Source organism: Candidatus Zixiibacteriota bacterium (genome assembly GCA_040752595.1).
In the GTDB taxonomy this organism is placed as follows: domain Bacteria; phylum Zixibacteria; class MSB-5A5; order WJJR01; family WJJR01; genus JACQFV01.
On sequence record JBFMGX010000004.1, the window covers coordinates 461,374 to 513,807 of the forward strand.

Here is a 52,434-nt window from a genome sequence, read left to right on the forward strand (position 1 = left end):
AGAGCGAATACTGGCTGTGGTTATGCAGATGGACAAAGTCGGCGTGTTTCATTCAGGTACCTGTTGCGCGATTCGGGGCACGGCGCGCCGTGCCCGATGAGCTCCCTCACCCGATCCGCCGGCGGCGCCGTGGCTGCCGGCAGGCAGGGATCGACCTCTCCCGGAGGGAGAGGTTATCCAGGGCAATCCGCCTCTCCCCTTGTTCGTACGATTCTGATCCGGAAGGCGCAGGTCATCTTTGTGTCGGGGCGAGGCGCTGCCTCGCCCAAGGGCGACCCGCGCCAGAGGCGCGCAGGCACCGAGTCGCCCCTACAAACAAGCGCCGATCCGCAGATCCATCAACGCCGCCGTTTGCGTAGCCGCAGCTTGGCGTCGATCACGCCGGCCAGATCGGGCTTGCCGATCTCGGCGAGATCATAGCGCACGCGCACGGTCGGGTGTTTGATCTTGATCAAGCGCCGCAGATCGATCGGCGTGGCGATGATGACAGTGTCGACCCTGGCGGCATTGATCGTCGCCTGCATGTCGGCCACCTGCTTACTGCCGTACCCCATCGCCGGCAAGAGCGTGCCGATCCCCGGATAGGTCGCAAAGGTCTCCTTCAGCGTGCCGCGAATCCACGGGCGCGGGTCGACGATCTCGGCGGCGCCGTACTTGCGCGCCGCCACGATCCCGGCGCCGTATTTCATTTCCCCGTGTGTGAGGGTGGGGCCATCCTCGATCACCAAGACGCGCTGGCCGGTGATGCGCTCGGGGGCATCGACCGAGATCGGCGAGGCGGCGTCGATCACGACCGCCTTGGGGTTGTGCCGGGCGATGTTGGCCCGCACCCGTTCGACCCCCTCCGGTGGCGCGGTGCCGAGCTTGTTGATGACAATGGCGTCGGCCATCATCAAATTGACCTCGCCGGGGTAGTACAGCAGTTCATGACCCGGACGATGCGGATCGGCCACGGTGATGTGCAAGTCGGGCCGGAAGAACGGCAGGTCGTTGTTGCCGCCGTCCCAGACGATGACGTCGGCCTCGGCTTCGGCCTCGTGCAAGATCTTCGCGTAGTCGACGCCGGCGTAGATGATCGTTCCGGTGACGATGTGCGGCTCGTATTCCTCGCGTTCCTCGATCGTGCAGTGGTGTTTGTCGAGGTCCGACAGTTTCGCAAAGCGCTGACAGACCTGCCTGGTAAGATCGCCATACGGCATCGGATGACGGATGGCGACAACGCGCAGGCCGCGTTCCTTTAGAAGGGCGCAGACACGCCGCGTCGTCTGGGATTTTCCCGCGCCGGTGCGCACCGCGCAGACCGCGACCACCGGGGCCTTGGATTCAAGCATCGTCCGGGCCGGTCCCAAAAGCGTGAAGTCGGCGCCGGATGAGATGACCCGGGCCGCCTGATGCATTACATAGGTGTAGGGGACATCGGAATAGGAAAAGACGACCTCGTCGACTCTCAAATCGCGCACCAGCCGTTCGAGCGTCTGCTCCTTGTAGATCGGGATGCCCTTCGGATATCCCGGACCGGCCAGCTTGGCAGGATAACGGCGGCCGTCGATGTTGGGAATCTGGGCGGCGGTGAATCCGACCACCACATAGGATCGGTTGCCGCGAAACACCGTGTTGAAGTTGTGGAAGTCACGCCCGGCGGCGCCCTGGATCAGTATCCGTCGTGCCATGTCATCCTCCTGTCGCGTCTGTCCGGTGGGTGCTCCGCACCCACCGTGAAACGTGGTGGGTGCAGCTCGGCGTTGCTCGCCACAAGCAAAGCACCCACCCTACATCACGTGGATCAAACGGCGGAGGCGAACCACAGGCATTCGATCAGGTAGTACCCGTGGATGAAGCGTATGGTGCGGTGGTTGGTCATACAATCATAGTGGGTGGAGCCCGCCCTACATTCGATTCATCTGCGATTTCGAGTAGGGGCGGGGTTTCCCCGCCCTGTCAGTGGGCGCGGAGACCGCGCCCCTACAATTCCAGCCGTACACGTCCCTCGCGGACAAGGGGCTTTCAGCCCCTTGATGGCGGGCGAAGCCCGCCCTACTCATCAATTTGCGCCTTCTGTAATGCGCCGGAGAAGTCGACATAGATCGCCTTCCACTCCGAAAAGACATCCAATGCCGCCTGCCCCGCTTCGCGGTGCCCATTGCCGGTGGCCTTGGTGCCGCCAAAGGGGAGGTGTACCTCGGCGCCGATCGTCGGGGCGTTGACATAGAATATTCCGGTGTAGACATCACGCATCGCGGCGAAGGCGCGGTTGACATCGCGGGTGTACAGCGACGCCGACAGCCCGTACGCGACATCATTGCAGACTTCGAGCGCCTGATCGAACGAGTCGACCGGGATGATCGAAACCACCGGGCCGAAGATCTCCTCCTGCGCCAGACGCATCTTGGGATCGACGTCGCCGAAGATTGTCGGTTCATGGAAGAAACCATGCTTGAAGTCGCCCTGAGTCAGACGGTGGCCGCCGCACAACAGCGTGGCGCCATCCTCTTTCTTTCCGATCTCGACATAGCGCTCGACCGTGTGCAACTGCCCCTCGTTGATCGTCGGACCCATGTCGGTCTTCTCGTCGAGGCCGTTGCCGACCCGCAGCTTGCGGGCGCGCTCGACATACATCGTGATGAACTGCTTGTACACCTTCTTGTGCACGATCACGCGCGAGGTGGCGGTGCAGCGCTGCCCGGTGGTGCCGAAGCCGCCCCAGAGGGCGCCCTCGATGGCCAGATCGAGGTCGGCGTCATCCATCACCATTTGCGCGTTCTTCCCGCCCATTTCGAGGCAGGTATGCTTGAATTCCGGACCACACAAGCTGGAGACATTGCGCCCGACCTCGGTCGAGCCGGTGAAGGAGACGAGCTTCACATCGGGATGATTGATCAATGCCTCGCCGACATCGCGGCCGGAGCCGGTGACCATGTTGATGACGCCGGGCGGCACGCCACACTCGGTGAGAACGGACAGGAAGTTGACCACCGACAACGGCGTGTCGGTCGCCGGCTTGATCACGATCGTGTTTCCCAGCACCAGCGCGGGCATGATCTTCCATGAGGGGATCGCCATCGGGAAGTTCCACGGCGTGATCATGGCGCAGACGCCGAGCGGCTGGCGCACCGACATCTGGAATTTGTTGCGCAGTTCCGAGGGGGTGGTCTGGCCGAACTGACGTCTACCTTCTCCGGCCATGTAGTACGACATGTCGATCGCTTCTTGCACGTCGCCACGCGTCTCTTTGAGGATTTTCCCCATCTCGCGGGTCATGTCACGCGCGCAGTCCTCCTTCTTCTGCATCAGCCGCTCGCCGACCTTGTAGAGGATCTCAGCCCGTTTCGGCGCCGGGACCAGACGCCAGGAACGGAAGGCCTCAGCGGCGGCGGTGACCGCGGCATCGACGTCGCGATGGTCCGATTTCTGGAAGACGCCGACCAGTTCACGTTTGTCGGCCGGATTGCGATTCTCGAAGGTCTTGCCGGTTTTGGAAGCGACCCATCGGCCGCCGATCAGGTTCTTGTGCTCTTTCGCATCGCCACGAGCAGGCGCGGCCATCTTTTTCGTCGTCGTTGCGGTCCTCGGCATACTCGAACTCCTCATCGTACTTGAACATCCACTCGCACAAGTTATAATTCTACAACATCCCCCTCGATCAGTAAAGAGGAATTGCCCCGCGCCGGCGCCAATACACTGCCGGACCGACGGTTACAATCGGCGATTATGCGTCGGGGCAGCATCGGGCGCACGCCGTGCGCCCCGACCGAACAAGACTGTTGCGGCCGCTACAATCAGTTGCACAACCCCCCATGTTTCGCAACAACCGGCAAACAAGGGGCTTAAGCCCCTTGTTCACCCATCCAATGCCGAGCTGCCACAGTCCTTGAGAGGTTATGCGATCGATTCTATACTTCTTGGTGCAGCCAGCGCTTGCGCGAGAACCACCAGCCGTAGACGATGGCGGTGATTCCCTCAGAGGCGACATATCCCCACCAAACACCCTGCGGCCCCCCGCCGAGAACGTGCGAGAAGAGCCAGATCAACGGCACCTGCAGAACCCAGGCGTGGATCAAGCCGATGACCATGGTCGGCACTGTGTTGCCGGCACCCATGAACGTGCCCTCGAACAGGACGAAGGCACCGACGAACGGGAGTTGGAGCGCCATGACGCGGAAGAACACGGTGCCGATTTCACCGAATGACGGATCCGAGAAGAACACCCGGGTCAGCGGCGAGGCGCAGATTGCCATCACGGCACCAAATGCCGTCATCACGATCACGCCCAGGCCGATCGCTTTGCGGGCCGTGACCCAGGCCAGGAGTTTGTCCCTGGCGCCGAGCGCGTGGCCGATCATGGGTGAAAGGCCCAGTTCGAGTCCCACGGCCAGGATGATCCCCAATTCGATCACGCGACTCCCGGCGCCATAGACCGCCACGTAGGACGCGCCGTAGTGCGCGATCATCGGCGTGACCACCATCCGTGCCAACGAGAAGGAGATTGAACTGATACCGGACGGGAGGCCGATCCGCATCATCTGACCCAGCGTGGAGACGTGCATCCGCCGCACCGCCGCCCAATCGAGACGAATGCGGAAGGCGCCGCGAAAGAACATCGCCAGTCCGACCAAAACGGTCAGGGCAAAGCCGGCGTTCGACGCCCATGCCGCTCCGGCGACGCCCAGCTTCGGGAGTCCCGCCAGGCCGAAGATGAGGAATGGATCAAGAATGGCGTTGAAGATCATCGAGACGATCATGATCACCATCGCATAACGGGGATGATCGATGCCGCGCAACGAGGTGAACAACGTCCAGCATGGGAAGCTGAACACCAGGCCGAGGAACATCACCCGGCCATAGGCCACGGCATGGTCTGTGATTTCGCCTTCCGCTCCGAGGAGACGCACGATCCACGGCGTCAACAGGTAGCCCACGACGGCGCAGGCGGCGGCCGTCACGAACTTCAGGACGAAGGCCTCGACGATGGCGGTCTGTGTGCGCGCGATGTCCTTCTCGCCGTAGCGACGGGCGATGATCGCCACCGAACCGGCGCCGGCGATCTGATTGACCGAGGAGATCACCCAATAGAAGGCCCCGAAGATCGCCAATCCCGCGACCGGCTCCGGACCGAGACGACTGACCCAGAACATGTCGGTCAGACTATAGAGTTGTGTCGCGGCGTAGCCGATCACCGATGGCAGTCCCGTGCGCAGCACCGCACGGTAGACATGCCGTGGGTCGATCGGTTTGCGCGCGGCGATTGTCGGGGTGTCCGGGACCGGCGCCTCGGATGGCGTGCTCACCTTGTCCATCGCGTGACTGCCCCGCCTGTGATGTCCAGTGTCATGCCGTCCTCGGCGATGAGCATCTCAGCGTCGCGATCAGACGCGGAGTTGAGCGCCGCATCGACGTCGAAATCGTCTGACAAGTGGGTGAGAATCACGCGATGAATACCGCGCTTCCTCGCCCAGGGCCAGAGTTCGTCGATCACCACATGGCTGGTTTCGACCAACACCCAGTGGATCGGCGGCGGTACGGCATCCAGATCCGCCAGCGATCCCAGGTCCGAGGAGTAGAGGACGGTGCGCCCACCGGTGGCGATGCCGATCGCGAAGCACTCGTCGTTGCCAATGAATCCATGCGCCTGCCGCCAAAGGCGTCCGGCGGCGAAGTGAGTCGTCGGATACGGCGTCAGGCGCGCACCGTTCACATTCACCGGGCGACCCGATTCCAGTGACTCAAACCGGAGCGGAAACGGCAGGCGTTCGATGTGCAGGTGGCCAAGGTCAAGGAGATCGATCAAAGGTGCGATGGCATCCTTAGGGCAGTAGATGACCATTGGTTGAGTTGTACCTGCCAGATAGCGCTGCTGGAGGAAGTAGGTTAGTCCGCAGACATGGTCGGCATGGGTGTGTGTGATGACGATAACATCAACCCATTCCGGCGCATACCCGGCCCGGAGGAAGTTGCGCGTGGCGCCGTCGCCGCAATCGATGAGGACGCCATGCGTGCCGAGATCCAGCAAGTAGGATGATGATGCACGGTGGGCCGAGGCCTTGCCTGCTGAGGAGCCGAGGATGATGAGTCTTGGCGTGTTCATGGCGATAGCAGGTACGCAGGGCCGTGCACGTTCATCGACGACGGAACACTGTCACCCTGGGCGAAGCGAAGGGCCTCTATAGGATTCCACAGAGAATCGATGCCTATAGAGATGCTTCGCTTCGCTGCATGACAGGGATGGGGCCAGCGGGGTATCCCCGCCCTCATAATATCCAAGAGGGCGCGGAGACCGCGCCCCTGCATTATTGATGGTGCGTGCAGAGCACGCACCCTACGCGAGAACCTCACACAGCACGGCTCCCGCGGTGGCGATGTCGTCATCATCGACATCGCGGTGCGTGACCGCGCGAATTCGCGTCGCGCCGAATCCCACCAGCAGCACTCCGCGGTTGGCCAGGCGACACAGCACGTCGTCCGGAGACCATCGGTCGGATTCCAGTTCGATGACGACGATATTGGTCGGCGGCGGGTCGGGAATGACGCGTACACCCGGGATGTCGTTGATCGCCGCGGCCAATTGGGCGGCGCGACGGTGATCCTCACCCAACCGCGGCAGTTGATGTTCGATCGCCCAGAGTCCCGCGGCGGCCAGAATGCCGACCTGGCGCATACCGCCGCCGAACATCTTGCGCGTACGGCGCGCCCGCGCAATGAACCCGCGCGCACCGAGAATCAACGATCCGACCGGCGCTCCCAACCCCTTCGACAGGCAGACCGAGACCGAGTCGAACCCCCGGACCCATTCGGGCAATGGAATTCCCGTGGCCGCGTACGCGTTCCAGATGCGCGCCCCGTCGAGATGGGTCCTGACGCCGCGTTCCTGCGCCAGCGCCACGATGCGGCGCATGACATCCAGCGGCACTACTGTCCCCCCCGCGCGGTTGTGCGTGTTCTCGACGGCGATGATCCCGGTGCGAGGGTGATGAATGTTCTCGGGGCGGATCGCCGCGGCGATACGGTCGGGGTCGGGAATCCCACCCGGCGCCGGGATCGGTCTGACCTGCAAACGCGCCAGCGCCGCCGGAGCGCCCACTTCATACCAATCGATGTGCGACTCATCGTCGCAGATCAACTCATCGCCGGGGGCGGCATGGGTGAACAGTGAGACCTCATTGCCCATCGTCCCCGAGGCGACAAACAGCGCCGCCTCCACGCCGAACAGCGCGGCGATCTTCGCCTCCAGCTCCTTGACGGTGGGATCATCTTCGAAGACATCATCGCCGACCGGTGCGGCCATCATGGCGGCGCGCATCTCCGGTGTCGGACGGGTGACGGTATCGGAGCGGAGATCGATCGTCTTCATAGGGGCTCCCGGTGCCGAATGTACCAGTATATCATGGATGGGTGGCACGCACAAGCGCGCGGACGCGACTGCCTACGGACAGTCGGGGCGATCACAAGGATTGCCACTGCCGTTCAATCGCAGCAGGTCGGTAGGGGCGAGGCGTTGCCTCGCCCACTTGCCTGCCGGAGAAGGGCGACCCGGCGGGCCGCCCCGACGGAGAACCGGCGCGTGGCCGCGATCACAGATCGCGGGCACACATACGGTGCGCGACGATCCCGTCGTCTATGTAACCGAGGGGGCCGATTGGGCCGAGCGGATGGCGGCGATCGAATTCAACACCGTGGCGACGAAGTCGTGCCCGGAGGTCAAGACCGGCAGACCCAGTTGATCCTGCAATTCGGGAATGGTCTCGTCGTCGAGGAACAGGCCATCGGTGTTCAGGCACTCGGGGGGTACAACGAGCGCATCGACGTCGAGCGTTGCGGCGCGGAACTGCGTGGCGATGTCGGCGCCGGTGAGCAATCCGGCGACCGTCACCGTGTGCCCCCAGAAATCGTTGTTGACGATCAACGACATCACCTCGAGGTTCTTTACCTTGCGACTGACGCGCTCGCACAGATCGGCGATGAAGGGGCCGGCCGAATGTCCGGTGGCGAAGCACAGACGCAGCGGTCGGGCGAGTCGGCGCGGGATCTCCTTCTCGCGTTCGTCGTAGGTGTCCATCAGGCGACGGACCAGGCCGATGCCGTTCTCAATCTGGCAATAGTCGTCGTAGTAGGCGGCCGGGGGGATCGGTGCTTCAGCAACCAGGACCATCTCATCGGCGGCATAGATCACGCCTGTGCCGTGGCGTTTGCGCATGCGTGTGTGACGGCGCTCGACTTCATGAAGGATCTTGGTCGCCATTTCGGGAGTGACCAGCGACAGAGCGGGGAGGTCGTCGCGGTACTTGGTCAGACCGACCGGGACCACGCCGATCGAGAGCACGTTGGGATATAGCGCCAGAAGATCGTCGAACGAGCGCCAGAGGGTCTTGCCGTCGTTCAGTCCCGGTGTGACGACGATCTGCGTGTGCGTGCGGATGCCGTGGGCATGCAACTCCTGCAAGAGCGGCAGAATCGGCTCGGCGTCCGGTTTGCGCAGGAAGACGCGACGGACGTCATCATCGGTCGCGTGGGCCGAGACGTAGAGCGGCGACAGCCGCTGCTCGTAGATCCGGGCGTAGTCGTCGGCGGTCATGTTGGTCAGCGTGACAAAATTGCCGTGGAGGAACGAGAGGCGATAGTCATCGTCCTTGATGTGCAGCGTGCGGCGGAGGGTCTTCTTGGGCTGCTGGCGGACGAAGCAAAAATCGCAATTGGCCTTGCAGATCCGGATCTTGTCGGGTTCGTACTCGATGCCGAGCTCGGCGTCGATCGGTTTGCTGAGGCCGATCGTGGTCTCGCTCCCGTCGGCGCGACGGACCGTGAGCTCGACTGTCTCTTCGGCGGCATAGAACCGCGCGTCAATCACATCGCGCAGGGGATGGCCGTTGATGGCCACGACTTCGTCGCCGGGAGCCAGCGCGCCCTGCGGAATCGGACCGGGATGATGTAACCGGCGTACAATCGGCATGGGGACTTCTATGCGGCTGTCGCGAACAACGGCAATCTGCTCCGCTGGAGCGGGCGATGGGGGTCGAACCCACGACGTCAAGCTTGGGAAGCTTGCATTCTACCGCTGAATTACGCCCGCTTCGCGCTGCGGCGTAATCTCCACCTCCGGCCGGTGCCGGTCAAGTGCAAATCCGACGCGATGTCCTGGCATTCACCGGGCGAGGGAGAGCTTCAACCGCGTCTACGGGCACGGACACCGAGTTTGTTCCAGTCGATCTGATCGAGGACTGCCTCATCCACCGGCCCCAAGATCGAGAGCGCGACGCGGTCGGGTGTGAAGGCCTCGCGCGCCAGCGCGACCAACTCGGCGGCTCTAACGCCCTCGATGGCCTTCATGGTCGCGCGCGGCGGAATCTGGCGCCCCAGATACAATTCGTGTCGTGCCAGGCGATGCATCCGGGCGGACGTCGATTCCAAGCCCAGCAGCAGATTGCCGCGCAGTTGCGATTTGGCATCGTGCAGCTCGACCGGCGGCACCGTTTGACGCGACAGACGTCCCATCTCGGCCAGGACGAGATTGATCGCCTTGACGACCTGACGGGGATCGCAGGCAAAGTAAACGGCGAAGAACCCGGTGTCCTGGAATGAATCGTGGAAGGCGGAGATGGTGTAGACCAGCCCGCGTCTTTCCCGCACCGTTTGAAACAGGCGCGATGACATGCCGCCGCCGAGCACGCTGTTGGTGACCAACGTGGCGTATCGGCGCCGGTCGGCGAACGCCCAGGTCGGCACGCCGATGCAGACATGCGTCTGCTTGATGTCCCGCGCGTTCACTCCGCGTCGTGGGGCCAGACCATCGGGACTGGCCATCGGTCGGGCCGGGCTTGTGGGGCGGGGCAGGTGAAAGTGCCGCCGTACCAAGCGGGTGAGATGATCATGTGCCAGGCCGCCGGAGGCGGCGACGACGATGCGATCCGGGCGATAGAACGCCCGCCGGTGTGAACCGAGCGCGGCCCGCGTCGTCGCGGCGACTGTCTCCAGCGTCCCGGCCACGGGGCGGCCGATCGGATGCCCCGGCCACACCTGCTCGGCAAAGAGATCGTGGATGTGCTCATGCGCGGTGTCCTGAACGTCCTTGATCTCCTCGGCGATCACTTTGCGCTCCTTGCGAACCTCCGCGGCCGGGAGCCTGGCACGCGTGGCCAGGTCGGCCAGGACATCGACCGCTTGCGGGAGATTCTCCCCCAGAATCCGGGCATGGTAGCAGGTGTGCTCCCGCGTGGTGAAGGCGTTGAGCATGCCGCCCAGGCGTTCCAGTGACAGCGCAATCTCCCGCGCAGAACGCGTCTGGGTCCCCTTGAAGACCATGTGTTCGAGGAAATGTGACACACCGGCGACATCCGGCTCCTCGTGACGCGAACCGACCTCAACCCAGACACCGATCGCAACCGAATCGCGGTCGAGGAGCGTTTCACTGACGATTCGAAGACCGTTTACGAACACGGTCTTTGCCACACGGCCTTTGGTCATCTCATCGCCTTCGTCGCAGGTTTGCAGTCTTCTCCCCCACCCTTGCACTCCCCCCGTTGACAGGGGGAGTTGGAGGGGGGGCTTTCTTACCCCCACCCCTTCGACTTCGCTCAGGACAAGCCCGGCCCTCCCCGTCAACGGGGAGGGAACAGGGTTGAGCGGAGAGGTCAGCCGCGCCGTCTCTCGGGACGGCGATCGCGTCCGCCGCCGGACGGTCCACGCCGGGGTGGACGGCCATCGCCGGAGCGCTCCGGTTCGACATACCCTTCGGGCTTGGGCAGAAGCGCCCGCCGCGACAGACGGACCTTGCCCTCAGGGTCGATTTCGATCACTTTGACCTGCACGGTGTCGCCGACCTTTAGAATGTCCTCGACCCGCTCGGTCCGACCGTGATCGAGCTCGGAGATGTGCACCAGCCCATCGGTCCCGGGGAGAATCTCCACGAACGCCCCGAACGTTGTGATCCGGCGCACCTTGCCTTCGTAGACCTTGTCCAGTTCCGGCTCCTCGACGAGGGCCATGATCATCCGTTTGGCGGTCTCGGCGGCATTCATGTCCACCGAGGCGACGATCACCGTGCCGTCGTCACCAATGTCGACCTTCGCGCCGGTCTGCTCGGTGATGCCGCGGATGTGCTTCCCGCCGGGGCCGATCACATCGCCGATGCGGTCGACCTTGATCTGGAAGATCAGGATGCGCGGCGCATACGGCGACAACTCCGGCCGGGGCCGTTCGAGCGTGGTGGCCATGCGGTCGAGCACGTGCAGCCGCGCCTGGCGCGCCTTCTCCAGGGCCTCGCGCAGGATTCCGAACGGCAACCCTTCGATCTTGAGGTCCATTTGGAAGGCGGTGATTCCCGTGGCGGTGCCGGTCACTTTGAAGTCCATGTCGCCGAGGTGATCCTCAACACCGAGGATGTCGGTGAGCACGGCATACCGGTCGCCATCCTTGATCAAGCCCATGGCGATCCCCGCCACCGGTGTCTTGATCGGCACGCCGGCATCCATGAGCGCCAGCGATCCGGAGCACACCGTGGCCATCGACGAGGAGCCGTTCGATTCGAGCACGTCGGCGACGATGCGAATCGTGTACGGGAAGATATCCTCATTGGGGATCACCGGCTGGATGGCGCGCTCGGCCAGCGCCCCGTGACCGATCTCGCGCCGTCCCGGTCCGCGGATCGGACGGACTTCACCCACCGAGTAGGACGGGAAGTTGTAATGCAACATGTAACTCTTCGTTGTGTCGCCCATCAGATTGTCGATGCGCTGCTCGTCGACCTTGGTCCCCAGCGTGACCACCGCCAACGCCTGTGTCTGGCCGCGCGTGAACAACGCCGACCCGTGGGTTCGCGGCAGGAAGCTGACCTCGGCGCTGATGGCGCGGATCTCATCCGGACTGCGTCCATCGGCGCGGCGCCCTTCGCGCAGGACCCGCTCCCGCAAGTCCTCGCGCTCAATCTCGCCGAATACCGCGGCAATTGCCTTCTCGCCATCCGGGAACTGTTCTTTCAGTGCGGCAGTGATCTCCTGCTTGACCAGTGCGAGGGTGTCCTCGCGCGATGTCTTCTCCGTGACCTGGTTGGCCTCACGGATGCGAGAGGTCGCCCGCTCGCGCACTTGACGGGTCAACTCCGAATCGATCGTCACCGGAGTGAACGGGCGTTTCGGCTTGCTGACTTTGGCCTTCAACTCGGAGACGGCGCCAATCAGCGTGCGCACTTCGCGCAACCCGAACTCGAGTGCGGCGGTCAACTCGGTCTCCGTAACTTCCTGGCAGCCGCCTTCGACCATGAGGATATCGTCTGCGGTGCCGGCGATCACCAGGTTCATGTCCGAGCTCTCGAGTTGGGAGTACGTCGGATTGATGACAAACTCCCCGTCGACCCTTCCGACTCTGGCGCCGGCAATGATATGGTCGAACGGCACGTCCGAGACCGCCAGCGCTGCGGCGGCGGCACAGATGCCGAGAACGTCGGCGTCGTTCTGCTGATCCGAGGAGAGGACATTGATGAAAATCTGGACCTCGTTGGTGAATCCCTCAGGGAACAATGGGCGGATCGGCCTGTCGATCATGCGTGCCGAGAGCGTTTCTTTCTCCGAAGGACGCCCCTCCCGTTTGAAGAACCCGCCGGGGATCTTGCCGGCCGCATAGGCCTTCTCCCTGTAGTCGACCTGCAGAGGGAAGAAGTCACGGTCGGAGATGGCTTCCTTACCGGCCACAATGGCAGCCAAGACGACCGTATCGCCATGGCGTGCCATGACGGCGCCGTTGGCTTGCTTGGCGACATGTCCGGTCTCGAACGAGAACGGCCGTCCGCCAAAGTCAAACTGTACACGTTCCATACGTGATACCACACCCGTGACCGCTCAGGCGGTCACGGCCTTTCTGGGAATCACCGGGAAGGGTATCCCCTCTGCCGTGCAGAGGGACCGTGGGGTGGACGGCTCGCCCCGGGGCCGAGGTGTCTTTGCTGTTCCCAGGTCCCGCCGCGAGACGATCCCCCGCCCCGCCCGATGGCGCAAGGTTACTTGCGCAGGTTGAGATTGTCCAACAACTGCCGGTAGGCGGCGATGTCGCTCCGGCGCAGGTAGTTCAGCAGCCGGCGACGTTTCCCCACCATCTTCAGCAATCCCCGACGGGACGAGAAGTCCTTCGGGTTCTTCTCCAAATGCTCAGTCAGCCCGGCGATATGCGACGACAACAAGGCCACCTGCACCTCCGGTGAACCGGTGTCGGTGTCATGCAGCCGGTACGCCGCCACGATCGCCTGGGTCTTCTGTGTGTCAGCCTGCACTGGCTTTGGTTCTCCTTTCAGGTAACGCAGGAGCCCTGTGCTCCCGCGATCTGTCAGGTGCGCGGGGCACCTGACCTACGATTTGTGTCTATTGGCCCACGCACGAACCGTGCGTTCATCCTCGCTCAATTGCTGCCGCAAGTCCTCCGAGCCGGCGAAGCGGACATCGGGGCGGATGAACTCCGCCAGCCAGATCATCTCCACGTCCTGCGGCGTGCGCTCGTCTTCGTCCCCTTCCAGCACGTGAACCTCAAGGCGCACCGTTTGTTCCGCGAAGGTTGGGGCAACGCCATAGTACGCCATTGCCGGACGGGGTATTGGCCGCCCGGTCCAGCCGGCATATATGCCGACCGGGGGAGCCAATTTAACATCAGATAGGGCAAGATTCCAAGTAGGATATCCCAGTTGTTTGCCGCGGCCAGCCCCGGCCCTGACAGGTCCACTGGCGGGATACGGGTGGCCCAACAGGCGTACCGCCCGGTCGAAATCCCCCGCTTCCAGGCATCGCCGAATCACGCTGGAGCTGACCGCTTCGCCCGCCCGGTCGCTGGGCACCATGCCTACAACCTCCACGGGACAGCCGCGTTCCCGCCCCCAAGCGCGCAAGAACTCCGCATTCCCCTGGCGATCGTGCCCGAAGCCGAAGTCGGCACCGACGACGACGGCGGCGGCCTGAAGGTATCGGGCCAGCACCGTGTCCGCGAAGTCCCGCGCCGTGGTTTGGGCCAACTGATGGTCAAAACGCAGCATGATGACGCAGTCAGTGCCATAGGCGGCGAACAGGGCCACTCTCTCATCGGGTTCCGTCAGCAGGTGCGGGGCACGTTCGGGGTGGACGATGGTCTTGGGATGGGGATGGAAACTGAGCGCCACCATCGGGAGATGCATCTCATCCGCCAACGCTCTCCCGCGTCGCAGAATCGCCTGATGACCGAGGTGGACGCCATCAAATGTCCCAACGCAGGTGACTGTTGTGTCCTGCAGATGCGCCGCCGCATCTGCCCCATTATCGAAACACGGCAATGGGTGCCCAAGTCGAGGTGGTGGCAGCAGAGGGTTCATGTGATCGACGGGATGAGTACCCTTTTGTAGCGGAACAGCATCGCTCCGGGTTCGAGGGCATCGGGCCAGCGGGCACTGTCGAAGAGGGACGATCCCAAGGCGATAATTCGTTCCTCCGAATCACACAAGGCGATCGTGTCGCCGTCCGCGAATCGGCCTTGGACAGATTCGATGTCCTCCGGGCGGATCCCCTGCCCGTGAGCCACGCGCTTATATCCTGTCGCCGTGACGATTATCTCCGGCAGATCAAGAAACTCTTCAACTGGACGCGGCTGCGGCAGAGTCTGTCCTTCTATGGCAAGTCTCTCGATCGTCTCCAGCGTGAAGGCCCCGCGCACATGGCAGTGGCCAATCTCCTCCCGACGCAGTGCCGTCAGATAACCGCCGCACCCGGCCTTCTCACCCACTGCCGCTGCCAGTGAACGGACATACGTTCCGGCCGAGCATCGCACCCGGACTTGCACGTCGGGGGCGACATACGAGAGCAGTTGCAGACTGTAGACATTGATCATTCGTGTCGCCGATGGAACCGCCTCTCCCCTGCGGGCAAGTTCATAGCGGCGACGTCCTCCTGATCGAACAGCAGCATATGACGGTATCGTCAATGAGATCGGGCCGACGAAGCCCAAGAGCAGACTCTCAAGCCGCTGCAAGTCGGGCAGGACCGCATCAGCGACGGGCGTAATGTCTCCGTCGGCGTCGCCGGTGTCGGAGACGGCGCCGAATCGGATCGTGGCCGCGTATGTCTTCGGCTGCGCCGAGATGTAGGCGGCAACGCGCGTGGCGCTCCCCAGGGTAATCAACAGCAGCCCGGATGCCGCCGGGTCGAGAGTCCCTGTGTGCCCGATGCGCCGGATGCCGTACAACCGCCGAAGCGCGTCGACGACATCATGGGACGTGATCCCGGACGGTTTGTCGACGGGAAGGACGCCACTGGGCCCGGCTACTTGCTCCTGCTCGGAGGCACGGATGGCCATGGCCGTTTCGCGCCGTTGCGGTGAGAGGATGGTGAGACTCACGCCTTGCGGTTCCCGACAGCGCGGCGGTTGGACAAGACTGACCGGATGGCGTCTTCCAGCGCGTCCGCGGTCGCGCGAACGGGAAGCTCGATCATGCACCCGGCGGCGTTCTTGTGTCCCCCGCCGCCGAAGCGACGGGCCAACGCGGCCACGTTCACCGATCCCGGCGAGCGCAGACTGACCTTCGTCCGCCGGGGGCCCAACTCCTTCAGGAGCGCCCCCACCATGACCCCTTTGAGAGACAGGGAATGGTCCACCAGTCCCTCGGTCTCCTGCAGGGAAACGCCGTATCGTCGTCGGTCCCGGATGCGCAAGGTGAGCAGACAGATCCGGCCCCCGGCGCGCAATTCCGCCTGTCCCAACACATGGTGAACGAGCTGGAAGTGCGGCAACGGGAGTTCGAAGTAGATGCGGTCGGTCAACTGGGTGATGTCGGCGCCCAGACGGAGCAGTGCGGCGGTGTTTTCGAATGTCGCGACGTTCGTGCTGGGGTGATGGAACCGTCCGGTGTCGGTCAGGATGCCGGCGGCCAGCAGTTGGGCCATGCGCGGTGTGATCCGGGCCCGCCAGTGCTTCAACAGCTCGTACACCAGCTCCGTGCACGACGAACGGGAGGGGTCGACCACGTTGATCGTCCCGAAGCGGTCGCTGCCCTGATGGTGGTCGATGTTGATGATCGGCAGCCCGGGCGGCAGCAACGGCTCGACTGAGCCAACGCGGTCCAGCGATGAACACTCGAACACGATGGCGGCATCCCAATTGCGCCGCGCCCGTGACGATGGCGCACGGATGATCCGTCGCGGATCGAGGCAGCGATAGCGGGCCGGCAGCGGACCGTCATTGAGCACGTCCGCCCGGCGGCGCCTCTGACGGGTCCAGAACTCATGGAACGCCAGTTGCGAGCCGACCGAGTCGCCATCGGGATCGCGGTGCGATGTGATGAGAATCCGATCCGCGTTTTGTAGTTGTCGGATGATCCGGGTGGCGGCGGCTTTGTTCACTGCTGATCGTCCCGGCGTTCGCGCGCGATGCGGTTGAAGAGTTGCTCCAGTTTCATGCTGTCGTCGAGCGAAGGGTCGAATTCGAACCGCAGGCGCGGCACACGGTACAGCTTGATTTCTCCGGCCACGCGTTTTTGCACAAAGCCGGCGATCTTGGCCAGGTGCGCCGCGCAGGTCGTGCGCGCCGGTTCGTCGCCGAGAACGGAATATCGAATGGTCGCTTCCGAGTAGTCCCGCGCGAGGTCGCAGCGCGTGACGGTGACCATGGACAGGTCATAGTCCTTGATCTCGCGGTTCAGCACCTCGGCCACGACCCGCTGGATTTCCTCGGCCACGCGCTGATGGCGGTCGGCAGGTTTCATGTTGTCAGCGCCTCACGAGCACCCTCACTCGATCCGCCGTAGGCGGATCGACCTCTCCCTCCGGGAAAGGGCGGCCTCCGTCAGCTTGGGCCGAGGCAGGTGCGGGAGTCTCGCACATTTCGAACGACAAACGGCTCACACGCTCATCTCACAATCGACCAGGTTCATCTCTCCGGGGCGATCGGCGTCCTGGACGACGTGGGTCAGTACGCTGTGGAGGTGCGCCCGTTCATTGGCAACCGCGGCGGCTTCGATGACGGCCCGCTGCCATTCGTCCTGAGCGTCGATTTCGGCGATCGCGACGCCGTAACTCCGTCTTGTTCCCTCCAAGAAACGTCGAAGGATGCCGCGCTTTTCCTTCAGACTGCGGCACCCCGGCAATCGCAGGACCATTCGCACGCTGCCGATCACGGGCCGCTCCGAGAGTGTCTGCCCCCGGTGCGGCGTCCGCATCCCCGCTTACGCCAGCTTGCGCTCATGCTCCGTGACACGGTAGAGCTCGAAGACATCGCCAACCTTGATATCGTTGTAGTTCTCGATTTTGATGCCGCACTCCAGTCCCGCGCCCACTTCCTTGACGTCATCGCTGAAGCGGCGAACCGTCTGCAGCACGCCCGTGTACACGGTGATGCCGTCACGCACGACGCGCAACTGATCGCGGGGACGCGCCACGCCCTCGGTCACTTCACACCCGGCGACGACGCCGACCTTGGAGATCTTGAAGGTATTCTTGACCTTCGCTTCGCCGGTCCGCTCTTCGACCACGACCGGTGAGAGCATTCCTTCGAGCGCCGAGCGGATGTCGGCCTCCGCCTCATAGATGATGTCATAGAAGCGGATGTCGACACCTTCGCGTCCCGCCAGTTCCCGGGCGCGGGCGTCAGGGCGCACGTGGAAACCGATCACCACCGCATCCGAGGCCGCCGCGAGGAGCACGTCGGACTCGCTGATCGCCCCCACGCCGCGGTGGATGACATTGACTTGAATCTCCTCGGACTTGATCTTCGCGAGCGTGTCGGCCAACACCTCCACGGAGCCGTCGACGTCGCCCTTGATGATGACCTTCAGGTCTTTGACCGCGCCTTCCTTGATGCGGTCATAGAGAGTGGACAGACTCGCCTTGGCCAGCCGGTGGTACGATTGCTCGCGTCGCACCCGCTCGCGCATCTGCGAGATCTGACGGGCTTGTTGCTCCTCGACACAGACGGCGAATGTGTCCCCCGCCTGCGGCACTGCGGTGGAACCGGTCACCTGAACCGGCGACGACGGTCCGGCCATCATCACCGGACGGCCGCGCTCGTCGACCATGTTGCGAACCCGCCCGTGATGCGGGCCGGTGATGAAGAAGTCGCCCACGTGCAGGGTCCCGTTCTGGACGAGGATCGTGGCGACCGGTCCGCGACCCTTGTCGAGCTCGGCCTCGATGACGACGCCACGCGCACGTCGTTCGGGCTGCCCTTTCAACTCGAGCAACTCTGCCTGCAGGAGGACCATCTCCAACAGTCGATCGACTCCCGTACCCGTGCGCGCCGAGACGGGCACGACGATCGTCGAGCCGCCCCACTCCTCGGGGATCAGGCCGCGATCCGCCAATTGGCTCTTGACGCGTTCCGGGTCGGCGCCGGGCAGGTCCATCTTGTTGACGGCGACGACGATCGGGACACCGGCGGCCTGAGCGTGGTCGATGGCCTCGATGGTCTGTGGCATCACGGCATCATCCACGGCGACGACGAGAATGACGATGTCGGTCGCTTGCGCACCACGCGCCCGCATGGCCGTGAACGCCTCGTGGCCGGGTGTGTCCAAAAACGTCAAACGGCCGCGCGGCGTCTCCACGGAATAGGCGCCGATATGTTGGGTGATGCCGCCCTTCTCCCCCGCCACGACATTGGAGGTCCGGATGAAGTCGAGCAGGGACGTCTTGCCGTGGTCGACGTGCCCCATAATCGTGACCACCGGCGGACGCGGCACCGTGGGACGCTCATCCTCAACGTCCTCGGCGAGGGTCTCCTCGCCGATTTCCTCGACCTGCTTGATACTGTAGTCAAATTCCAGGGCGACCGTTTCAATGGTATCGAGATCGAGGCGTTGGTTCATGGTGGCCAGCATCCCCAGTTCGAGGCACTTGGCCACGACTTCGGTGGGACTGACACTCATCTTCTGTGCGAGTTCAGCCACCGACATGAACTCATTGACCTCGATGGTCCGAGTCGGTTCGACGAAGTCCGTTCCCCCCTCGTCGCGGTGTTGACGCTTGCGCGTCTTGGCGCGTGTGCCGAGCTCGGCAATCGTCCGGCGGAAGCTGGCGGCGACTTCCTGTTGATCGACCCGCGAACCCCTCTTCTTGGGTCCGCGACGGCGCCGACGCCTGGCGGCATCGGCCCCGGAGATCGCGGGCCCGCGACCGGGTGCGGGACCACTCCTTGCTGATGCCGGGACTACGGCTCCCGCCGGTCTTCCCGCAATGGCGGCAGCACCGGGTCGTGGTCGCGGCCGGGCTCCCGGTAGGACTACAGGCGGGACGAAGGACTGTCGAGGCGCTGCTGCCGGCGGAGTCACTTTCTTGGGACGCGGAGCGGCTGGGCTCGGAGTCGGAGGCGGTGGCGCTGTCGGCTTGGGCGGTGCCGGCTTGACTCTTGCGGCGGCCGCTGCCGCTGCTGCCTTCGCAGCTGCCTCAGCGGCCGCTTTGGCTGCGGCCGCGGCCGCGGCCTTGGCGTCCGCTTCCGCCGCCTCGCGGACTCGACGCTCTTCCTCTTCCTTTTGTGCCTTCTCGGCAGCGGCTTTTTGGGCCTCCAGTTCCGCGGACTCACGCGCCTTGGCCTTGCGCTCCCGCGTCTTGCGTTCGCGCAGAGCGATCTCGGCTTTCAACGCGTCCTTTTGCTTCGCAAACTCGGACTCAATGGCCTCCAAGAGTTCATCGGAAGCGACGCTCATGTGGCTGCGCACGTCGAAGCCGAGGCGATTGACCATCGCCATCAGGGCGTCGCTGGACAAATTGTGATCCCGTGCGACCTCGTAGAGCCGTTTGCTCGCCATGCGCGTTCCGATTCCTATCGAGTCCAGTACCGGATTTCTTTCCGGTCAATCGGGTTTGAGGCCTATCGTCCGCCTTTGGGCTTGCCTGCCTCGTCCTCGTCGGTCTCCTCCCCTTCGTCCTCTTCTTCGGGAGGATCCGCACCCAACGTTTCATGGAACAACTCATCGCCCCGGCTGGGACGCCGCGACGGTGTCGGCACGGAAATCGTGTAACCGACCTGCTGCGCCACGAATTCCTGCGCCCCCTCCACCAGTTTGGCGGCGGTCTTGGGGCCGATTCCCTCCACGGTCAGCAGGTCCTCGGGGGTCTTTGTCGCCAATGTCTCGATCGAGTCGATCCCGCTGGCTTCCAGGCGTCCCTTCGTGACCTCACCGATACCCGGCAGTTCCTCCAACGAGGTGACCGTGTCGAGGGCGCGGGAGCGCTGCGCCAGGTACTGCGATTCGGAGCGGATCGTGATCTTCCATCCGGTCAGTTTGGCCGCCAAGCGGGCGTTCTGCCCGTTGCGTCCGATTGCCAGCGACAGTTTCTCATCGTCGACGATCACCGTCATCTCCTTGGCATCGGGCGCCGTCTTGACCTGCACGACGCGGGCCGGGGCCAGAGCGCGGGCGACGAAGACCTCGGGATCGGAATCCCATTGCACGATGTCGATCCGTTCATTGGCCAATTCGCGGACGATCGATTGCACACGTACGCCCTTGACGCCGACGCAGGCGCCGACCGGATCGACGCGGTCATCGATGGAGATGACCGCCACCTTGGAGCGCTCGCCGGGCTCACGCGCCACGGCGCGAATCTCGACGATCTTTTCGAAGATCTCCGGGACCTCCAGCTCGAAGAGCCGGATCAAGAGCCCCGGGTGCGCACGCGACAACACGATTTGCGGCCCCTTCATGTTGGGCTGCACATCGGCGATATAGGCGCGAATCCGATCCCCCTGGCGGAAGCGTTCGCGGGGAATCTGCTCCTTATGGGGCACCACGGCCTCGGCGCCGGACAGATTGCAGATGATCGTCCCCTTGTCGATGTGCTGCACGATGCCGGTGACCACCTCGCCGACGCGGTCCTTGTACTCGGCGTAAACCTGCTCGCGCTCGCGCTCACGGATGCGCTGGACGAGAATCTGCTTGGTGGCGGCGATGGCATTGCGCCCGAACTCCTCGAAGGGGAGCTCGATTTCCATCTCGTCGCCGATCTCCGTTTCCTCGTCGATCTCCTGCGCGTCGACCAGGGAAATCTCGTGCTGGTTGTCCTGGACGAAGGCGACGACGGTCTTGATGGCGACCATGTAGATTTCGCCCTCGCGGCGGTCGATGTGGACGCGGATGTTGTCGGCGTCGCCAAACTTCTTCTTGGCCGCCATCATCAGCCCTTCCTTGATCGTCTCGAGCACGTACTCCTGATCAAGGTTCTTGGACTTGGTGATCTGGTGGACCACCTCCATGACATCAAAATCAATCGGCATTGTCGTCCTTCGTCCGTCCCGCCGCCGGTGCGGCGTTCTCGCCCGGTGTCAGATCACCAGCTTTCCCTCTACCACGTGGTCCCACGCGTAGTCCCTGCCGCCGACGGTCACGCCGGACTCATCAACAGCGTCGATCGTTCCAGTCGCCGTACGGCGTTTTCCCTCCGGATCGGTGTACCGCAGAGCCACTTCCTGTCCCGCCTTGCGACGGAAATCCGCCTCAGTGCGCAGGGGCCGATCCAGCCCCGGCGATGAGACTTCCAAGGTGTACCGCCCCGGCACGAAATCGGCAGCATCCAGATCGGCCGACAGCCGTCGCGACACGGCGGTGCAGTCGTCGATAGTCACGCCCCCGGCCTTGTCGACAAGGAGGCGTATCGTCTGGTGACGTCCGGGGTGGTACATCAGCTCAACCAACTCCACACCGTATCGGCCCAGCACCGGCAAGACGAGCGCTTCCAGACGCGCCACAAGAGAATGCTCCGCCTGACCGGTCAACACCATTCCCTCCGGTGGGACCCGCTCCCTTTCGTCCACCTCGCTGTCGTCCGGGATCCGCACCGCAAACCGCTTAGTATATATTCGCTTAACCCGTCGCGCAAGGGGAAAACTGGCGCTTTAGCCCCTCCTCCATTCCCATCTCAATGGGCCTTGTGCCCCTTGGCGACCTCCGCCACCATCCGTTCGGTGAGTGACGCGTACGGGACATCCTCGACCGCCTCACTGTCACGCCGTTTGATTTCCCACGCTCCACGCGACACGCCACGCTTGCCGACCGTGATCCGCCACGGAATGCCGATCAGGTCGGCATCGGCGAATTTCACACCGGCGCGTTCCTCCCGATCGTCGTACAGGACGGCCAATCCCGCCGTCACGAGGTCGCGATAGAGATCCTCCGCGGCCTTGACCAGCGCGGGATCATCGGAGTTGGCACAGATCAGATGGCAGTCAGCGGGGGCGATCGGCGCCGGCCAGATGATTCCCTTGTCGTCGTGATATCGCTCCACGGCGGCCTGCGCCGTCCGTGTGATCCCGATCCCGTATGAGCCCATGATCATCGGATGTTCATCGCCGGCATCGTCGGTGTAGAGCGCCGACAGGGCTGACGAGTACTTGGTCCCCAGCTTGAACGTGTTGCCGACTTCGATCCCGCGGCGCTCGATCAGGCGTCCCTGGTGGCAACGCGGGCAATGCTCGCCCGCTTCGGCGGCGCGGATGGTCGCCGTCCGGTCGATGCGGAAGTCGCTGCGGTTGACGTCGACGAGATGGCGGTCGGCCTGATTGGCGCCGACGATAAAGTTCACCATGTCGGTGATCTCATCATCGGCGATCACGAGAATGCCCGAGTCGAGCCCGACCGGCCCGGCGAACCCGACCGGACAGCCGGTCAGCCGTTCCACGGTGGGGCCGTCGAGCATTTCCACGATCGGGGTTCCGGTCGCCTTGGCCAACTTCGTCTCATTGATCTGACGGTCGCCGCGGATCAGCGCCGCCACATAGCGATCACCGGCGCGATACAACAGCGTCTTGACCAGCCGGTGGGGGCGCACCTTGAGAAAGGCGGTCACCTCTTCGATGGTCCGGGCATTGGGTGTGTCGACCACATGACGCGGCCGCGGCGGACCATTGTGATCGGCGTGGCGCAATAATGGCAGCGACTCGGCGCGTTCCCGATTGGCGGCATACCCGCACGCCGGGCACGACAGCACGATGACTTCGCCGCCTTCGGTGTCGACGATGACGACAAACTCGTGCGCCGACTTGCCGCCCATCGCGCCGGTGTCGGATTCGATCATCACGATGTCGAGTCCGCAACGCCGGAAGGCGGCGTGGTAGGCGTCGACCATCTTCTGATAGGAAACCCCCAGTCCCTCTTCGTCGACGTCGAACGAATAGGCGTCCTTCATGATGAACTCGCGCCCGCGCATCAGCCCGAAGCGGGGACGGATCTCATCGCGGAATTTGACTTGAATCTGATAGAGATTGAGCGGGAGTTTCTTGTAGGAGCGCAACTCACCGGCGACGAGGTTGGTCACCACTTCCTCGTGGGTGCCGCCCAGGACCATCGGCCGCTCGTGGCGGTCGGTCATGCGCATCAGCTCCGGGCCAACGTCGTCGTAGCGCCCGGTCTTCTGCCACAGCTCCGCGGGCGCGAGGACCGGCATCGTGATCTCGAAGGCCCCGGCGGCGTCCATCTCCTCGCGCACAATCTGTGAAATCCGGGCGAGGACCCGTTGCATCAACGGCAGGTAGATGTAGACACCGGCGGTCAGTTTGCGGATGTACCCCGCCCGCACCAGGAGTCGGTGACTGACCAACTCGGCCTCGGCGGGATCCTCCCGCAATGTCGGTATGAAGATCCGGCTCATGCGCATGATGCGTTCCCCATGTATCCCAATGTGCCGCGCCGCCCCGATGTACCGGCGCGCCGCAAGCTATCAGTATACCGCAACTCCATACACGGCAAAAGGGCAAACATGTTCCCCGGGAGAGCGCCGCGATCCGAGATCGCGGGCACGCATTGCGTTGGGGTGTTTGTGGGGATGAATGCCGCGCCGCCTCTACTTCGGCGGCGTCTTGCGGGTCGAGTCGGTGCGAGGCTTGCGCTTGGTGGTGGCTGGTTTCTTGGCCGTCGACTTGGTGGTCGGCGGTTTCTCGATTCTATCGTCGACACCGTCGTTGTTGTCATCGATCAAATGGTCGTACTGCGGTTGGGTTTCCTTCTTTTGGGCCTCGCGCACCGTCCGTTTGAGCCGCTCAAGCAGGGTGTTTTTGGAGGAGCGCTCGCGAGAAGCTTCCTCCGTGGGCTTCGCCATCCCCTCCGGTGTCGAGGCACTCCCTGCCTGTCTCCCAGTGTCCTGCGGGCCCGGAACGACCCCGCCCTGTGGGATGGTCCCACTCGAGTCGGCGACCGGTTTGGAGGCGGCCTTGGCTCTGACCTCGATGCCGTACGCCGACAGCGGGGTGAAGGTCGCCAGCAGCATCACAGAGACTATTGTGGAAGTTCTCTTCATGATCCGTCGCCCGCAATGGGCGGCCTGTCTGCCGTCTACTGCAATACGGTGCCTGGCCGGATGTCGACAGCCGGACCCTTCAGTCGATCTGTTGGGTGCCACACCAACGCTGCGGCCAGGAGCGCCATCATCAATCCAGTGACCAGCAATGAATCCTCGGGTCCGAATGCTGATCCCGTCAGCAAATTGGGCCGCTCCGCTTGCAGGTCAAGCAGGAAGTTCGGGTGTCGCGCACCGCTCACGGGGAAGTCAAAGATGTACAACAACGCATTCCAGCCGAAATGAAGACCGATCGTCGGCCATAGACTCTTCGCCTTCAGGCAGACGAGCGCCAAGAACCCTCCCATGAGGGAGATGTTCAGAATTCCCAGCACGGACACGTGGGCCCTCGTCAGGTGGGCGAGCCCGAACAGCAATGCGGTCCCCACCACAGCAACCGGCGCATTCCCATACATGTCCAGGGTCCGGAGAACATAGCCACGAAAGATGATTTCTTCCTGCACGACCAGGCACAGACCGCCGATCAACATCAAGAGCAGGTACAGCACTCCTCGTGTCAGCGATGCGGAGGTCCCCGTCAGCGTGACGGCACCGGCGCCGATCGCGATGGCGACGATCAGGCCGACGGCGACGGTGGACACCAGGGTCCCCGCGCCGAAGAGCCTCAAGGCACGCCGGCGATGGAGTCCCACATGGGACCAGCCCCGCTTCTCGACGTACCGAAGGAACCCGAAGCAGACCAGCAGTACGACGGCGAGACTTCCGATGCTGGAGGCAAGGAACCAGGGCTCATTCAACCCACGTCCATCATACCGGGACCAGTACCGCGCGGACACGGTACCGAGGCCGGTGAACACGACCAACTGCAGCAAGGCATATGTCGCGATGACAAAGGCAAGGACCTTGCCGACGCCGACTGCCAATTTCAACTTGAAAATGTGGCCCGTCATCGCGTTCTCTCCCTTGGCGCATGGTACGCTGAACCGTTACTGGCTCTTGTTGTTCAGTCACGTTCCCGTCGTTTCGGTTTTTCGCCTTTGTCGGTGGAGCGTGTCTCCGGGCGGGATTTCGTCTTGGTGATGTTCCCCGGTTTCGCGTCGCCTTTGGCGTGTGCGTTCTTCACTGCCGCGCCGCGTGATGTGGCATGCCGATCCCGATCCGCCGCCCCGGCTGAGGCGGCCAGATCGCGCGCGGCGCCCTTGACCGCTTGGGTTACAGATCCCCACCACCCTTGCCGCTTCTCCTTGAATGCTCCCTTGGCGGAGGGCGGTGGGTCATTCCTCTTGACCTCGGCGTCGCGATTTCTCTCCTGGCGAACATCTCCGGTTCGAATCATCAGGTCGCGTCCCGGTGGCACGCTCGATCGGCGTTCGGCTTTCTCACGCCCGACATGGACCGGCTCCCTGGTAATTTGGCGCTGGTCGCGTCGCTCTCGTGTCACTGTTCCAGTTTGGAGTCCATGGCTGCGATCCCGCTCAATGATGACCGAGGGAGGTGTCCCGCGCCGGGCGACCTTGGTGTGATTGCCGCGGGCGCGCTCATACCCGCCATCTGACCCGATGGGCCCACGGTACTCACGCTTGGGGCGGAACTCGATGCGATGCCGACGCACCAGCCGTGAACCGGAATAGCAGGTGATCACGTGCCGGCCATAGTGGTGGCGGGGGATCCACAACGGCGCGATGCCGATGTAGATGCCGTCGATGTAGATCCGTCCGCCAATAGGCCAGCCGATGTAGATCTGGCCGTAGAACACATCCGGCCACGGGTCCCAGACGACCGAGACGTGATGGATACGGCGCGGCCGGACCTCGAAGGTGGCCAGGTCGGCGGCACACCAATCCCAATAGCGCCCGGCGATCTTGTGATTGACGATGTCCATGTACCCCAGTCGGTCGTCACCGCAGCGGAAGTCGCGCAATTCGGGGTCGGCGCAAACACCGTCGCCGCCGTTGACGGAACGCAGATAGACCGGCCAATCGGGGAGCGGGATCGGAAACTCGGAGGCAATCGCCTGCACGTACTCGGTCCCCGCCGGACCATCGACGCGCCAATCGTAACCGTCCTGGGGACGCGGGAAGCGGATCGATTCCCCGGCGGTGATGAAGTTGTCGTCCCACGGATCGGCGGGAAACAACATCTGAAGCCGACCGCGCGTGTCGATGTCATAGAGGATCAGGAAGCAATCGCGCGTGGCCTCGACATAGAACGCAATCGGGTCGCCCTCGCGGTAGGTTGCTCCCTCGCCGCGATCGGGCCAGATCCAGACTTGCAGGTCCTCGTTCGGAACCGGGACGATCTGGATCTTCTCCGCCGGTCCCTTCTGAGCCGTTGCCGTCCCCACCATGAGCATCAGTGTGCCCACACCGGCGGCCATTCGGATGATCGGCTGTGCCTTCATGACCCACTCTCCTATCGTGTAGCCGTACACTCCCGCGCGACGACCGTCGAATCCGACACCACCGTGACGCTGGAATCGGGCGCGGACTTGTAGTCCACAATCACCACCGTGGTGTGACAGTCCTCACAGTCGTAGTCGTCGTACCGGCTGCGGTGCGCCGCATCCGACGTGATGATCAAAGCGCATCCGGCGCTTCCCATGGCGAGCGCGATCACCGTCGCCAGCGCCAGTCTCCTGATCGTTGTGTCCTTCATCGCTTGCCCCTCCTTCTGACCTCGAATCCCATTCTCTCCAGGCACATCGTCATGCGACCGCTTCACCGTCCGGCGTCCACCGCCGTGGAGTCCGAGTGCCGGACCGCCCGCTTCAGTTCGGGATTGCCGGGGTCGATCTGGTATGCCCAGTCGATCCGCATCCAGGTCGTGCCGACGCTGGTCACGCGGAACTTTGCGTAGTTGGCCAACTCCGAGCCGGGACTACGGAAGACCTCGACCACATACGAGTGGCCGCGGATCACTTCGGCCCGGTGCAGCGCCGAGTAGCCGTCCTGGGGCGCCCAGTCGACGTCGTCCAGCGATTCGGTGAATCCAAAGTCCTGCAGGTAGGTGTCATCATGGATCGCTTCGATGTAGAGGATGTCCTGCTCAGAGTCATAGACGAGCGCGATGTCGCCACGATCATCGCCGGGCGAGACCGGCGACTCCGCTTCGAAGGAGAAGGCCGCGATGGAGGTCCGGTCAGCGTCAAGCAACACATTGGTCCCGGCCGGGCGCGGCGTGTCGAAGACGTCCTCGTAGGACAGTTCACTCTCGTTGCCGTCGAAGTCGAAGGCGCTGACGGCATAGTAGTAGGTCTGTCCATTCACGATCTTGTAGGTGTCGTCGTACTGCCAGTCGATCGGCGGGTCGCCCGGCTTACGTGGGTCGAGGTCGATGCGCTCGATTGCCGTGTACAGACCGTCCGGTGTGTTGGCGCGCCAAACGTGATAACCGGCCAGATCGTCCTCGGTGCCGCCATACCAGAAGATGGAGACCATCCCATCGCCGGTGACAGAATACACGCCGCGCGGCACCGATGGTGGCGTCCGGTCCTCGGGTGAGACATACACGGTCTTGGTCCTCTCGCATCCTGTCAGCAACCCCACGGCGAGCAACGCAGCCAGTAATACCACCTTGCTTTTCGTTCTCATGTCAACCTCCAATAGATTCCATCCGACGGCCGTGAAAGCAACGGCCGTGCCAGCGCCAGGCACATGCGCTATCCTATTGGGGTTCAGCGTGATGCGAGCTGTCGATATCGTTGTACTTTAGCGGGTCGGCGGTGCGGCTCGGTGCACTCGCTTCGGAAGATGCACCGTTTTCGGGCAGGCACATCCTAGGCATGCGGCGTATCGGGAAATCGAAGCGACCGCCCCGCTCAGTCGTTCAGGAAGCGCCTCTTCACGTTCGCTCCAAGCCATACTCCTTCATCTTCAACCGCAGCGTGTTGCGGTGGATCCCGAGCGACTCGGCGGTCTGGGCGATTGCCCATTGGTGGAATTCGAGGGCGCGGAGGATGTGACGCCGCTCGACCTCGGCCAGTGGCAGTGTTGGCGTCTCCGTGACTACGGAGGTATCAGACGATGGCGTTGACCGCTGGATGTGGAGCGGCAGGTCCTTCAGTTCGAGCACATCGCCCCGCGCCAAGACACAGGCGCGTTCGACGGCATTGAGCAACTCGCGCGCATTGCCCGGCCAACGGTACGACAGGAGAGCATCCTTGGCTTCGGGTGTGATTCCCGTGATCGGATGTTTGCGGCCGACATTCTGCCGGTCGATGAATGATTTTACGAGAGGCAGGATGTCTTCCATCCGGTCGCGCAACGGCGGGATGGCGATCTGGATGACGTTGAGGCGGTAATACAGGTCGTCGCGGAAGCGCCCACCCTGCACCATCTCTTCCAGGTTCTGGTGCGTCGCGGCAACAATGCGGCAATCCGAGGAAATCGTCTCCGTGCCTCCCAGGCGCTCGAAGGTCTTCTGTTCGAGGACGCGCAAGAGCTTGGCCTGGATCGAGGCGGGGACATCGCCGATTTCATCGAGAAAGAGCGTTCCGCTGGAGGCCAGCTCGAAGCGTCCGAGACGCCGCGCCACCGCGCCGGTGTAAGCGCCGCGCTCCGCGCCGAACAACTCCGCTTCCAAGAGCGTCTCCGGCAGCGCGGCACAATTCACAGCGATGAAGTTCCTCTGCGCCCGGTGCGACGCCCGATGCAGCGCCCGCGCCACCAACTCCTTCCCGGTGCCTGATTCGCCGCGGATCAGCACGGTGGCATCGGAGTCGGCGACACGCGCCACGGTCGAAAAAACCTCACGCAACGCGGTCGATACCATCACCGGGCTTTCGGCGGTGTACGGCTCGTCGAGCTTCTCGCGCAGATAGCGGTTCTCGGCCAACAGCCAATGCCGCTCGCCTGCCTCTTCAATGACTTTGAATAACTCCGGCAAATCGACCGGCTTCTTGAGAAAGTGGAAGGCCCCCTTCTTCATCGCTTCCATGCCGCTGTCGAAGTCGGCATGGGCGGAAATCATGATTGCCTGCAGGTCGGGATTGGTGGTCTTCAATTCGCCGAGCAATTCGAGACCGGAGCGCCCCGGCATACGGATGTCGAGCAACGCGATCTCATAGAACGTCCGCTCGGCGGCGGCGATCGCCTCATCGGCCGAACCGGCCTCAGTAATCGCATACCCCTTCTTGCGCAAAGCCCCGCCGACCAGTTCGCGCTGGGCTTTTTCATCATCGACGACCAGGACACGCAGCTTGGGCATATCTTCTTCCTCACTTCCTCCGGCGGCAAAGTACGAAACGGCGGGGATGGGTCAACCGGGTTCCTGCGCCGCATGACCACATGTCGCTTTACGACTCGGAATCGCCGTTACCACGAGTCCCTGTCACCCTGAGCGAAGCGAAGGGTCTGCTTTCCCCTTCTTGGAGAGAACAGCAGATGCTTCGCTTCGCTCAGCATGACAATCCCCCGTTTCTGTCTTTGATCCAGGGAGAATCCCTCACCCGATCCGCCTGCGGCGGATCGACCTCTCCCGGAGGGAGAGGTTAACTTTCCCCCTCTCCCTCCGGGAGAGGGCCGGGGTGAGGGGCGGAGCGTTCAATGGTCCTAATGGACGCGGGAATACAACAATGCCTGAACGGTAGTGGATTCAGGACTGCATCTTGCGCCTGGCTGCTGGCAGCGCCGTGGCGGGAGCGGAGGTGGCAATGAACAGGATCCGTCGTCTTTCTCTGGGCACAGTCGCCATTCTCTGCCTCGGCTGCGCCGAGGAATGCCCCTTGGAGCCGCCGCCGGTGACCAAGCTGCCGGCGATGAGCGTGATGGAGAATCCTATCGCGGCCATTTCCGATGGATTCAGGTGGAAGGATACAATCATCTTCGGGCCGGTTGAGTATGTAATCGACATCCCGAGGTCGGTGCTGACCGACATCCGCCCTGACGATATGCAACTCGTCTATGAGGCTCCCGACGGATGTGGCAGTGACGCGTTCATCTGGAGACAGGACGTACACGGGTGGTTCACGGTCTCACGGCGAATGTATCCCGGGTATTGTCCTGACGTCATATCCAGGTATTCGTGGCTCCTGTCCGTGCTGGATCCCAGGCCGGTGCAGGCCTTCATTGACTCCCAGGGTGCGGTTCGGCTCAAGGGTGACCGTCTCGGGCGACCGGTCATCCGTGTCGTTCGGTACCACGACAACTACGAGTTCTTGACGATCAATCAGTCCGCGCCATCAGCAACGATTGCATCCGATGGAAGAACGATCTGGGTGTGCTTCCGCCCTTGGAACGGCGTTGACCGGGTTCGAGGCGATTCCGTCTTGGTCACTGATTTGGCAGGTGTGCGTCTGCGGTGCTTCCTGCTGGCCGACAGGCACCTTGACGCGATGGCCTGGAGTGACCGTGACCTTTGGGTCGTTGACGGAAGTCAACCGATGGTATTCTCGAGGATGGACAGCGAGGGCAACCTAACGCCGGCGTTCACTCTGCCCCGGCATCACGACGCCCTTATGACAGCCATGACCTGGGCCGACGGTCACCTCTGGATCGTCCAGGCACCCGCGCCGCGGCTATTGGGGATCAACCTGCAGCAATCGCAGGATTCGGGGTATGCCGTACTTGACCGGGAAATCTCTCTGCCGCCGCGTCTGGGCTACTCCAGCGGTATTGCCTCAGATGGAGAGCATCTGTACATCGCCGCGTATGACCTGTACAAGCTGCGCCTGACGGGGGAAATCATCGACTCTCTGCCGCTTCCGGTGCGTGTCGGCGGTCTCGCTTGGGACGGCGACTCCATGTGGATGCTGCACATGGGCCCCAGGGAAGCGATAACGTACGCGCTGCTCCTATCGCGCTTCACGCTACCGTGACCATACCCGCCTCCGGTCGGAGTATTCTTGACAAAGTCGGTCCGGTTATCATTCTTGCCGCCATGGCGCCGGGGTGCGCAGGGAGGCCGTGGTGATAAGATCATTTATGCTGCTTGCGGCATTGCTGGTCAGTGCGAATGCCTTCGCTGCAGTCAAGACGCAAGTGGTCGAGTACAAAGAAGGCGAGACCGTCCTCGACGGGTATCTCGCCTATGACGATTCGGTGGCCGGGAAACGGCCCGGTATCCTCGTTGTGCATGAGTGGACCGGGCTGGGGCCATATGTGAAGATGCGCTGTGAGAAGCTGGCACAGTTGGGGTATGTCGCTTTCGGCGCGGACATCTACGGCAAGGGCGTCCGTCCGCAGACCACCGAGGAAGCGGCGGCGCAGGCGGGCAAGTATCGCAGCGATCGTCCGCTCTTGCGTGCACGTGCCCGTGCCGGGCTGGAAGTCTTACGGCATCAACCACTGGTCGATTCGCTCCGTGTGGCCGCCATTGGGTACTGCTTTGGCGGTGGAACGGTTCTTGAACTGGCCCGTTCCGGGGCGCCGCTGGCGGGTGTGGTCAGTTTCCATGGGAATCTCGACACACCGGATTCCACGCTGGCCCGCAACATCAAGGGGAAGGTCCTGGTCCTCCACGGCGGCGATGATCCCCATGTCACAGCGGAGCAGGTGGCGGCCTTCGAACGTGAGATGCGCGCCGCCGGTGTCGACTGGCAGGTTGTCATCTACGGCGGTGCGGTGCACAGCTTCACCAATCCCGACGCCGGAGATGACAAATCCCGCGGCGCGGCGTATAATGCGACCGCCGACCGCCGTTCCTGGGAGGCGATGCGGGGTTTCTTTGATGAGATTCTCAAGTGAAGGTGCCGTGGTTGGCGTGGCTTCTCCCTCACCCGCCTGGACCGTTGGTCCAGGCGACCTCTCCCGGAGGGAGAGGTTGCCGTTACCCTCTCCCTCCGGGAGAGGACGCCCGCCTTTGGCGGGCGGGTGAGGGCTGTCGACGCATTCCGGTCGGCGATCTCATGACGTTTGGCAATAGCCGTGCAGCAGGAAAGGAGCAGCAGTGAACAGACAGCCAAGATCGATTATCGTGGCGGCACTCGTCTTGGTCGCCATCGCCCTGTTCGCCGGGATGGCCCAGGCGGCGGATGAGAAGACGCCATGGTATCAATCGTTCAACGGCCATGAAATGTGGCTGGAGAACATCGATTCGGCGTTCGCAATGTCGAAGGCGGCCAACAAGCCGCTGTTGATCGACTTCTTCCAGCCGGGGTGAGGATCATGTCGGACTCTGGCAGAGTCCACTTGGGCCGATCCGAGGTTTCAAGCGTGGGCGAAGGCGAAGTACATTCTCGCCAAGGGAAACGTGAAGAACGCTCCCGAGCTGCGCAAGCGCTTCAGCATCGTCGGCACCCCGACCGTGCTGGTCTGCAAGCCGGGGGGCGAGGAGATCGACCGGACGATGGGATTCCGGCGCACCGGCGAGTTCATCCCGACGATCGAGAATTACGAAAAGGGAATCGGCACGCTGGCGGCGCTTCTGGCCGAGGAGAAGAGCAAGTCCGGCGATCCGCAGTTCCTGTATCGTCTGGCCGGCAGTCTCCAAGCGCACTTCCGTTTGGATGAAGCCGATGCGCGTTTTGCGGCAATCGTCGCGTCCGATCCCGAGAATAAGTCCGGCCGGGCCGACAGCGCTGTACTCGACATCGCCTGGGACCTACGCAAACGCGAGGATTGGACAGGCGCCGCGGCGAAATGCCGTGAGCTGGTCCAGCGCTGGCCGACCAGCGATCTGGCCGACGATGCCTCGGTGAGCGCGGGATGGTATGCCGGCCAGGGTGGCATGAAGGACGACGCGATTGCCGCCTACCGTGAATATTTGGAGAAATGGCCGAAAGGCGAGGACAGCACCTTTGCGCGCGAGCAGATTGTTGAGTTGCAGAAACCGCCGGAGGCGGACAGCGAGCAGTAGCGTCTCGTTCGGCTGGTGCCTATAGAGATGCTTCGCGCCCTGCCCCGTCCACTGGACGGGGCAGCGGCTCAGCATGACAGTTCGTACGCTTTACAAATCGATCCGCATGACGTAGCTCACACCGGCGGCGCCGGCTGACCGTACTGGCTCCACTCCTCCAGCGCCGGGCCGTAGACACCGGGGACCCGCAGTCCCGCCTGACGCATCAACACGGTCAACTGGCCGCGATGATGTGCCTGGTGCATCAGGAGCGCAGTCAGCGTCACACCGCGCTTCCAGGTCTCGCCGTACATGTTGTCCTCGACTTCGAGTGCGGCATCCTGCCACTTCGCCCTGACCTCATCTCCGAGCGCCTTGGCCACGGCCGCATAGCTCTTCTTGATCGTGGCGGCGTCGGCGGGCGTTAGCGAATGTGGATCAGCACCTCCCACTGATAATCCCGTGTGGCCCATCATCTCCGGGATTGTCGTCACCAGGTGCCAGGCCATCCGTCCGATCGTCCGGTGATCCTTCGCCACGGCCTGCGACAACGATTGATCGGTCAGCGCGTCGAGGATCTTCTGGGTGCCTTTTGCCTCGTAGTCCCAGCTTTGCATGAAATCATCGATCTTGCGATACATGGTTTGAGTCCTCCTCTGACACCAATCACCGAAATGGAGCGAGGCCGGGTCAATCACTTTGGTGGCGCAGGCATTCCTGCCTGTGCGGGCAGACAGGAATGGCTGCCCTTCCGATTTGTCCCACGAGCCGTACGTGCCGATGTGCCGGTCAGCCCTTGGGCTGACGTTCGCCCCGAAGCGGCGATCCGAGCCAAATCTCGTTCAAACGAAGCGGACCCTTCGGGTCCGGGGTCAGCCCGAGGGCTGACCCGCACAACAACAGTGGTGCTCAGACAGGTCTCTTGCTATAGTCCCGATATGACGAATGAGCCTGGCCATCCCCGATCTATCCTCGTGCCCACGGAGACTTGGGCTTTCAATGAGCCGCTGTTGCACTTGGAGGGAAAGCCAGCCGATCTCGGGGCAATCGCGGAGGCTCTCGTCTACTACGAACGAGCGAAACTCGTTATCACGACACCCAATCAACTAGTAGCCTTAATCCAATGGGCGCTGGTTGCCGGAGAGCTGGACTCTCTGATGAACCTCCTCTGTGATGGGGCTCTCAGCTTCGTCTATTTTGACTTCGCGACTACTGCTGTGTACGATCCACGCACTGATACTCATACGCTTGTGAACATCCGGGATGAGGAAGCTGTAACGCACCCCCTCCGTGCATTTGAACGAAAAGTGGCGCACCGCGCGACCGATCAGGCGATTTCCAACTCGAGGCGAAGGAAGAGGTTTCTTCGAGCACTAAGGGACTCGGTCCTTGAAATCAAGGCTGATCAGTACGGCAGGGCAATCGATGATGCGACAAAGGACTCTGTCCGCTCCGAGGTGGTGATCGCAGCCCTGCAACCAGTGGTTGATGAGATATGGCCGGCCTACTTCCAGGCGGAGCCAGTCCCGGTCTCTGCAGCCATCGCGCCACAGTCTGAGCAGCCGACGAAGATCACCATCAATGTGAACTTCGAAGCAATCAATTCCGCGGTGAGGACCGCGGGGTTCTTGCACGACGGCTCTGTCTTGATCGCCATCGCCCAGGCCAACAGGAACCTCTGGACAGCCGCTCGGGAAGGAACCGACCTTTATTCGCGCGGGGTTACTGGCTCAATCGTCTCCTCGAAGATTGTTGGCGCGGTGCGACACAACTCCAAGTTGAACCAGACTCTAAGCCTGTTGCAGGCAGAAGTCGAGTATCCAGACATCGCCGTGCTGGTCAATCAAGGGAATATCTCCTTTCGAACTGTGTTGCGGCTGCGCGACGCTTCTTCGCAGTTTCGACCTTGGGTGCACAGCGTGTCTGAAACAAACAGGGATAAACTGTCGGCATACCATAATGACGTCGTTCATATCACTGGGTTCAAGCCAGTCGGGCGAAAGGCTGTGCGTTTTCTTGGGCGATTGGCATCAGCTGCTGCTGGGACCGGAGTTGGTCTTGTCGTAGGCGCGGATCGACCGGTCACGGCAGGACTGCTAGGAACGGCGGTGACGGTTGTTGGAGATCACATTGTTTCCACACTCACAGACTATCTGAGCAAGCTTGGAGAATCTGTCGAGGAAGGTTGGCGGCCAGTACTTTTCGGGGATTGGGCGAAATCGGTGGTCGCACGGCAACGAGATTCAAACCAGAGGATCACATAGAGGAGCATCATGGCCGAGAACCGCATCGTACTTTCGGGAATGCAACCGACCGGGCGTTTGCATCTGGGCAACTACGAGGGCGCGCTGAAGAACTGGGTGGCGTTGCAGCGCGACTATGAGATGTACTGTTGCATCGTCGACTGGCACGCGCTGACATCGGATTTCGCTGACACAGCGGAGCTGCCGGAACGGGTCAGGCAGATGGCGATCGACTACCTGGCGGCGGGGCTCGATCCCGGCAAGAGCGCGGTCTTTGTGCAATCGCATGTCAAAGAGCATGCCGAGCTGCATCTGCTCTTTTCGATGATCATCCCCATCCCCTGGCTGGAGCGAGTGCCGAGTTACAAGGACAAAGCCGAAGAACTGGGATTGGATTCGTACGGCTTCCTGGGGTATCCGCTACTGCAGGCGGCGGACATCCTGGTCTACAAGGCGGGGTGGGTCCCGGTCGGGCAGGACCAGTTGCCGCACATCGAGCTGACCCGCGAGGTGGCGCGGCGGTTCAATACGCTCTATGGCGAGGTCTTCCCCGAGCCGCAGGCGAAGTTGACCACATTCGCGGCGGTGCCGGGGATCGACGGGCGCAAGATGAGCAAGTCATACGAGAATGAAATCTCGCTGTCGCACTCGGCCGATGAGACCCGCGCGCGTCTGAAGAAGATGTTCACCGATCCGCAGAAACTGCGAAAGGGTGATGCCGGTCGTCCCGAGATCTGCCCGGTCTATGCGCTGCACAAGATCTACACGCCGGATCATGAGAGCGCCATCGCTCCCCCCTGCCGTACCGGGGAGTTGGGTTGTGTCGACTGCAAGATGCGATTGGCCGACCACCTCAACACCACGCTGGCCCCGATACGCGAGCGCCGCGCCGCATTGGAGCGCGACACCGCCGCGCTCGACCGGGCCCTGGCCTCCGGCGCCGACCGCGCCCGCGCCAAGGCCTCGGCGACCATGGCCGACGTGCGGAAGGCGATGCATCTCGTGTAGGGGCGAGGCGGCGCCTCGCCCTCGGGCGACCCGGCGGGTCGCCCCTACGGAACATGGTCCTGACGAAGGGTGTGTGCTTTGCACGCACCGTCAGCGGGCCGAAAGCCCGGTGTCCGCCACAGAATTCGGTGCGTGCAACGCACGCACCCTGCCATTCTAATCCAAGAACAGATACTGCTTCCAGCGGTGGTCGCCGAGGCCGATGAAGCGTTGGATGAAGGTGATGTGGTTGGGGCGATGGGGCGTACGGCGTAAGGGCATCTCCGCCTCTTCCGGCGTGCGGTGGCCCTTCTTGTTATTGCAGCGGATGCAGGCGCAGACGAGGTTCTCCCACGAGTCGGTGCCGCCCCGGTTCTTGGGAGTGACGTGATCGACGGTCATGGCGGTCCGGGACTGGCCGCAGTACTGGCAACGGTGGCCGTCGCGCTTGATGATGTTGCGCCGGGTCAGGAGGATCCGCTTGCGGGGGCGCTGCACAAACAGCCCCAGCCGCACGACCGAGGACAGCGGGAAAACCAGTTGGGGCGTGTGCACCATCCGACCATCGAGCCGCTCCACGACCTCCGCCTTGCCCAGAAAAACGAGGACAACCGCCCGTCGGGCCGTACAGACAGAGAGCGGCTCATAATTCTGGTTGAGGACCAGAACCGGGCGTGAGAGGCCGAATGGGACGGAGCCATTGGACACGGCAGCACCGGAGGTTTACCACCCCTCAAGCAAGTTATCAACCGCCCTGGGGGCGGTCAAGAACGACGAGAGTGGCGACAGGACCCGGATCTCTCCCGGGCCTTCCTGAAACCTCCGGCGGGAATGAATTCCGGGCCCGTTGGTATAAGTGTCGGAGGTCCTCCGACCGGAGCCGATCGGCCGCAGGCACAAATGTCGTTGACTTTATTTCGTAATTTGTGTGAACTAAGGTATGTGAACGTCGCCGGACCTGTGTCTGCACCGGGCCCGGCATAACCCGACAGCGCGGCGAACGAAGACCGGCTCCCACGAGCAGGGACGTGGGGGTGAAATCCGTAACAAGCAGTGGGAAGTGAGACGACCATGACATCGGTAGCAGAAAAGCCCAAACGGGCGGCCACAGCCCGAACCGGACCACGGATCGCCCCGCTGTCGGCCTCCGACCTCCTGGACGCGGCGCGGCTGATGAGCCGCACCGTCGACGACCAGCGGACCAAGGCGGGTCTGACGGCCCTGGAGTTGAAGTTCAAAACCCCTCCCCCATTGATGCGTCACATATACGAGCAGGACCCCGACCTGTCTTGGGGCGCCTATGAGGATGACAAGCTGGTCGGCTTCGCCACCTCGCACATGCGCGATCGGCAGTGGCACGTGGCCTATCTGTTCGTCGACCCAGCGTATCAGAACCGCGGTTTGGGGACCGCCTTGCTGCGCAACGGACTGGCCGAAGCGGAGAAGCGCGAGGCCTATATCACATCGCAGTGTACCTTCACCTACAACCCGAAGGCCATCGCCTTGTACTCCCGGCTGGGGATGTTCCCGCGCAAGAACCTGATGCTCCTGGAGGGCCCGTCCTGCAAGGAGATGGAATGCCCGGAGCCGACCGAGACGGTGACGCCACGGATCATCGACTCCACCGCGTTGCTCGCCGATCTCAACCACATGGATCGTGAGATTCGCGGGATCAACCGTTCGGTCGACCACTGCTACTGGCTGGCCGACGACAACCACACCGGATATGTCTTCTCCGTCGGCGGCACACTGGTCGGTTACTCGTATATCTCCCACCAGGGATTCGTGGCGCCGGTGCTGGCGACTCGGGACACCTATCTACCCGATATCATCGCCCACTCCCTGAAACTGCTGGCCAAGGAATGCGATGATCGCCCGAAGCTCTGGCTCAACGGCAAGAACTTCGCCTCGCTGCAGATGCTGCTGACCCACGGTTTCCAGATCAAGGAGATTGCCCTCCTGATGACCAACCGCATGTTCTGCGACATGCGGCGCTACCTGCCGTCGTCGCTGGCGGTGTTCTGAGGTCTGGCCCCACTCAAGTCAGGAGCGCAGGGCTCCTGACCTACAGGTTGGTTGTCGCGAGGAAGAATGCGTGGCCGCGATCTGTGATCGCGGATTGGCGGGCGCCGCGCGCCCACACGACGAACCGCGATCACAGATCGCGGGCACACACGTCATCAACTGAGATGCAACTTCATAACCACACCGCCGCGGCGGCGATGAAGACCAGCGCCGGGAGGTAATTGGCGACCGGGATATCCTTCAATCCCAGCATCCGAATGCCCAATCCGAGGATCAACAGGCCGCCGACGGCGGACAGTTGATTGAGCGCCTCCGGCACCGTCAGGGCTGAGAACCATCCGCTCAACAACGTCAGCGATCCTTGAATGACCAACACCGTTCCGGCGGCGAAGAGCACGCCGATGCCGGTGGTTGCCGCCAACGCCAGCGCGGCGAAACCGTCCATCACGGACTTGGTGATCAGGAGCGTGGAATCGCCGGACAGACCATCCTGAATCGAGCCGACGACCGTCATCGGCCCGACACAGAACAACAGCGACGCGGTGACGAAGCCGCGCACGAACTGTCCGGAACCGACCCGGGCGATGCCCTGCAACCAGGTGCCGAAGCGCTCGAGACGGCGCTCGATGGCGATGATCTCACCGGTGATGCCGCCGAGAATAATGGCGCCGACGATCAACAGCGGACGTGTGCCCCGAATGACGAGCATCACACCGATCGAGAGTGTCACCAGCGCCAGGGCGGTGAAGACGGACTGCTTGATCTTCTCCGGGAGGCGATCACCGACCACCAAACCCAGCAACGATCCGGCGGTGACGGTCGCGGTATTGACCCAAGTGCCGAACATGGCGGTGTTCGCAAGAACTCAGTCACCGGTGACTGAGGATTCGGCGGGGAGTGCTTGTGCCGAATCGTGACGCGCCTTCAGCTTGGTCGCGAGCGCGCCGAAGCGGGCGGTCCATCCCGCCGACCCGGCCTCATTGCCGCGCGCCTTCTCCCACGACACGAGCCGTCCATAGGCATCGGCGGCGACCAGAACAAGGAATTTCTGCAGTTGCGTTCCGTCCGGTAGAGTATCCAAGATCTCCTCGGCCACACCAAGAATCGAATCGGTTACCGCGAAACCTCGTGCCGTATCGCCCATCTCCAGGGCCAGTCGGCCCGCATCCAGGGCGCTGGTCAGATCCCGGGCCCAGGCCGCTGATTGGGGCTCCAGTCGCATCTCGGCCGTGCCGGAGACAAGAGCTCCCTTCTCGGGCGGCTTCTGGTACTTCTCGGCGGTGCCGCACCCGGCGATCAGCATGGAGTTCGCAATCAGAATCAGCGCGGGAGGAAACCCGATCATCATGCAACGTACAGACCCCTGCCGGTCGGAGACGCTCATGCGACTGCTCCCGCCCCGGCAAGAATCGAGGCCGGGAGTTCACGCAGCCGGACCGTGAAATGCCGGAGGTGGCCGGATTGATACTCGATGGCCAGGCCCCGGGCCTCGTGTCGATGGGCAAAGATCTCGGTGAAGATCTCGGCGACATACTGCAAGTGCGAGGCGGTGTAGACGCGACGTGGGATTGCCAGGCGCACGAACTCATGGGGCGCAACATGCGGCCGTCCCGTCTCCGGGTCCGAACCGCCGAACATCAGGGAGCCGATTTCCACTGTGCGTACGCCGCCACGTCGGTAGAATTCGACCGACAGGGCCTGCCCGGGGAATGCCCCGGGTGGTATGTGCGGGTAGAGCGCGGCGGCATCGACGAAGACCGCGTGGCCGCCGACCGGACGGACAATGCGGGCGCCGGCCGCTGCCAACTGCTCTCCCAGCCATGCCACTTGGCCGGTACGGTAGGACAGATACTCGCGATCGGTCACTTCCTCCAGCCCGCAGGCCACGGCTTCGAGGTCGCGCCCTGCCAGGCCGCCGTAGGTGGGGAATCCCTCGCTGATGACCATCATCTCTTTCAGACGCGCAGCCAACTTCTCATCGCGAACCGCACAGAAACCGCCGATGTTCGCGAGGGCATCTTTTTTGGCCGACATCAGGCAGCCGTCGCCGATGTCGAACATGGCGCGGGCGATCTCACGAACCGGGTGACCGATCCAGTCCGGTTCACGTTGCGACACAAACCAGGCGTTTTCGGCGAACCGGGCTGCATCGAAGTAGAGCGACACATTGTGACGGCCGCAAATGTCCTTGGCGGCACGCGCATTCGCGATACTGACCGGTTGACCGCCGACGGTGTTGCTGGTGATGGTCAGGATGCAGCACCGAACCCGTCCGGGGTGAGCCTGTAGGAATCGTTCCAGCGCCTCCAAATCGATGTTCCCCTTGAAGGGATGCGGGTCATCCACGTTCCGGCAATGGGGATCGGAGAGATCGACCGGAATCCCGCCGCGATCGAGGACGTTGGCGCGCGTGGTGTCGAAATGGGCATTGGCGACCACATAGTCGCCGCGTTGCAGAATGGCGCCGAACAGCAGATGCTCAGAAGCGCGTCCCTGATGCATCGGCATCACATGGTCATACCCGGTCAGGTCGCGAACCGTCCGTTCCAGATGTTCGAAACTGCGCGCGCCGGCATACGATTCATCGCCGCACATCAGGCCGGCCCACTGGCGATCCGACATCGCGCCGGTTCCGGAATCGGTCAACAGATCGATGTACACATCGGCGGCACGGATATTGAACAGGTTGAAGCCCGCCTTCTGGAGACGTGCCTCCCTCTCGGATGGACCCAGCAGTCGAATTGCCTCAACCGACTTGATGCGGAACGGTTCAACGGGGTGCGATTGGATATCGTGCGTGTTGTCAAGTGTAGAGTTCACGTTGTCATCTCCCCATGGGCTATGGGATTCGTCACCGCGTCCAATATAACACGAAAGCCCGGGTTGGTGCTGTCAAGAACGAGGAGGGATATTACGGGCCACCACAGGGGTCAGCGACTTCACGTAGGGGAGACCCGTCGGGTCGTCCTAACAGCATCTAACATGATGGTGATGGGAGTAGTCGACCTCGCTGTCGTTCCAAGTCCCCGGAGATGGCCACTGCCCCCCACCCTACCCTCTCCCCAGCGGGTCGAGGGGAAAAACCTGCCCCCTCTCCCTTCGAGGGAGAGGGCTGGGGTGAGGGTGTTGACCGATTCCACTCATACTGCAGGACGCCCTGAGAACACGCCGGGTGGCATGCACAAGCCGACCGACCAACGGTCGACGGCTTGTGCGTGACCGCGTTTGCCACATGGTCGGGCACGCACCAACAAGTTTGTGCGTGGCATCCGGACCGGCATGTCGTTCCCTCAGAATCCCGGTTGACACCCGGCCGGGGCATGGCATATTGCCGTCAGACATTGGATGTCCCGCCTTCGGGGAGAAGGGCCGTGGATTGGCCTAAACGAATACCCTTGACCGCTGCTTTGGCAGCGACGGTGACGGTTGCTGGGTCGGAGGTATCGCCGCCGACAGACCACAGCGTGGTCGCCGACGGCAGTGCGCGGGTGAGCCCGTTCTTTCGCACCGCAGGGACACCGCCGCCGTTGGCGCCGGGACTGCATTTCGCCAACACGTTCTGGGACCTCCAGCACTACCATTCGTCGGGTTACCAAACGGCCCGTTGGGCCGGAGCAGAGCGCGTGCATTTCGCTTGGATGGAGATGGATCCATACATAGGGGAACCGGAAGGCCCGGACTGGTTTGTCGCCTACACTCGATACAACATGAACACGGCATCTTGGGAGTACCCATTCGGAGGCGTAATCCTATCACTCGGAGTACATGCTCGAGCCAAGAGCCCAAACTTGGCGGCTGACGATGATGATCTTGCCCATCTGGCATTCCACCAACGCGCAGAGGCAGGTGCTCCATACACGTCTTGGCATGTGTTCGTACCATTGCCCGGACTCACACTGCCCATCGATGACGAGCTGCCGACCACGCCCGAATTTGGCCAGGTCATTTGGCCCCAGATTGATGTGCAGTCAAGGACTGAACCGAGGTGGGACATCTACCACGTCGTTTCGGCAACGGCCGCGAACGATGAGTTGATGCCCACAGACTGGACTCCGCGTATCTATGTCTACTGGCGCTATGACGGCACCGTTTGGCAGGGACCGGTGGCGATTGATTCCGGCCATACGCTGGGATATGTCCTCGCCGCCGACCCGAACTCCGACAAGGTCGCCATTGCCCTGCATTCGGATCATCCCGAGGATGGTCTGAACGGTCTGCGCAACGTTGCCTACTACGAATCGCAGTCCGAGGGAGCGGGATGGATTAGCGGCGCGGAGCTCGGGTCCACGCACAAGAACCTGATCACGAACTACGATGACTCACTGGGACCGCAGGCATGGGTTCACATTTCGACGGCCTATGATCACGATGGTACCCTGCATGTGATCTGGGACGAGCAGCCGTGCAGAGGCGCGACAAGGCAGGTCGCTATCCGCCATTGGAATGACATGCGGTGGACCATCAGTCGAGTGGCTTTGGGATATTGGGACAATCCTGCCGCGGATGGCGGCTTCGATCTCAATCTCGCCAAGATGACGCTCGGCATCGGGGATGGTGCCACGCCCTGTCAAAGTGGCGCCGAAACCAATCGCGACTACCTTTACGTGGTCTATACCCGATTCGGTGGTCCCACGCCAGCAGAGCAAGAGGATCACTCGGTGCTGGGATACATGAATGGTGAGCTGTATCTGAACGTGTCGCGCGACGGCGGACAGTCATGGTCCCAGCCGCAGAACCTGACAAACACGAAGACGCCCAATTGCAACCCCGGCGCGACTCCTCCCGGCATGATTAACCCACCGCGCCCTGACTCGGTCTGCCGTTCTGAGCACTGGGCGACGATCGGCAAAGTCGCGCACGATATCGATATCTTCTTCATCAGCGACAATGACGCGGGTGCGATTCAGTTTGGCGAGGGGACTTGGCAGTTGAACCCAGTCATGTACATGCGTCTGCCGGGCGGCACGACCGATGCGCCGTATCTTTGCCCGCGCATCGAGCCGTGGCTGGCCTCGGCATTGGGTGACGGCGGCCCCTGCGGCTTCCATCCCGGGTGGACCGGCATCGACTCGACGACACTGACCATCGCCAACCTCGGCAACGGTGCGCTCGACGGATCGGTCTCGGTTGTCTACGTCGATCCGCCCGATCCGTCGTCGAACTGGCTCTCTGTTGCCGGGGCACAGTCGCTTCCGATCACGATCCCGGCAGGGGGCGACGATCTGGTGCTGCCGGTCGTAATGAATGCGGCCGGTTTGGCCACTGACAGCAACACCGCCGAGATCCGCATTGCCCACAATGACACGACGCAGTCGAATCCGTTCATCATCCCGGTTGTGTTCGCACCGGGACCATGCCGCTGCCACGCCGATCCGATCTGTGACGGCCAGACCAGCATCCTCGATGTCGTCGGGATCGTCAATCGGGCGTTTCGCGGTGGGCCGGTCGTGATTGATTCGGGGTGTCCGCACAACCCGCCGGCCATCGACGGACGCTCCGATGTCGATTGCAGCAGCCGGAGTGATATCGTCGACGTCGTCAAGATGATCGATGTCGCCTTCCGTGGCGCCAATCCCGCGTCGCGATTCTGCGATCCGTGTTTGTAGGGGGGGGGCCCGCCCTGCCCTTTTGGGCGCGGAATCCGCGTCCCTACATTTCGATTGAACGCATGTTGAGGGCAACGGCCTATCGTGCCCGGAGACGACAAAGGGCACAGCGGGCTGTCCCCCTACGATTGAATTCGAGATCGATCCTTCGGGGTTAGTCCCGTATCAACCGCCCGACATAGCGGGCGGTGCCGATCGCGATGCCGCGGTGGTTGTGCAGGATCGGCGCGGCAAAGCCGTTGAGCCCGGCGGCTGATCCATCTGGCAGGAGGCCCAGTTCACGCAGCACACCGATCAGCAGCGGCCCGACCGCTCGCGTTCCCCCGTCGCCGACTTTGATCGCGATTCCTAAACCCCTTTCCGGCACGCCGACACACTCGACCGCCTCTCCCCCGGCCTTGGTGAACAGAGTGCCCCCGGAGGCCTCGGAGATCGCAAGGTCGAGCCGACCGGTCCCGGAGATCATCTCCGGATGGCGCATCATCGCCGCGACGATCCGTGCGCCTTCGGCCCCGGCGGGTGATCGCCCCAGGCGGGGATTGGCCGCCTGCGACAGACGCGCGTATCCCGCGGCCAACGCCCGCAGTGACACGGCGTAGTTTGGCGCCGAGCAGCCGTCGGTGCCGGTACGAATCTCGTTTGCGCTCAACGACAGCATCTCGATCACCGTTTCGCGGATCGCCTTCTGCACCGGTGAATCGAGTTCCAGGTAGTGATCGATCGGCGCGTTCAGGACGCGTGCCAGCGCCAGCATGCCGCTGTGCTTGCCCGAGCAGTTGTTGTGCAGCGGGGTGAAATCGGTCTTTGGCGGGATCGGGGGCTCCTCCGGATGGATGTAGAGCGGAATGTGAACGCCGCACTGCAGGTCCTCGGGGCGGGCGCCAATCGCGGCGAGCATCTCCCGTGCGGCCTCGACGTGTCGCGGTTCGCCGGAGTGCGAGGCGCAGACCAGGGCGAGATGGCGCTCTTGGAATCCAAAGCGGTCGGGGACGCCGCGTCGCACCCCGGCCAGCGCCTGAAACGGTTTCAGTGAGGAACGCGAGAAGGTCACGAACCCCGGGTCGCCCAGATGCGCGATAAGATTCCCCTCACAGTCGACCACCGCCGCGGCGGCATGGTGGATGCTCTCGATCGCCTCCCCGCGCGTCACTTCCACGGCCGGGGCGAGACCCGAATGATCTGTCTTCACTTGATCCTGTCGCCCATGCTCCTGCACGATCATCGAATCGCTCCTGTCTTTCTCGCGCTTCCGTTGCCTTCGCTACCGTCCATGCCCCGGTTGAGAGGGCAAGGGGTTTAAGCCCCTTGTTGACCTCCACTTGTGTTCCGTGGCGCCGGGTGCCCACACCCGGCGCAAGTGGCTGTGCATCAACGGTCGGGTGTGGGCACCCGACCGCACATGTGCGGAATTGGGAGGTCTTTCAACGCGCCCTTAAGCTCCTTGTTGACCTCCACCTGTGTTCCTGCGACTCCGAGTTCCCAATACCATCCCGCGAACACCGGCACCCGCCACTGAGACAAGGATGGCCCGATACCGCGCCTCCCGGCCAGAACATCACACGACCGGGAGAGGGTTCCCGCGTCCGAAGCAAACAGGACAAGAATACCCCCGGCAGGCGCCAATATATGTCATTTGCGCCGGGGAACGAGTGCCGAAATGCCGGGGGGCTCCGATGTGCCGATTCAATACCCCCGTCGTTTGTCGACGACGTTGAACAACGGCTTGCCGGTGACATACCGCCGGAGGTTCTTCAGGAATAGCTGCGCCGCGCGCCACGGGTAGTCCAGTGTGTCCCCGGAGATATGAGGAGTCATGGCGACATTGGGGAGGTCATAGAACGGGTGGTTGGGCGGCAACGGCTCGGTGGCGTAGACATCAAGCCCGGCGCCGGCGATGGTCCCATTCTGCAACGCCGCAATCAACGCCGGTTCGTCGACAACCGAGCCGCGGGCCATGTTGATCAGGTAGGCCGAGGGTTTCATGCAAGCCAGTTCCTCGGCGCCGATCATCTGCGCAGTCGCTTCGCCGCCGGGAACGATGAGGATGACAAAGTCGGCCTGTCGCAGGGCGCTGTGCAGGGCGCGTCGCGAAAACACACGGTCGAAATAGTGCGGCTTCGGGCCGGTGGTGCGACGCCGGACGCCCCACACGGTCATCCCGGCGTGCTTCGCCAGCAGGGCGATCCGTTGGCCGATGCGTCCGGTACCGACGATCAGCAGCAAGTGCTGCGACAGAATCCGGCGCGTGACCACCACGGCGCGGCGGTCCCAGATATGCGCCGACTTCTGCCGATACGCTTCGTGGAGCCCGGTGGCAAACGCGAGCACGAAGGCCCAGGCGACATACGGGACCGTCTCATCATGGAGACCGACCGACGATGTGACGATCACATTGCTGTCTCGCATGGCGGGAAAGAGCGCCGAATCGACGCCGGCCATGCCAATCTGAATCCACTTCAAACGGCGCGCGACGGCGAATTCCTCCGGTGAGAACCGGAATGTCGCATAGACCTGCGTCTCCGGGAGAATCTGCTCCTTCTCTCCTCTCTCCAGAGGAACGTGCATGCGGATTCGCGATGACAGGAGCCGATCGGCCGCGACCTGATCGTACAGCCGGCGCGCGAATTCCGGCTCGCGGCTGTACGTGCAGGTGACGATCAGCGGTTCGTGTGTCTTCATGCCCGCAATATGCGCATGGGCGTGCCGGGGTGCAATCGGCGGGGACGCAAAACCCTCTGTAGGGGCGACCCGCCGGGTCGCCCGTTTCCGGCGGGACGAAGGGCGAGGCAGCGCCTCGCCCCTACACCACGACAACCACGTGTCGTAGGGGCGTATTGCCATACGCCCCTACGGTCGAAGCAACGGGATCGACTCAGATCTTGTGCTGGCGCTCGACGGTGCCGATCACCTTGTCGAGAATCTCCAAGGCGACCTCGCACTGCGCGCGCGTGATGACCAACGGCGGAATGAAACGGACGCCATTCGGGCCGCACGTCAGCAGCATCAGGCCGCTTTCGAAGGCCTTCATCATGATGTCGTTGGCCACCTTGGGAGCGGGCTTCTTGGTCTTGCGATCCAGCACGAACTCCACGCCGATCATCAGTCCCAACCCGCGCACGTCGCCCATCGACGGATGGCGCTTCTGCATCTTCTTCAATTCGCCGAGCAGGTACTTCCCCTGCTTGGCGGCATTGGCCATCAGTCCGCCTTCGACCAGGTCGAGCGTGGCTTGGGCGGCAGCGCACCCCAATGGTGACCCACCAAATGTCGTCGAATGCGCGCCCGGCGGCCAATCCATGATCGATCTGGGGGCGATGCAGGCCCCCAAGGGTACACCCGAGGCAATCGCCTTGGCGATCGTGATGATGTCGGGGGTGACGCCATAGTGCTCGATGGCGAACATCTTCCCCGTGCGGCCGATCCCCGACTGGACTTCATCGACAATCAGCAGGATGTTGTGCTTCTTGGCGAGCGCGGCGAGTGCTGGGAAGTAGTCCATCGGCGGCACAATGTACCCGCCTTCACCCTGGATCGGCTCCACGATGATCGCGGCGACCTCCGAGGCCGGCGCCACGCGGCTGAGAATCTGCTCTTCGATGAAGCTGACGCACGCCAGTTTGCACGAGGGGTGCTTGAGGTTGAAGGGGCAGCGGTAGCAGTACGCATACGGCACATGCGTCACATCCGGCAGCAGCGGCGAGTACCGCTCCCGTTGCGTGATCTTCGAACAGGTCAAAGACAGGGAGCCCATCGTGCGCCCGTGGAAGGCGCCCATGAAGGCGATCATCCGCGGCCGCCGGGACTTGTAGCGCGCCAGCTTCAGGGCGCATTCCACCGATTCGGTGCCGGAGTTGGTGAAGAAGACACGTTTCGGCTCACTCCCCGGCGCGAGTCTTCCGAGACGGTCGGCCAGGGCGCCGACCAACTCGTGGTAGAAGTCGGCCGACGAGAAGTGCACCGCCTTGCGCGCCTGATTGACAATGGCGTCGACGACCTTGGGATGGGCATTCCCGGTGCCGCAGACCGCGATCCCGGCATGGAAATCGAGAAACTTGTTCCCATCCACGTCCCAGATCCAGGCGCCATCGGCGTGGTCGAGCACGACCGGGTACGCACGGGTGTAGGATGATGAGACGAATTTCTCATCATAATCGATCAGCTTCTTGCTCTTGGGCCCCGGCAGGGGGGTCTTGATAACCGGATACTCTCTCATGGCGATCCTCCCTTTCGTGCGGTTGCCCATACACCGACGCACGAGATTGAGGGTTGAACTGTCTGTCGTTCGTTTCAGACGGGCGATGCCGGGAAGGACCCTTAGGTGGCGCCAAAGAGGTAGATGCGGTGCAGAAGCCCGCGACGACGGCGGGGAAACAGCGGATGTGTTCCCGTGAAGCTCCGGTGGGCAGAGGTTCTCATGACGTCCGCGGGGCACGCACAGCGTACCGCAAGCCATGTCATATACGGAAGGATGCTGCCGAACGCAAAGGGAATCCCGTCACAATTGGGGGGCTTTGACACCCAAGCGCGACGGGAGGAGGGCGGGCGTTCACCAGGATCGCCCCGCGGTGGAATCCAGCGGGACTTGCCGAAGCGACGCTTGTCTTCACCTCTCCTGCTTGACCTTCGCATGAGGTTCGTTGCAGGGACAATCGGCGGCACAAGCGCCATCACGTGCTGCGGCTCAGACCGACTGCCCCTCACCCTACCCTCTCCCCAGAGGGGAGTGGGGCAGATAACCTCTCCCTCCGGCATGCCCCGAGCGACTTGTTCTGAGCGGAGTCGAAGGAAGTCGAGGGGAGAGGTCGATCCGCCGCAGGCGGATCGGGTGAGGCAATCGTCTTCTTGGCGCATAGTGACAGACGCTCTAAGCCATTCAACGTCTATGTGATGCGATACGTCTGTTCGCGCGTCGGATGAGCGGTCCGGGCTTGTCTTTCGGTGACAGTTTTGCGATTGTTCGCCGTGACGGCACGATGATCACTGTCCGGTGCCGACATCGTGTTATGGAGCCACGCACATGGCCGAACGAAGTCTCATCCATCAACTGCGGCATCATCCCTGGAGCGTCACGGTCCGACGGGCCGCCGAAATCCAATCGTCGTTGGCGACGCATGTGAGTCTGACGCCGTTGACGGGGCCGCCGACGATCGTGGCCGGAATGGACACGGCTGAACGTAACGGCCGGATCTTCGTGGCGATTGTGGTCATGGAGGCGAGTTCTGGCAAAGTCATCGAGATCCAGTACGAATCGGGGGTTCCCCATTTCCCCTATTTGCCGGGCTATCGTGCCTTCCGCGACGGTCCCATCATGCAGAAGGCCGTCGCACAACTGAGGCACGACCCGCAACTGTACTTCATCGTCGGGCAGGGAGTCTGCCACCCCCGGGCCTGTGGTTTGGCCACGCACATCGGCCTGCGCCTCGATATCCCCACCATCGGCTGCGCCCGGGAACGTTTGGTCGGTCACTACGATCCGCCGGGCGAGAACAGAGGGGACTACGCGGTAATCCGCTATTCGCCGCAGGCGCCCGGCGTTGTGCTGCGCACCCGCGAGGGCACCAAGCCAATCTTCGTCTCCCCGGGGCATCGCATCGACTTGTTGGGGGCCATTGAGCAGACGCTTCGCTTCTGCACGCCGTACCGCATTCCCGAGCCGCTGCGCCGTGCGCACATCGAGGCGGGACGGCACATGCGGCAACGGACGCTGGGGATGGCGGCGACGCGCGGCTCGAAATGACCGCCACCATCGGGGGAGAAATACTCCCGGCGGAGCCGTCGGGTGTGGGTTCATCCTGAAGGATTCACCCTGAAGGGCACCCGACCGCACAACTGCGGAAGGTGTGAAGGCGATGCTAAGAGAACCCAACTGATCCGGTCTTTATCCCGCGCTGACGGCATCCACGCGAAACGGCTCGCGCGCTCCATGTCGGAAGGACCGCAACACATCCTGCAACTGGTCGATGTGGAAGGGCTTCTCCAGCGTGCGATCCCAGCATGGTTCGCCTGGCTCCGACCCGGAGACGACACCGGGTTCGGCCAACAGGATGACCGGTGTGGTTGGGTTGTGAGATTTGATCCACCCGGCCAACGCAAGGCCGGTGTCCTGGGGCATGGTGCCGCTGGTGATCACGACATCGAAGTGTTCCGTTACGAAGCGGCTGTACGCTTCCTGCGCCCCGCCGCACGTGACCGCGTTGTGACCGAGCGACTGCAGCATCCCCGCCAGCAATTCCGCCATCGGTGGTTGGTCATCGGCGACGAGCACTTGGAGTGGCGCCGGGGATATGCTGAGGTCGGCGGCGGCCGTCTCCGGGAACGTGATCTCCACGCCGATGCGGTGCCCGCCGGACGTCAACCAGCGACAGTGCAAGGCACCTGGATCGGCGGCCGCCGTTGCCGGCGAGCCGTCGCCGCTTGTCTCGTCTGACACAACGTTGTCGGCCGAGTCCGCCAATGACTGATTGGCCAAACGGAGTTGCGCTCCGCCATCGGACGGACGCGTTTCGATGGCGAATCGGTTGGGTGTGCCGTCTCCGCCGTTGCGGCACGAGGCGCGTACAGCATCAAGCACTTCGGCCAGCCAACGTTCGTTGACCAGCGGCGGCACAGGAGCCCCCAGATCGAGTCGCCACTCGTCGTCTTTCTGGTCGGCAACCCAGGCGATGACGGCCGCATGCAGGTCCGTATCGGGATCACGGGGCAGGCCGGCCACGCTCTCCTCCACCATCGACGCAGGTACGACGCAATCACCGGTCTCGGACCGCGGCTCTGCCGTCGGCGCCGCCGACGGATGCATGGAGCGCATCACCAGTGCTCCGATCGCACCCGCGTAGATGCTCAACAGTTCGATCTTCCGATGGTCCGGTGGCCGTTCTGTGCCGAAGCCGAAGGAGGTCAACCAGCCGTTCTCCCCCGCCGTCATGTCCGATCCCGCCCATGGCCAGCACACAGCCCATGATGGGCGCTGTCCTTTTCCCCATGTCTCGTCCCAGCGCTCCCGGTGGTATTGATCCTCATATTCCTCGCGCGCCGTCCATGCCTCGGCATCAGGAACGATTGTGACCCCCTCGGCGGGAATGGTCTCGGCCTCAAACCTCCAGGGGGCGTGCACCGAGACATCGTCGCCCGCCCTGGTCTCTTCGTCGCGGCGCACAGCCAGCAAGGCCGGTCTCGCGTCGGGCAGACGACGCCACAGCCACAGTTCACTCCCCGGCGGCAGGCGATCCTGTATCCGGGCGAGGATGGCGTCAAACGGGTCCGACGATGACAGCGCGGCCAGCAAACCAGCGATGACCGATTCGACGCTGCGGAGTTTCTCCGTCGCTTCGTCGAGCCGTTGTCGGGACAGTTGCCGCTGCGCCTCCATCTCCGCGCTCCAGTGGGCGAGAGCCCGATCGCTCTCTTGGCGCAGTGCCCCCAGATGCTCCTCCAAGTGCGAGATTGCCGCGGCGGCATTTTCTTTCTCGGCCGAAAGCTCCGCGGTCGTCTGTCGGGTGGCCTCCCGTTCTGCTTCCAGTTGCCCGGCATGCGTCTTTGCCATCTCGGCCAGTCGCCGCTCCGCCTTCTCGTGTGCCTCGGCGAGCTCGCGCCGGCGTGCTTCCATCTCAGACTGCAGCGCGGCGATTTCTTGCCGGCGTTCGGCCAGTTGCTCGCGCAACGCCGCGAGTTCCGTCTGCACCCCCGCCAACTGTCGCTCGCGCTCAGAGACCTGCTCGGCATGGCGACGGCGCTCATCCTCCCGCTCGTCGGTCACTTGGCGCTCCCGCTCGGTGAGCAGCGTATGCAGAGATTGTAGTTCCGAGGTGAGGCGGTCGTGGTCCTCACGGGCCTGGCCGCGCTCAGCATCGCGCTCAGCGGTCAGATGACGTTCACGCTCTGCGATCGCCGCACGCAGCGACTGCAACTCCTCCCGCAGGCGACGCTGCTCCTCGGCGGCGCTGCGTTGCAACTCCTCTGCCTGCATCCTCAGGCCCTGCAGTTGTTCTTCGTGGGCGCGGCTGCGACGGCTCAGTTCATCATCACGCGCTCCCAGCTCGGTCCGCAGTTGGTCGATTTGCGCCTCCCGTGCGGCACGCTGCTGCTCCCATTCCTCGCGACGAGTGATCTCCTGGCGCTGCCACTCCTCCGAGCGATGGGTCCATTCCCGCCGTTCTGCGTCGAGGGACTCCCGCAGCTTCTGCTCGGCCTGATGCACTTCCTGCCACTGGGCGTGCAATTCTTCGTGGCGCCGCACCGCCCTGGCCAGCCGTTCATTGAACTGGGTCTGCAAGGTCTCCGCGGCCGCTGCCGATTCCGCCTTCAGAGCGGAACGTTGATTCTCGTGGTCCTCGCGCAGCCGGGCGACCAGTTGCTCCCATTCGACCCGCTCATTGGCGAATCCCTCCGACAGGGTGAGCTGCCGACGCTCGGCTTCCTGCAGGCGGGTTTCTGCCTCGGCGGCCTGTGCCTCGCTGCGCTTCTGCGCCGCTTCCACCTGGCGTTGGAGCCGTGCCTCGGCCACGACCGCGGCGACATAGTCGGCCGCGGCATGGAGACGTCGCGCCCGATCATCATCGAAACGGGATTCCACCTGATCGGCGAGGACGATGA

The 52,434-nt window shown here is 63.1% G+C and carries 43 protein-coding genes and 1 tRNA gene (1 of these 44 only partly in view); 9 read left to right on the forward strand and 35 right to left on the reverse strand.

Annotated elements, in window-relative coordinates:
• From AB1792_02130 to AB1792_02255, 26 genes are all read right to left on the reverse strand, one after another.
• A protein-coding gene (locus AB1792_02130; GenBank protein MEW5701016.1) for a DNA polymerase III subunit alpha crosses the window boundary here: on the reverse strand, nucleotides 1-52 show its 5' portion. It extends 3,386 nt beyond the left edge of the window; only the first 52 of its 3,438 coding nucleotides appear in the window; its start codon is at nucleotides 50-52; its stop codon lies beyond the left edge, outside the window.
• 286 nt (nucleotides 53-338) lie between these two features.
• Nucleotides 339-1,670 (reverse strand): cyclic 2,3-diphosphoglycerate synthase, encoded by a 1,332-nt coding sequence (locus AB1792_02135; protein MEW5701017.1) that lies wholly within the window; start codon nucleotides 1,668-1,670, stop codon nucleotides 339-341.
• A 364-nt stretch (nucleotides 1,671-2,034) separates the two neighbouring features.
• On the reverse strand, nucleotides 2,035-3,543 hold the full coding sequence (locus AB1792_02140; protein MEW5701018.1) for an aldehyde dehydrogenase family protein: 1,509 nt from the start codon (nucleotides 3,541-3,543) through the stop codon (nucleotides 2,035-2,037).
• 347 nt (nucleotides 3,544-3,890) lie between these two features.
• On the reverse strand, nucleotides 3,891-5,294 hold the full coding sequence (locus AB1792_02145; protein ID MEW5701019.1) for an MATE family efflux transporter: 1,404 nt from the start codon (nucleotides 5,292-5,294) through the stop codon (nucleotides 3,891-3,893).
• Complete coding sequence (locus tag AB1792_02150; protein ID MEW5701020.1) at nucleotides 5,282-6,082, reverse strand: MBL fold metallo-hydrolase; 801 nt, start codon at nucleotides 6,080-6,082, stop codon at nucleotides 5,282-5,284. The genes AB1792_02145 and AB1792_02150 overlap by 13 nt, the downstream gene beginning before the upstream one ends.
• 231 nt (nucleotides 6,083-6,313) lie before the next feature.
• Nucleotides 6,314-7,345, reverse strand: a complete 1,032-nt coding sequence (locus AB1792_02155) for a GntG family PLP-dependent aldolase (protein ID MEW5701021.1) — start codon at nucleotides 7,343-7,345, stop codon at nucleotides 6,314-6,316.
• A gap of 264 nt (nucleotides 7,346-7,609) precedes the next feature.
• A complete protein-coding gene (locus AB1792_02160; protein ID MEW5701022.1) occupies nucleotides 7,610-8,941 on the reverse strand; it encodes a DUF512 domain-containing protein in 1,332 nt (443 codons plus the stop codon).
• 45 nt (nucleotides 8,942-8,986) lie between these two features.
• Nucleotides 8,987-9,061 (reverse strand) — tRNA-Gly (locus AB1792_02165).
• Nucleotides 9,062-9,153: 92 nt separating this feature from the next.
• Complete coding sequence (locus AB1792_02170) at nucleotides 9,154-10,452, reverse strand: pitrilysin family protein (GenBank protein MEW5701023.1); 1,299 nt, start codon at nucleotides 10,450-10,452, stop codon at nucleotides 9,154-9,156.
• Between the two features lie 167 nt (nucleotides 10,453-10,619).
• Nucleotides 10,620-12,797 (reverse strand): polyribonucleotide nucleotidyltransferase, encoded by a 2,178-nt coding sequence (gene pnp / locus AB1792_02175; protein ID MEW5701024.1) that lies wholly within the window; start codon nucleotides 12,795-12,797, stop codon nucleotides 10,620-10,622.
• 182 nt (nucleotides 12,798-12,979) lie between these two features.
• Nucleotides 12,980-13,249 carry a 30S ribosomal protein S15 gene (rpsO, locus tag AB1792_02180; GenBank protein MEW5701025.1) on the reverse strand — a complete coding sequence of 90 codons (270 nt, stop codon included), beginning with the start codon at nucleotides 13,247-13,249 and terminating at the stop codon, nucleotides 12,980-12,982.
• A 75-nt stretch (nucleotides 13,250-13,324) separates the two neighbouring features.
• The gene (ribF, locus tag AB1792_02185; GenBank protein MEW5701026.1) at nucleotides 13,325-14,272 is read right to left on the reverse strand and encodes a riboflavin biosynthesis protein RibF; all 948 of its coding nucleotides are present in this window, start codon (nucleotides 14,270-14,272) and stop codon (nucleotides 13,325-13,327) included.
• 35 nt (nucleotides 14,273-14,307) lie between these two features.
• Complete coding sequence (gene truB, locus AB1792_02190) at nucleotides 14,308-15,330, reverse strand: tRNA pseudouridine(55) synthase TruB (protein MEW5701027.1); 1,023 nt, start codon at nucleotides 15,328-15,330, stop codon at nucleotides 14,308-14,310.
• Nucleotides 15,327-16,331, reverse strand: coding sequence for a bifunctional oligoribonuclease/PAP phosphatase NrnA (locus AB1792_02195; protein MEW5701028.1), 1,005 nt, complete (start codon nucleotides 16,329-16,331; stop codon nucleotides 15,327-15,329). The genes truB and AB1792_02195 overlap by 4 nt, the downstream gene beginning before the upstream one ends.
• Entirely contained in the window at nucleotides 16,328-16,693 is a 366-nt protein-coding gene (gene rbfA, locus AB1792_02200) for a 30S ribosome-binding factor RbfA (protein MEW5701029.1), read from the reverse strand. Before rbfA ends, AB1792_02195 begins: the two co-directional genes overlap by 4 nt.
• Nucleotides 16,694-16,828: 135 nt before the next feature.
• Entirely contained in the window at nucleotides 16,829-17,104 is a 276-nt protein-coding gene (locus AB1792_02205; protein MEW5701030.1) for a DUF503 domain-containing protein, read from the reverse strand.
• Nucleotides 17,105-17,152: 48 nt separating this feature from the next.
• Nucleotides 17,153-19,729 (reverse strand): translation initiation factor IF-2, encoded by a 2,577-nt coding sequence (gene infB, locus AB1792_02210; GenBank protein MEW5701031.1) that lies wholly within the window; start codon nucleotides 19,727-19,729, stop codon nucleotides 17,153-17,155.
• A gap of 62 nt (nucleotides 19,730-19,791) precedes the next feature.
• A complete protein-coding gene (gene nusA / locus AB1792_02215) occupies nucleotides 19,792-21,198 on the reverse strand; it encodes a transcription termination factor NusA (protein ID MEW5701032.1) in 1,407 nt (468 codons plus the stop codon).
• A 48-nt stretch (nucleotides 21,199-21,246) separates the two neighbouring features.
• Nucleotides 21,247-21,702, reverse strand: coding sequence for a ribosome maturation factor RimP (gene rimP, locus AB1792_02220; protein MEW5701033.1), 456 nt, complete (start codon nucleotides 21,700-21,702; stop codon nucleotides 21,247-21,249).
• Between the two features lie 137 nt (nucleotides 21,703-21,839).
• The gene (locus tag AB1792_02225; protein ID MEW5701034.1) at nucleotides 21,840-23,573 is read right to left on the reverse strand and encodes a proline--tRNA ligase; all 1,734 of its coding nucleotides are present in this window, start codon (nucleotides 23,571-23,573) and stop codon (nucleotides 21,840-21,842) included.
• 186 nt (nucleotides 23,574-23,759) lie between these two features.
• Complete coding sequence (locus AB1792_02230; protein ID MEW5701035.1) at nucleotides 23,760-24,212, reverse strand: hypothetical protein; 453 nt, start codon at nucleotides 24,210-24,212, stop codon at nucleotides 23,760-23,762.
• Nucleotides 24,213-24,247: 35 nt separating this feature from the next.
• On the reverse strand, nucleotides 24,248-25,162 hold the full coding sequence (locus AB1792_02235; GenBank protein MEW5701036.1) for a CPBP family intramembrane glutamic endopeptidase: 915 nt from the start codon (nucleotides 25,160-25,162) through the stop codon (nucleotides 24,248-24,250).
• A gap of 53 nt (nucleotides 25,163-25,215) precedes the next feature.
• Nucleotides 25,216-26,613 carry a DUF4384 domain-containing protein gene (locus AB1792_02240; protein MEW5701037.1) on the reverse strand — a complete coding sequence of 466 codons (1,398 nt, stop codon included), beginning with the start codon at nucleotides 26,611-26,613 and terminating at the stop codon, nucleotides 25,216-25,218.
• A gap of 11 nt (nucleotides 26,614-26,624) precedes the next feature.
• Nucleotides 26,625-26,867 (reverse strand): hypothetical protein, encoded by a 243-nt coding sequence (locus AB1792_02245; GenBank protein ID MEW5701038.1) that lies wholly within the window; start codon nucleotides 26,865-26,867, stop codon nucleotides 26,625-26,627.
• 62 nt (nucleotides 26,868-26,929) lie between these two features.
• Nucleotides 26,930-27,802: a hypothetical protein gene (locus AB1792_02250; protein ID MEW5701039.1), complete on the reverse strand. Its 873-nt coding sequence runs from the start codon at nucleotides 27,800-27,802 to the stop codon at nucleotides 26,930-26,932.
• A 250-nt stretch (nucleotides 27,803-28,052) separates the two neighbouring features.
• Nucleotides 28,053-29,417 carry a sigma-54 dependent transcriptional regulator gene (locus AB1792_02255; protein ID MEW5701040.1) on the reverse strand — a complete coding sequence of 455 codons (1,365 nt, stop codon included), beginning with the start codon at nucleotides 29,415-29,417 and terminating at the stop codon, nucleotides 28,053-28,055.
• 445 nt (nucleotides 29,418-29,862) lie between these two features.
• On the opposite strand from AB1792_02255, the gene AB1792_02260 reads away from it, so the two are divergent.
• From AB1792_02260 to AB1792_02275, 4 genes are all read left to right on the forward strand, one after another.
• Complete coding sequence (locus AB1792_02260) at nucleotides 29,863-31,026, forward strand: hypothetical protein (GenBank protein MEW5701041.1); 1,164 nt, start codon at nucleotides 29,863-29,865, stop codon at nucleotides 31,024-31,026.
• A gap of 106 nt (nucleotides 31,027-31,132) precedes the next feature.
• Nucleotides 31,133-31,894: a dienelactone hydrolase family protein gene (locus AB1792_02265; protein MEW5701042.1), complete on the forward strand. Its 762-nt coding sequence runs from the start codon at nucleotides 31,133-31,135 to the stop codon at nucleotides 31,892-31,894.
• 202 nt (nucleotides 31,895-32,096) lie between these two features.
• Nucleotides 32,097-32,309 carry a hypothetical protein gene (locus tag AB1792_02270; GenBank protein ID MEW5701043.1) on the forward strand — a complete coding sequence of 71 codons (213 nt, stop codon included), beginning with the start codon at nucleotides 32,097-32,099 and terminating at the stop codon, nucleotides 32,307-32,309.
• Nucleotides 32,310-32,399: 90 nt separating this feature from the next.
• A complete protein-coding gene (locus AB1792_02275; GenBank protein ID MEW5701044.1) occupies nucleotides 32,400-33,005 on the forward strand; it encodes a tetratricopeptide repeat protein in 606 nt (201 codons plus the stop codon).
• Nucleotides 33,006-33,121: 116 nt separating this feature from the next.
• Here the strand turns inward: AB1792_02275 and AB1792_02280 are convergent, their stop codons facing one another.
• Nucleotides 33,122-33,625, reverse strand: coding sequence for a DinB family protein (locus AB1792_02280; protein ID MEW5701045.1), 504 nt, complete (start codon nucleotides 33,623-33,625; stop codon nucleotides 33,122-33,124).
• 333 nt (nucleotides 33,626-33,958) lie between these two features.
• On the opposite strand from AB1792_02280, the gene AB1792_02285 reads away from it, so the two are divergent.
• Nucleotides 33,959-35,248 carry a hypothetical protein gene (locus AB1792_02285; GenBank protein ID MEW5701046.1) on the forward strand — a complete coding sequence of 430 codons (1,290 nt, stop codon included), beginning with the start codon at nucleotides 33,959-33,961 and terminating at the stop codon, nucleotides 35,246-35,248.
• 9 nt (nucleotides 35,249-35,257) lie between these two features.
• Nucleotides 35,258-36,235, forward strand: a complete 978-nt coding sequence (trpS, locus tag AB1792_02290) for a tryptophan--tRNA ligase (protein ID MEW5701047.1) — start codon at nucleotides 35,258-35,260, stop codon at nucleotides 36,233-36,235.
• A 156-nt stretch (nucleotides 36,236-36,391) separates the two neighbouring features.
• Here trpS and AB1792_02295 read toward each other — a convergent pair whose 3' ends face one another.
• Nucleotides 36,392-36,922 (reverse strand): HNH endonuclease, encoded by a 531-nt coding sequence (locus AB1792_02295; protein ID MEW5701048.1) that lies wholly within the window; start codon nucleotides 36,920-36,922, stop codon nucleotides 36,392-36,394.
• 363 nt (nucleotides 36,923-37,285) lie between these two features.
• Here AB1792_02295 and AB1792_02300 point away from each other — a divergent pair, with 363 nt between their 5' ends.
• Complete coding sequence (locus AB1792_02300; GenBank protein MEW5701049.1) at nucleotides 37,286-38,239, forward strand: GNAT family N-acetyltransferase; 954 nt, start codon at nucleotides 37,286-37,288, stop codon at nucleotides 38,237-38,239.
• Nucleotides 38,240-38,411: 172 nt separating this feature from the next.
• On the opposite strand, the gene AB1792_02305 is transcribed toward AB1792_02300, so the two are convergent.
• Genes AB1792_02305 through AB1792_02315 form a run of 3 tightly spaced genes read right to left on the reverse strand, consistent with a single transcriptional unit; the run spans nucleotide 38,412 to nucleotide 41,059 of the window.
• Nucleotides 38,412-39,086, reverse strand: a complete 675-nt coding sequence (locus AB1792_02305; GenBank protein MEW5701050.1) for a DUF554 domain-containing protein — start codon at nucleotides 39,084-39,086, stop codon at nucleotides 38,412-38,414.
• 18 nt (nucleotides 39,087-39,104) lie between these two features.
• Entirely contained in the window at nucleotides 39,105-39,623 is a 519-nt protein-coding gene (locus AB1792_02310; protein ID MEW5701051.1) for a hypothetical protein, read from the reverse strand.
• The gene (locus tag AB1792_02315; protein MEW5701052.1) at nucleotides 39,620-41,059 is read right to left on the reverse strand and encodes a tryptophanase; all 1,440 of its coding nucleotides are present in this window, start codon (nucleotides 41,057-41,059) and stop codon (nucleotides 39,620-39,622) included. The genes AB1792_02310 and AB1792_02315 overlap by 4 nt, the downstream gene beginning before the upstream one ends.
• 551 nt (nucleotides 41,060-41,610) lie before the next feature.
• On the opposite strand from AB1792_02315, the gene AB1792_02320 reads away from it, so the two are divergent.
• Nucleotides 41,611-43,845 (forward strand): hypothetical protein, encoded by a 2,235-nt coding sequence (locus AB1792_02320; GenBank protein MEW5701053.1) that lies wholly within the window; start codon nucleotides 41,611-41,613, stop codon nucleotides 43,843-43,845.
• Between the two features lie 154 nt (nucleotides 43,846-43,999).
• On the opposite strand, the gene AB1792_02325 is transcribed toward AB1792_02320, so the two are convergent.
• The 3 genes from AB1792_02325 to AB1792_02335 form a co-directional block, all read right to left on the reverse strand.
• The gene (locus tag AB1792_02325) at nucleotides 44,000-45,067 is read right to left on the reverse strand and encodes an asparaginase (protein MEW5701054.1); all 1,068 of its coding nucleotides are present in this window, start codon (nucleotides 45,065-45,067) and stop codon (nucleotides 44,000-44,002) included.
• Nucleotides 45,068-45,528: 461 nt separating this feature from the next.
• Entirely contained in the window at nucleotides 45,529-46,524 is a 996-nt protein-coding gene (locus AB1792_02330; protein ID MEW5701055.1) for a D-2-hydroxyacid dehydrogenase, read from the reverse strand.
• A 193-nt stretch (nucleotides 46,525-46,717) separates the two neighbouring features.
• A complete protein-coding gene (locus AB1792_02335; protein MEW5701056.1) occupies nucleotides 46,718-48,058 on the reverse strand; it encodes an acetyl ornithine aminotransferase family protein in 1,341 nt (446 codons plus the stop codon).
• Between the two features lie 804 nt (nucleotides 48,059-48,862).
• Between AB1792_02335 and AB1792_02340 the strand changes: the two genes are divergently transcribed.
• A complete protein-coding gene (locus AB1792_02340; protein ID MEW5701057.1) occupies nucleotides 48,863-49,582 on the forward strand; it encodes an endonuclease V in 720 nt (239 codons plus the stop codon).
• Nucleotides 49,583-49,723: 141 nt separating this feature from the next.
• Here AB1792_02340 and AB1792_02345 read toward each other — a convergent pair.
• The coding region (locus AB1792_02345; GenBank protein MEW5701058.1) for a response regulator at nucleotides 49,724-52,434 on the reverse strand (2,711 nt) is incomplete at its 5' end.

Bases quoted from the DNA above. Each gene is read 5' to 3' on its own strand.
- AB1792_02325 (MEW5701054.1), bottom strand. From the start codon at position 45,067: ATGATCGTGCAGGAGCATGGGCGACAGGATCAAGTGAAGACAGATCAT.
- AB1792_02145 (MEW5701019.1), bottom strand. From the start codon at position 5,294: ATGGACAAGGTGAGCACGCCATCCGAGGCGCCGGTCCCGGACACCCCG.
- nusA (MEW5701032.1), bottom strand. From the start codon at position 21,198: ATGCCGATTGATTTTGATGTCATGGAGGTGGTCCACCAGATCACCAAG.
- AB1792_02340 (MEW5701057.1), top strand. From the start codon at position 48,863: ATGGCCGAACGAAGTCTCATCCATCAACTGCGGCATCATCCCTGGAGC.
- AB1792_02305 (MEW5701050.1), bottom strand. From the start codon at position 39,086: ATGTTCGGCACTTGGGTCAATACCGCGACCGTCACCGCCGGATCGTTG.
- AB1792_02230 (MEW5701035.1), bottom strand. From the start codon at position 24,212: ATGAAGAGAACTTCCACAATAGTCTCTGTGATGCTGCTGGCGACCTTC.
- AB1792_02170 (MEW5701023.1), bottom strand. From the start codon at position 10,452: ATGACCAAAGGCCGTGTGGCAAAGACCGTGTTCGTAAACGGTCTTCGA.
- AB1792_02310 (MEW5701051.1), bottom strand. From the start codon at position 39,623: ATGAGCGTCTCCGACCGGCAGGGGTCTGTACGTTGCATGATGATCGGG.
- rbfA (MEW5701029.1), bottom strand. From the start codon at position 16,693: ATGAAACCTGCCGACCGCCATCAGCGCGTGGCCGAGGAAATCCAGCGG.
- AB1792_02280 (MEW5701045.1), bottom strand. From the start codon at position 33,625: ATGTATCGCAAGATCGATGATTTCATGCAAAGCTGGGACTACGAGGCA.
- AB1792_02240 (MEW5701037.1), bottom strand. From the start codon at position 26,613: ATGAAGGCACAGCCGATCATCCGAATGGCCGCCGGTGTGGGCACACTG.
- AB1792_02260 (MEW5701041.1), top strand. From the start codon at position 29,863: ATGAACAGGATCCGTCGTCTTTCTCTGGGCACAGTCGCCATTCTCTGC.
- AB1792_02225 (MEW5701034.1), bottom strand. From the start codon at position 23,573: ATGCGCATGAGCCGGATCTTCATACCGACATTGCGGGAGGATCCCGCC.
- pnp (MEW5701024.1), bottom strand. From the start codon at position 12,797: ATGGAACGTGTACAGTTTGACTTTGGCGGACGGCCGTTCTCGTTCGAG.
- AB1792_02160 (MEW5701022.1), bottom strand. From the start codon at position 8,941: ATGCCGATTGTACGCCGGTTACATCATCCCGGTCCGATTCCGCAGGGC.
- trpS (MEW5701047.1), top strand. From the start codon at position 35,258: ATGGCCGAGAACCGCATCGTACTTTCGGGAATGCAACCGACCGGGCGT.
- AB1792_02255 (MEW5701040.1), bottom strand. From the start codon at position 29,417: ATGCCCAAGCTGCGTGTCCTGGTCGTCGATGATGAAAAAGCCCAGCGC.
- AB1792_02140 (MEW5701018.1), bottom strand. From the start codon at position 3,543: ATGGCCGCGCCTGCTCGTGGCGATGCGAAAGAGCACAAGAACCTGATC.
- AB1792_02245 (MEW5701038.1), bottom strand. From the start codon at position 26,867: ATGAAGGACACAACGATCAGGAGACTGGCGCTGGCGACGGTGATCGCG.
- AB1792_02150 (MEW5701020.1), bottom strand. From the start codon at position 6,082: ATGAACACGCCAAGACTCATCATCCTCGGCTCCTCAGCAGGCAAGGCC.
- infB (MEW5701031.1), bottom strand. From the start codon at position 19,729: ATGGCGAGCAAACGGCTCTACGAGGTCGCACGGGATCACAATTTGTCC.
- AB1792_02300 (MEW5701049.1), top strand. From the start codon at position 37,286: ATGACATCGGTAGCAGAAAAGCCCAAACGGGCGGCCACAGCCCGAACC.
- AB1792_02330 (MEW5701055.1), bottom strand. From the start codon at position 46,524: ATGAAGACACACGAACCGCTGATCGTCACCTGCACGTACAGCCGCGAG.
- AB1792_02135 (MEW5701017.1), bottom strand. From the start codon at position 1,670: ATGGCACGACGGATACTGATCCAGGGCGCCGCCGGGCGTGACTTCCAC.
- AB1792_02265 (MEW5701042.1), top strand. From the start codon at position 31,133: ATGCTGCTTGCGGCATTGCTGGTCAGTGCGAATGCCTTCGCTGCAGTC.
- rimP (MEW5701033.1), bottom strand. From the start codon at position 21,702: ATGGTGTTGACCGGTCAGGCGGAGCATTCTCTTGTGGCGCGTCTGGAA.
- AB1792_02335 (MEW5701056.1), bottom strand. From the start codon at position 48,058: ATGAGAGAGTATCCGGTTATCAAGACCCCCCTGCCGGGGCCCAAGAGC.
- AB1792_02235 (MEW5701036.1), bottom strand. From the start codon at position 25,162: ATGACGGGCCACATTTTCAAGTTGAAATTGGCAGTCGGCGTCGGCAAG.
- AB1792_02250 (MEW5701039.1), bottom strand. From the start codon at position 27,802: ATGAGAACGAAAAGCAAGGTGGTATTACTGGCTGCGTTGCTCGCCGTG.
- AB1792_02155 (MEW5701021.1), bottom strand. From the start codon at position 7,345: ATGAAGACGATCGATCTCCGCTCCGATACCGTCACCCGTCCGACACCG.